42 protein-coding genes (1 of these 42 cut by a window edge) are annotated in these 54,876 nt (G+C 62.4%); 18 read left to right on the top strand and 24 right to left on the bottom strand.

What is annotated here, in order from left to right; translation table 11 throughout:
• The first annotated feature begins 174 nt into the window (after positions 1-174).
• A complete protein-coding gene (locus tag BLS13_RS07375; protein ID WP_093451001.1) occupies positions 175-927 on the top strand; it encodes an SDR family NAD(P)-dependent oxidoreductase in 753 nt (250 codons plus the stop codon).
• A 303-nt stretch (positions 928-1,230) separates the two neighbouring features.
• On the opposite strand, the gene BLS13_RS07370 is transcribed toward BLS13_RS07375, so the two are convergent.
• From BLS13_RS07370 to BLS13_RS07360, 3 genes are all read right to left on the bottom strand, one after another.
• Positions 1,231-1,659 carry an SRPBCC family protein gene (locus BLS13_RS07370; protein ID WP_093450999.1) on the bottom strand — a complete coding sequence of 143 codons (429 nt, stop codon included), beginning with the start codon at positions 1,657-1,659 and terminating at the stop codon, positions 1,231-1,233.
• Positions 1,660-1,670: 11 nt separating this feature from the next.
• A complete protein-coding gene (locus tag BLS13_RS07365; RefSeq protein ID WP_176943477.1) occupies positions 1,671-2,966 on the bottom strand; it encodes a CaiB/BaiF CoA transferase family protein in 1,296 nt (431 codons plus the stop codon).
• 104 nt (positions 2,967-3,070) lie between these two features.
• Entirely contained in the window at positions 3,071-3,547 is a 477-nt protein-coding gene (locus tag BLS13_RS07360) for a hypothetical protein (protein WP_143011901.1), read from the bottom strand.
• Positions 3,548-3,832: 285 nt separating this feature from the next.
• Here BLS13_RS07360 and BLS13_RS07355 point away from each other — a divergent pair, with 285 nt between their 5' ends.
• Positions 3,833-5,059 carry a cytochrome P450 gene (locus BLS13_RS07355; protein WP_093450996.1) on the top strand — a complete coding sequence of 409 codons (1,227 nt, stop codon included), beginning with the start codon at positions 3,833-3,835 and terminating at the stop codon, positions 5,057-5,059.
• A gap of 70 nt (positions 5,060-5,129) precedes the next feature.
• Here BLS13_RS07355 and BLS13_RS07350 read toward each other — a convergent pair whose 3' ends face one another.
• Together BLS13_RS07350 and BLS13_RS07345 are read right to left on the bottom strand one after the other, a co-directional pair.
• The gene (locus BLS13_RS07350; protein ID WP_176943476.1) at positions 5,130-6,401 is read right to left on the bottom strand and encodes an MFS transporter; all 1,272 of its coding nucleotides are present in this window, start codon (positions 6,399-6,401) and stop codon (positions 5,130-5,132) included.
• Positions 6,402-6,617: 216 nt separating this feature from the next.
• Complete coding sequence (locus BLS13_RS07345; RefSeq protein WP_093450993.1) at positions 6,618-7,484, bottom strand: TauD/TfdA dioxygenase family protein; 867 nt, start codon at positions 7,482-7,484, stop codon at positions 6,618-6,620.
• Positions 7,485-7,724: 240 nt separating this feature from the next.
• Here BLS13_RS07345 and BLS13_RS07340 point away from each other — a divergent pair, with 240 nt between their 5' ends.
• Positions 7,725-8,480, top strand: coding sequence for an SDR family NAD(P)-dependent oxidoreductase (locus tag BLS13_RS07340; RefSeq protein WP_093450992.1), 756 nt, complete (start codon positions 7,725-7,727; stop codon positions 8,478-8,480).
• Between the two features lie 32 nt (positions 8,481-8,512).
• Entirely contained in the window at positions 8,513-9,412 is a 900-nt protein-coding gene (locus BLS13_RS07335; protein WP_093450990.1) for an SDR family NAD(P)-dependent oxidoreductase, read from the top strand.
• A 50-nt stretch (positions 9,413-9,462) separates the two neighbouring features.
• Here BLS13_RS07335 and BLS13_RS07330 read toward each other — a convergent pair whose 3' ends face one another.
• A complete protein-coding gene (locus BLS13_RS07330; RefSeq protein WP_256325750.1) occupies positions 9,463-10,152 on the bottom strand; it encodes a methyltransferase domain-containing protein in 690 nt (229 codons plus the stop codon).
• 158 nt (positions 10,153-10,310) lie between these two features.
• On the opposite strand from BLS13_RS07330, the gene BLS13_RS07325 reads away from it, so the two are divergent.
• The 5 genes from BLS13_RS07325 (at position 10,311) to BLS13_RS07305 (ending at position 13,282) form a co-directional block, all read left to right on the top strand.
• Positions 10,311-10,730, top strand: a complete 420-nt coding sequence (locus tag BLS13_RS07325; protein WP_093450989.1) for a GNAT family N-acetyltransferase — start codon at positions 10,311-10,313, stop codon at positions 10,728-10,730.
• A 125-nt stretch (positions 10,731-10,855) separates the two neighbouring features.
• On the top strand, positions 10,856-11,611 hold the full coding sequence (gene cofE, locus BLS13_RS07320) for a coenzyme F420-0:L-glutamate ligase (protein ID WP_093451047.1): 756 nt from the start codon (positions 10,856-10,858) through the stop codon (positions 11,609-11,611).
• Positions 11,608-12,540 (top strand): 2-phospho-L-lactate transferase, encoded by a 933-nt coding sequence (gene cofD / locus BLS13_RS07315; RefSeq protein ID WP_093450987.1) that lies wholly within the window; start codon positions 11,608-11,610, stop codon positions 12,538-12,540. Before cofE ends, cofD begins: the two co-directional genes overlap by 4 nt.
• A complete protein-coding gene (gene cofC / locus BLS13_RS07310) occupies positions 12,537-13,109 on the top strand; it encodes a 2-phospho-L-lactate guanylyltransferase (RefSeq protein WP_093450986.1) in 573 nt (190 codons plus the stop codon). Before cofD ends, cofC begins: the two co-directional genes overlap by 4 nt.
• Positions 13,106-13,282: a DUF1289 domain-containing protein gene (locus BLS13_RS07305; protein ID WP_093451045.1), complete on the top strand. Its 177-nt coding sequence runs from the start codon at positions 13,106-13,108 to the stop codon at positions 13,280-13,282. Before cofC ends, BLS13_RS07305 begins: the two co-directional genes overlap by 4 nt.
• On the opposite strand, the gene BLS13_RS07300 is transcribed toward BLS13_RS07305, so the two are convergent.
• Positions 13,269-14,825, bottom strand: coding sequence for an alkaline phosphatase D family protein (locus BLS13_RS07300; protein WP_371128187.1), 1,557 nt, complete (start codon positions 14,823-14,825; stop codon positions 13,269-13,271). The genes BLS13_RS07305 and BLS13_RS07300 overlap by 14 nt on opposite strands.
• 139 nt (positions 14,826-14,964) lie before the next feature.
• Between BLS13_RS07300 and BLS13_RS07295 the strand changes: the two genes are divergently transcribed.
• The gene (locus tag BLS13_RS07295) at positions 14,965-16,335 is read left to right on the top strand and encodes an MATE family efflux transporter (protein WP_093450984.1); all 1,371 of its coding nucleotides are present in this window, start codon (positions 14,965-14,967) and stop codon (positions 16,333-16,335) included.
• 30 nt (positions 16,336-16,365) lie between these two features.
• On the opposite strand, the gene BLS13_RS07290 is transcribed toward BLS13_RS07295, so the two are convergent.
• The 3 genes from BLS13_RS07290 to BLS13_RS07280 all read right to left on the bottom strand — a co-directional run bounded on the left by BLS13_RS07290 (position 16,366) and on the right by BLS13_RS07280 (position 20,615).
• Positions 16,366-17,703, bottom strand: coding sequence for a PepSY-associated TM helix domain-containing protein (locus tag BLS13_RS07290; RefSeq protein ID WP_093450983.1), 1,338 nt, complete (start codon positions 17,701-17,703; stop codon positions 16,366-16,368).
• Positions 17,700-19,997, bottom strand: coding sequence for a TonB-dependent receptor (locus tag BLS13_RS07285; RefSeq protein WP_093450981.1), 2,298 nt, complete (start codon positions 19,995-19,997; stop codon positions 17,700-17,702). The genes BLS13_RS07290 and BLS13_RS07285 overlap by 4 nt, the downstream gene beginning before the upstream one ends.
• 213 nt (positions 19,998-20,210) lie before the next feature.
• Positions 20,211-20,615: a hypothetical protein gene (locus tag BLS13_RS07280; protein ID WP_093450979.1), complete on the bottom strand. Its 405-nt coding sequence runs from the start codon at positions 20,613-20,615 to the stop codon at positions 20,211-20,213.
• Between the two features lie 77 nt (positions 20,616-20,692).
• Here BLS13_RS07280 and BLS13_RS07275 point away from each other — a divergent pair, with 77 nt between their 5' ends.
• Positions 20,693-21,001, top strand: a complete 309-nt coding sequence (locus BLS13_RS07275) for a hypothetical protein (RefSeq protein ID WP_093450978.1) — start codon at positions 20,693-20,695, stop codon at positions 20,999-21,001.
• 3 nt (positions 21,002-21,004) lie between these two features.
• On the opposite strand, the gene BLS13_RS07270 is transcribed toward BLS13_RS07275, so the two are convergent.
• The 8 genes from BLS13_RS07270 to BLS13_RS07235 all read right to left on the bottom strand — a co-directional run bounded on the left by BLS13_RS07270 (position 21,005) and on the right by BLS13_RS07235 (position 36,011).
• Positions 21,005-23,134, bottom strand: a complete 2,130-nt coding sequence (locus BLS13_RS07270; RefSeq protein ID WP_143011900.1) for a TonB-dependent receptor — start codon at positions 23,132-23,134, stop codon at positions 21,005-21,007.
• A gap of 83 nt (positions 23,135-23,217) precedes the next feature.
• The gene (locus BLS13_RS07265; protein ID WP_093450975.1) at positions 23,218-24,837 is read right to left on the bottom strand and encodes a beta-galactosidase BglA; all 1,620 of its coding nucleotides are present in this window, start codon (positions 24,835-24,837) and stop codon (positions 23,218-23,220) included.
• Positions 24,838-25,006: 169 nt separating this feature from the next.
• Positions 25,007-26,944 carry a glycogen debranching protein GlgX gene (gene glgX, locus BLS13_RS07260; protein ID WP_093450973.1) on the bottom strand — a complete coding sequence of 646 codons (1,938 nt, stop codon included), beginning with the start codon at positions 26,942-26,944 and terminating at the stop codon, positions 25,007-25,009.
• The gene (locus tag BLS13_RS07255) at positions 26,944-28,575 is read right to left on the bottom strand and encodes an alpha-D-glucose phosphate-specific phosphoglucomutase (protein ID WP_093450971.1); all 1,632 of its coding nucleotides are present in this window, start codon (positions 28,573-28,575) and stop codon (positions 26,944-26,946) included. Before BLS13_RS07255 ends, glgX begins: the two co-directional genes overlap by 1 nt.
• On the bottom strand, positions 28,572-30,020 hold the full coding sequence (glgA, locus tag BLS13_RS07250; RefSeq protein ID WP_093451042.1) for a glycogen synthase GlgA: 1,449 nt from the start codon (positions 30,018-30,020) through the stop codon (positions 28,572-28,574). Before glgA ends, BLS13_RS07255 begins: the two co-directional genes overlap by 4 nt.
• Before the next feature lie 3 nt (positions 30,021-30,023).
• Entirely contained in the window at positions 30,024-31,289 is a 1,266-nt protein-coding gene (glgC, locus tag BLS13_RS07245) for a glucose-1-phosphate adenylyltransferase (RefSeq protein WP_093450970.1), read from the bottom strand.
• Positions 31,290-31,302: 13 nt separating this feature from the next.
• Positions 31,303-33,486, bottom strand: a complete 2,184-nt coding sequence (glgB, locus tag BLS13_RS07240; RefSeq protein ID WP_093450968.1) for a 1,4-alpha-glucan branching protein GlgB — start codon at positions 33,484-33,486, stop codon at positions 31,303-31,305.
• Between the two features lie 59 nt (positions 33,487-33,545).
• Complete coding sequence (locus tag BLS13_RS07235) at positions 33,546-36,011, bottom strand: glycogen/starch/alpha-glucan phosphorylase (protein WP_093450966.1); 2,466 nt, start codon at positions 36,009-36,011, stop codon at positions 33,546-33,548.
• A 209-nt stretch (positions 36,012-36,220) separates the two neighbouring features.
• Here BLS13_RS07235 and BLS13_RS07230 point away from each other — a divergent pair, with 209 nt between their 5' ends.
• The 4 genes from BLS13_RS07230 (at position 36,221) to BLS13_RS07215 (ending at position 40,342) form a co-directional block, all read left to right on the top strand.
• Positions 36,221-36,856: a glutathione S-transferase family protein gene (locus BLS13_RS07230; protein WP_093450964.1), complete on the top strand. Its 636-nt coding sequence runs from the start codon at positions 36,221-36,223 to the stop codon at positions 36,854-36,856.
• A gap of 88 nt (positions 36,857-36,944) precedes the next feature.
• Positions 36,945-38,135 carry an aromatic ring-hydroxylating oxygenase subunit alpha gene (locus tag BLS13_RS07225; protein WP_093450962.1) on the top strand — a complete coding sequence of 397 codons (1,191 nt, stop codon included), beginning with the start codon at positions 36,945-36,947 and terminating at the stop codon, positions 38,133-38,135.
• Positions 38,132-39,739: a phytoene desaturase family protein gene (locus BLS13_RS07220; RefSeq protein ID WP_256325749.1), complete on the top strand. Its 1,608-nt coding sequence runs from the start codon at positions 38,132-38,134 to the stop codon at positions 39,737-39,739. The genes BLS13_RS07225 and BLS13_RS07220 overlap by 4 nt, the downstream gene beginning before the upstream one ends.
• A 267-nt stretch (positions 39,740-40,006) precedes the next feature.
• Positions 40,007-40,342, top strand: a complete 336-nt coding sequence (locus BLS13_RS07215) for a GFA family protein (protein WP_093450959.1) — start codon at positions 40,007-40,009, stop codon at positions 40,340-40,342.
• Here BLS13_RS07215 and BLS13_RS07210 read toward each other — a convergent pair.
• From BLS13_RS07210 to BLS13_RS07185, 6 genes are all read right to left on the bottom strand, one after another.
• Entirely contained in the window at positions 40,339-41,682 is a 1,344-nt protein-coding gene (locus BLS13_RS07210) for an amino acid permease (RefSeq protein WP_093450957.1), read from the bottom strand. The two genes, BLS13_RS07215 and BLS13_RS07210, sit on opposite strands and share 4 nt — an antisense overlap.
• Entirely contained in the window at positions 41,679-44,114 is a 2,436-nt protein-coding gene (locus BLS13_RS07205; protein WP_093450956.1) for a TonB-dependent receptor, read from the bottom strand. Before BLS13_RS07205 ends, BLS13_RS07210 begins: the two co-directional genes overlap by 4 nt.
• A 28-nt stretch (positions 44,115-44,142) precedes the next feature.
• A complete protein-coding gene (locus BLS13_RS07200) occupies positions 44,143-46,068 on the bottom strand; it encodes a tetratricopeptide repeat-containing sulfotransferase family protein (RefSeq protein WP_093450954.1) in 1,926 nt (641 codons plus the stop codon).
• Positions 46,069-46,197: 129 nt separating this feature from the next.
• Entirely contained in the window at positions 46,198-47,400 is a 1,203-nt protein-coding gene (locus BLS13_RS07195) for a hydrolase (RefSeq protein WP_176943475.1), read from the bottom strand.
• A complete protein-coding gene (astD, locus tag BLS13_RS07190; protein WP_093450951.1) occupies positions 47,400-48,803 on the bottom strand; it encodes a succinylglutamate-semialdehyde dehydrogenase in 1,404 nt (467 codons plus the stop codon). Before astD ends, BLS13_RS07195 begins: the two co-directional genes overlap by 1 nt.
• A complete protein-coding gene (locus BLS13_RS07185) occupies positions 48,800-49,804 on the bottom strand; it encodes an arginine N-succinyltransferase (RefSeq protein WP_093450950.1) in 1,005 nt (334 codons plus the stop codon). The genes astD and BLS13_RS07185 overlap by 4 nt, the downstream gene beginning before the upstream one ends.
• 316 nt (positions 49,805-50,120) lie before the next feature.
• Between BLS13_RS07185 and BLS13_RS07180 the strand changes: the two genes are divergently transcribed.
• From BLS13_RS07180 to BLS13_RS07170, 3 genes are all read left to right on the top strand, one after another.
• On the top strand, positions 50,121-53,138 hold the full coding sequence (locus tag BLS13_RS07180; RefSeq protein ID WP_093450948.1) for a bifunctional diguanylate cyclase/phosphodiesterase: 3,018 nt from the start codon (positions 50,121-50,123) through the stop codon (positions 53,136-53,138).
• Between the two features lie 16 nt (positions 53,139-53,154).
• Positions 53,155-54,147, top strand: a complete 993-nt coding sequence (locus BLS13_RS07175) for an amidohydrolase family protein (RefSeq protein WP_176943473.1) — start codon at positions 53,155-53,157, stop codon at positions 54,145-54,147.
• A 210-nt stretch (positions 54,148-54,357) separates the two neighbouring features.
• Positions 54,358-54,876: the 5' portion of an LLM class F420-dependent oxidoreductase gene (locus tag BLS13_RS07170; RefSeq protein ID WP_093450945.1), read on the top strand. 363 nt of this gene lie beyond the right edge of the window; the window shows 519 of its 882 coding nt (coding positions 1-519); it begins with the start codon at positions 54,358-54,360; its stop codon lies off the right edge, out of view.

Below are 54,876 nucleotides of genomic sequence, written 5' to 3'. Positions count from 1 at the left end.
GGGACTGCCATTCACCGGCGACTTCATCCCAACGACGATCAAGCGCGCGCCGCTCGTCGGCGAGCATACACAGGAAGTATTGGGCGAGTTGTGAACATCTGAGCCGATGTATCGCACATGTCGGGTGGCGCATAACAACCGTAACCGTTCCTTTGGTAATCTGGAGAGTTGATAGTGTCGAAACTGGAAGGAAAAGTGGCCGTAATCACCGGCGGCACGACCGGGATTGGCCTGGCTACGGCCAAGCGTTTTGTAGATGAGGGCGCTTATGTCTTCATTACAGGCCGCAGACAGGCGGAGCTGGACAAGGCAAAGGCCGAAATCGGCAGGAACGTGACCACTGTTCAGGGAGATGTGCGGAATCTCGCCGATCTCGACCGGCTGTACGACATCGTGAAAGCCGAGAAGGGAGTCGTCGACATCCTGTTCGCCAATGCCGGCATCGCCGAACATACGATGCTCGATTCGATCACCGAAGAGCATTATGACAGGGTCATGGGCATCAATCTGAAGGGCGTGGTCTTCACGGTGCAGAAGGCTCTCCCGCTGATGACCCGCGGGGGCTCGATCGTGATCAATGCATCGATCGTTGGTATTTCGAAGGGTGTTCAATCGCTCGGAATCTATTCCGCCAGCAAGGCAGGCGCCCGCGCCCTGATCCGCGCCTGGGTACCGGATCTCAGCGCCAGAGGCATCCGCATGAACGCCGTGAGCCCGGGGCCTACCGACACGCCGATCTTCGAGAGCCAGTTCGGCACCGTAGAGAGGGCCGAAATGGCGCGTCAGGCGGCTATCAGCGCGACGCCGATGAAGCGCATGGGGCTGCCGGAGGAACTTGCGGCGGCCGTGTTCTTCCTGGCGTCAAGCGAATCCAGCTTCATTACGGGCATCGACCTGCAGGTCGATGGCGGCATGGCGCAGGTTTGACGTTGAAAGAGGGCGAAAGGATCCCGGCCGAGCCGGGATCGGCTTCATTGCGTCGAGCAGAAAATATGTTGTCATCCCGGCCAAGGCGCCACAGGCGCTAACGTAAGGCCTTCTTAAGCCTTCTCCCGCTTGCGGGAGAAGGTATGGATGAGGGTCTTTTTCTATCTTTTTCTTTGCTTTTGGTGAACAAAGAGGTGAGGCAGAAAAAACGACCCTCGCCCAACCCTCTCCCGCAAGCGGGAGAGGGCTTAAGCTAAATGTGCGCTCGAGACTCTATGTTGACCCGTTGGCGCTATCTGGCCGTTACCCTTCCAGTTCGGCTTTGACTGTGTCGAGGGCGAGCTGATATTCGACGAAAGCGCCGCCAGCGATGAAATCTTCGGCCTCGAGATCCCATGTCACGTGAGACTGGGATTCGCCGGTTGGCGTAACGGTAAGTGTGCCGTTGAGGACGTGGACGATCTTGCCGGGGCCGGCGATCGATTCAAAGCTGATCGGCTCGGGAAGATCATAGCTATATGTGTGGCGCTTGTCGTCATGTTCGGTCAGGCGCTGCACGAGGTTGAAACTCCATGCATCCTTGGTCACTGAACGCAAATTGCCGTTCATTGTGCAGTTTTGCGGCTCTGTTCCGGGTATCCAACTGATATCGGCAAAATTGCCGATCCGGGCCCAGATATCGTCGGCTGACCGGTTGATGGTCGCCTGCGCGTGTTTCTTGATGGCTGGCATATATTCTCCTCTCACTCGTTACTGGGGTTGTAAGTTCGGGTGTCGATATCGACCGGACGAAAAACGCGAACGACGCCTTCTTTCGTAAGCCGTGCGATCTCCTCCGGATTGACGTCGATGTTCGCGAGAATATCTGCGGTGTCCTGGCCAATCGAGGGCGCCCGCCGCGGCGATGCCATGGGCGGATCGCTTCTGACCGGCATTTTCATGGTGACGGTGGCCTGATCGGACTCGAGCCACTCAATCCGGGCGTGCATCTGCGGATCATCGGCAACTGCCGCGCATTCGTTGACGGGCACGACCGGAACGTCGGCATCGGCGAAAATGCGCATCCAGTCATTGAGATCCCTGGAGGCGATCGTCTCGGTCAGTACTTCGTCGATTGCCGTCGAGCCACGCACCATATATTCATTCTCGGGCACATGGGCGAGCAGGTCGGGCCGGCCGGTCGCCTCGGCAAGCCGCACGAAAAATTTGCGTTCGAGCGTCATCAGCATCAAGGCCCTGCCATCGCGGGTGCGATAGGCCTGCATCGTCGATCGGGGCACGGGAGGCGTGCAATCGCCCGGGGGCGTTGGTGGTGGCACCACGACGCCGGCCTCGGCAGACCGCAGCTCGGCGACCTGCTCTTCGACGGCATAGTTGGCGAATGCCGCCGCATCGGACTGCGCAATGTCCAGAAATGCAGGGCGCCCGGTGCGGCGGCACCACGATAAGGCGGCGAGCGCCGATGTCGCGCCGAACAGCGGGGCGACCAGTGCACCGAAATAGACATGGCGTGAAGGCATGCGGGGCCTTCCGCTCTCGTCTTCTTCAATGCCGGCGAGCCCGGCGATGGCATCGAAGCCTATGCCATGGCTCGGCATGTTGCGGTACGGCCCAGTCTGGCCATAGCCGGACAGTGCAACCATCACCAGGTTCGGCTTCAATTCGGTCAGCGCCGACCAGGTCAGCCCCATTTTCGCAAGCGTTCCCGGCCGCAATCCTTCGATCACGATGTCGACCGTGGGAATTAACCGGCGGATGAGATCGATCCCCTCCGGCGTGTGCATATCGACGGCAATGCTCCGCTTGCCGCGGTTCCAGCGGCGATGCAGAGCCGAATCGTTGAACCCGGGCCGGGTTCCCACGAGGCGCGTGGTATCACCGCGCACCGGCGGCTCGATCTTGATGATGTCAGCGCCGAGATCGGCCAGATGCATCCCCAATTGCGTTGGCGAAAGGCTCGCAATCTCCAGGACGCGAACGTCGTCGAGGAAGCGCACGGGATCGGCGTCACTCAAATGGCCTGTTTCGGGCGCGCTCACGCAGGCAGTACCTCTCGAACATCTGGCGCCCAGGCACATACGATAGGGCGGAAATGGATGCTTAACGCATGTGCGGGCGCAAGTGCCGACGCCCGGTTCTGTGGCTATTGCAGGTGACGGTGATCAGCGGACATCGACGGGATCGGTGCCGGCGCCGGTTCGTACCCATATCTCCGATCGTCGGCGGCCGGCGCGCGACCATCGGCCAACCGCCCGACCGTGCCGACCTGCAGTTCGCCGAGAATCCCATCAGTTCCGACCGGGAGCATCACGACGTTTTCGCCCTTTCGCATCTCTCCGGTCGCGGCAACCCTGAGCAGGGGGACGCCCTGGGATAAGCCGATGCGGACCTCATCCACGGTCACGCCGGCGAGGAAGCGATATGCACCGCCATCAGCATCGGATTCGCGTGCCAGGGTCCATGCGATGGGGGCATCGGTCGCGAGGGTGGCCGCGATCTGGACCGGATCCTGGGTAAATTCGGAGAAGATGTGCTTCCAGCTGAGATCGGCTGCCCGTTCCGCGAGATGCGCGTGGGCGACGGCTTCTTCTCTCAATGTTCGTGCCTCAGCCTGCCTCACCCTGCCATCCTCTCGATCGTTGAATCCGCGTCCATGTCTTCCGAACGTCGGGGTTGCCAGACACCCTAACCTGCGTTGTCGCGGCGATGCAATAGTAGAGGCTATGTAGCGTGGCTTGTCGTGAAACAGCGGGATCCTGCGGGAACCGGGCTCGGCCCACGCCGTGAGCTCGCTGCATTCGTTGCCGAGACGCCTTGCGATGGTATCGCCTATAGTTGATAGCTGTTACAATCTCACTTACGTTCGGATCGGTCTCGACGATGATCGTATGGAGAGGGTAATAACATGGGCGCAGAAGTGAAGGCGGCGAGCAAGGGCGGCGAAGCCGATCAGGACGATCGCAAGACCGCGGGGTTCATAGCCAAGAATCTCCAGCCCTTCAAAGTCTCAAGGGTTGCGCATAATTTTGCCTTTGCGCGGGAGATTTTGAAGACGCCCGGTGTGAATCAGGGACGCGGGGGTGTCACCGAGCGGGACCTGGAAAATCCTGAGCACGTCTCATTCTTCTTTCTGGATGGCGAACGGCATCGCAAGCGCCGGGCATCGGTCGCCAGCTATTTCACGCCAAAAGCCGTCGTAACGCGATATCGGCCGTTGATGGACCGGACGATGGACGAATTGATCGCCAAATTGCAGCGCGAAGGTTCGGGCGTGCTCGATGAGATGAGTCTCCAGATGGCTTCCAACGTTGCGATGGAGGTTGTCGGCCTGACGAACAGCGACAACCATAAGCTGACGCAGGTCATCCGGCAGCTGATGAACAGCAATCCTGCTATCGGAAAGTCGCCGCTTTATCAGTTCGTGCACAAGGCTCTACTTGGCTGGTATTATAAGGGCCTGATGATGAAGCGGACGATGGATCTCTACAAGAACCATATCGTTCCCGCTGCCGAGGCGCGCCGAAAAGAGCCGAAGGACGATGTCATGTCCTACATGGTCAAGGAGGATTACTCCATGAAGGCCATGATCATTGAATGTATGACCTATGCCGGGGCGGGCGTTTCCACCACGCGTGAGTTCATCGTAATGGCGGCCTGGCAGCTTTTTGAAAGACCGGAGCTGATGGCGCGTTTCCTGAATGGCGACGAGGCCGATCAATTCGCGATTCTCGAGGAGATCCTGAGGCTCGATCCGGTCGCCAATTATGTCTATCGCCAGTCGACGATCGATATACCGTCGTCGGTAAGCGGCAAGCCCGTAACGAAAGGCGAAGTGTTCGCGATCAACATACGCGACGTCAACACCGACGCCAGCGTCGTTGGAGAATGCCCGTACAAGCTCGATCCGGACCGAGCGAAGCGCATGAAGATGGCGGGTGCGTGGATGAGCTTTGGCGATGGACCGCATCGCTGTCCGGGGTCGCAGGTCGCGCTGCACGAATCGCGCGTGTTTCTCGACAGGTTGCTTCGGGTCCCGGGCATCCGGATGGCAAAAAAGCCCGAACTCGTGTTGAGTGTGCAGACTCAGGGCTATGAATTGCGCGGTGCGGTCGTAGCCTGCGACCGCAAGTAGGAATTAAAACGTTCCACAGGGACCGGCAGAGGCGGTCCCTGTGGAGTGGATTCGAGTGTTGGCGTGACGCTCAGCTTTGCGCGGTCAGCGGAGCGACACGCGGAACGGGGGTGCCGGCTGGGTCGGTTTCATCTTCTGCGAAGCTGTCATCAACTTTCGGGTTGCGCGGGAGCAGCAGGAACATGGCCCCGCCGATCAGCGCAAGTACGCCGCTGAGAAACAGGAACGGTGCAAAGACCAGATAGATCTTCAGCATTATGCTGACGACAACGGCGCCCACCACCGCTGCGATCGCGACGGTTGCCGCGAGCATGCCGTGGACAGTGCTATAGACACGTATGCCGAAGTTGCGGACCACGAGATAGGCCATCACGTCGCCTTCGGCGCCAACCGAGAGGCCGAATACAAGCACGGAAATGAACAATAATGGCCGGGAGTCCAGGCCCGAGGCGATGAGGAGCAAGCCAAGGCCCGACAGCGCCATTCCGACCGTCGCGACCAGCGGAGCGGGGAAACGATCGAGTGCGACACCACTCACGAGCCGACCGAGGAGCGTGCCGGACGCGTAAGCAGAAATCATGAGCGAAGCGGCTTTGCCCGATGCCCCATTTTCGGCGAGCACCAGGTTGAGCTGGGACATCATCACGGTTTGCGGGAGGTTGCACAGCAGGATCGCAACGAAGATGATCCAGAACGCCGGCGTCCGAAAAATCGTGCCATAATCCTTTTTTGCGGCGCTGGGCTTCGCTTTCGCTACGAGTTCCTCACGTTCCTTTGGAATGAGCAAAAGCGATACGACACCCATGACGCCGGTGAAGATGGCCATGGCCAGGTAGCCGGCTCGCCAGCCGTGATCGGCGACGAAATTGTTGAGCAATGGCCCACCGATCGCCACGGTTACTGCCGGGCCGGAGGCTGCGATACCAAGCGCCAATCCGCGCGCGCGCTTGAAATGCTGCATGATGAGCCGGCAATAGACGGGTGGCGTCGTCGTCGCGAGCACCGCGGTCTGCAAGGCATATAGGATCGCATATGTGCGAATGTCGGCAACGGTCGTTAGCCCCAGGAAGAGGAGCGGACACGCGACGACCCCGACCGCGGCGGTCTTGCGCACGCCGAGGACGTCGGTAAGCCGCCCGACGAACGGGAAGACCAATACGGCACCGAGGGCGAGCGATCCGACTAGGGCGAGTTCCGATTTCGACCAGCCGAATTCCCCGATCAGATAGGGGCCCATGATGCCGATGACGTAGCTGATAATCATTAGCCCGGTCGAAAGACCGATGACAACCGCCGCCAGCGGGCGCCATCCGCGGCGCAGCTCATTGAAGTACGGCGTCATCTCCCATCCTTTTCGTTCTAGGCTGCTCATAGGCCGCCCTTCTACCTTGGGAACGGGATAAGGCTATAGCTAGGGAGAAGTTGCCCTGCCCGCAGGCTTAATGTGTTGCCGACGGTCGAGCTTCTCGCTGGAAGCGGCTCGCGGTTTACGACCGGCGTAAGGGCTTCGCCGATGAACGAAGCCCCTGACCATGTCGGTCGCCGCCGGCCGGGTTACTCAGGCACCGGCTTGCGCGAATTGCGGTGTCCTGGTCTTGAAGGATTCGGGCATCGGCGCGAAGGTCTTGCGCAAGGTACGGGCCGGCCCCACCGCCACGACGTTCGGGCGGGCATGCTGAAGCGCCAGATTGTCCCAAACCACCAGATCACCCTTCCGCCAATGATGCTCGAACACCGGCTGTGAATTGTAGAGGTGGTCGAACAGCGCCTCCAGCAATTCATCGCTTTCGGCCTTGGGAAGATCCGCGATGCCGCTCGTCATCTGCTGGCAGATATACAGCAAGGTTTCCCCGGTGCGCGGGTGACGATAGGCGATAGGCAGCTTGACCGAATCATCGTCCTGAAACTTTGCGGTCAGCACGTCGGCATCGCCGCCCGACCGTTCATAGCTGAGATCGTGGACATGCTCCGCAAAGCGGCCTTCGACGCGCGCGCGCAGATCGGCCGGCAACGTCTTCCAGGCATGTGTGGCACTGACAAACATGGTGGGGGTTGCCGGCTGCTCGACCTCAAGGCCGTAGAGCGAAAGGAGCTCAAGGATATCCTTGCTCCACATCATATCCGAGTGGAACAACAGACGCCCGACCGGCGCGATGGCGTTCTCGACCTTGTTGGACACGACCGATTCGCGCTTCGGATTCACCGTCGGGTCGACCGCCGGTGGCTCTTTTTCGATCAATGCGTACGAAAGATAGGTTTGAAAATCTTTGTCCGTTTCGAGGTTGCGAAAGACGAGCATGCCCTTTTCGTTGAACAGCGTGCGCAATTTTTGGAGCGTTGCATCATCGAGCGGCAATTTGGGTTCGAAACCGATGATTTCGGCGCCGAACAAAGGGGTAAGATCGCGGACTTCCAGTTCAGCCATGGCATGATCCTCTCTATTATAAACTTTGCGCAATGCAGCCGATGATTACGCAGCCTTCGAACGCGAAACGCCGACGCTGAAGGCAAACGACTGCAGAACTTCCTGCACGTCCACTCTCGACCGCGAAAAGCATCATAGCAGCTGCTATTATAGCGCTTGCAATGACTGGTATGTCAAGCGAAGGTTGTGGTGACGGACATGATCAAGCAAGTCTGAGGGATATTTTCTAGGGAGAGCGCGATGAAGCTGCGGGACAAGGTTGCTCTGGTGGTCGGTGGATCATCGGGCTTGGGGCGGGCGTGCGCCGAAGCTTGCGCCGCTGAAGGCGCAAAAGTGGTGATTGCGGACATCAACGAGCGCGGGGCGGAAGATACGCTGGCGGGTATCCGTGCAGCCGGCGGAGCCGGCATGTTTGTCAACACCAATGCGATGGACGAGTCCGCGGTGAAGGCGGCCGTGGACGCGACGGTGCGCGAATATGGCAAGCTTGATATTTTGGTGAACAGCGCCGGAGGTCCGACCGAAGCCGACGAGGCCGGTTGGCATCACCAGATCGATATGTATTTGAAGGCGCCTTATTATGGCTGCCGTCATGCGCTCCCGGAAATGGAAAAGAATGGTGGTGGCTCGATCATCAACATCGCCTCCTTGTCTGGCGTCACGGGTTCGATGGCCAAGGTGCCTGAGGGAACGGGCTATCCTGCCGCCAAGCATGGCGTCATCGGAATTACGAAGACATTGGCCATTGCCAACGGCAAAAAGAACATCCGGGTGAACGCGATCTGCCCGGGCTACATAAAAACCGAACTCACCCGGCCGTTGTATGAGGCCAAGGATGGTGGTGATCGGCTGATCACACAAAGGCTCCAGGTGCCGATGAACCGCTGGGGCGAGGCGCACGAAATCGGCAAGGTCGCGGCGTTTCTCGCTTCGGAAGACGCCTCCTTCATCACCGGCCAGTCGATCATCGTCGATGGCGGGTTCATGGCCCGCTGAATGTTGCAACCAAATATATCGGAGAGAGATCAATGACGGAATTGCGGTTTGATGGGAAAGTGGTGCTTGTCACCGGTGCGGGCCGGGGAGCTGGGCGCACGCATGCGCTGTTGCTGGCTTCGCGTGGTGCAAAGGTCGTCGTGGCCGATCCCGGCGTGGCGATGGATGGATCTGGCCATTCGAACGGTCCTGCCGACGAAGTGGTCAATGAGATAAAGGCGGCTGGCGGCGAAGCTGTTGCAAGCTACGAATCGGTCAGCGAGGAGAAGGGTGCCGCCGCCATGGTCGAGGCGGCGCTCGATAGTTTCGGTCGGCTTGACGCCGTCATCAACAATGCCGGAATCGCGGCACCGGAGCTGTTCGAAGACCATGTGGCCGGCGATTTTCGGCGCATGCTCGACGTGCATTATCTGGGAACCGTGTTCGTCTCGCAGGCGGCTTGGGGCTATTTCGTCAAGAATGGCGGCGGGCGGATCGTGAATACCTTGTCCGAAGGCGCGATGGGCATGCTCAACATGCAGACGGCGTATGGCGGCGCCAAAGGCGGCGTCATCGGCCTGACGCTGGCGCTTGCGGCCGAGGGGCCGAAATATGGCATCAGCGCCAACGGTATCGCGCCACGCGTCTCGAGCCGAATGTCTTCGCCGGAGGTGCTGTCGCACGTCAATCAACGGCCCGCGGAAAACTTCGTGCGCGTCAGCCAGATGTTCCCGCCCGAACTCTGTTCGCCGGCGGCGGTCTATCTGGCGCATGAGTCCTGCCCGCTGAATGGCAAGATGCTCGTCAGCGGTGGCGGGCAGGTGATGCGTGTTGCCTTCATGCAGAATGCCGGCATCAGCAGCGACAATCTGACGATCGAAGACATCGCCGGAAATCTTGATACGATCATGGACATGAGCGCGGCGGTGCATGTGGGCGTGGGCGCTTCTTAAGCGTCTGGCTCAAGGGGGGGGCTCCGGCCGCCCCTGACGGCCGCGGTAGATTAGCGGAGACGCTCGACGCTCAGCCTGAACGGAAAGCGGCGGACGATCGAGACGCTGTCCGGCGGCACTCCGGCGTCCGCGACGATTTGCAGCCACTCGTGCGGACGGAATGATCGTGCGATTGAGAGCCTGCCATCTTCCCGGACGATGCGATGAACGCCCATCAGGCGGGCGAGCAGCGGGAAGCCGGCATAAGCGAAGCCATGGCGATGCAGGTCGGATATCAACCAGCCGCGCTTCGCTTCCTCTTCCATGTGGCGGAGGAAATCCCTTAGCTGATCGTCGGTCATGTGATGGGCGACCTGGCTGCTGACGATAAAGTCCTGACCCTGCGCCAGCGCGCGATAGTCCCCCGTTCGATAATTTATATCGAGGTTGGCCGGCGTCGCGGCGCGGGCGATTTCTGCGCTGCGGGGATTGAGATCGACGCCGATCAGTTCGGCGTCGATCCCGCGCTTTCGGGACCATCGCGCAATGGCGCGCAGCATGTCGCCCGCGCCGAAGCCGACATCGAGCAACCGGAAGTGCTTCAAACCCGCGGCCGCCCTTTCAAGGTAACGGATTGTTGGGTGTGCGGTGAAGGTCCAGCGATTGACGCGGGCGAGATCGCTTAGCACGAGCGAATAGGTTGCCGGATCTATATCCGCGGCGTCCATCTGCTCTTCCGTCCGGTTCCGAACCGCGAGCATGCCATATCCTTTCCCGTCAGGCGCATTGGTGGGCGCGCGCCGGCTATGGGTGATGGCTAGGACATATCCACGTTCATGTCATGCGAGCGAATGCGCGGTATGGCTCGGCCAATTGCCGAAACGATTGCGTCCGCGCTCAGGCTGGCTACGGATGGAGTATGGCGCTCACTATCTCGATCCCCGAAAACCCTTCCGCCGAAGATCGCGAGGCTGTGCTGGCACCGCTGCGCGCTTATAATGAAAGCCGTGCGGGTCCGCCCCGCGTGGAGCCGGTTGCCATCCTGCTTACCAATGATGACGGAGAGACGGTCGGCGGGCTCTGGGGGAAGACCGCTTATGATTGGCTGTTCGTCGAATTCCTGGCGGTTCCCGAAGCGTCGCGCGGCCAGGATCTCGGCACGGCCCTCATGCGGGAGGCGGAGCGCGTCGCGCGTGCGCGAGGCTGCTGCGGGATCTGGCTCGATACGTTCGCCTTTCAGGCACGCGGCTTTTACGAAAAGCTTGGATTCAGCGTGTTCGGTACGCTCGAAGACCATCCGGTCGGCAGTCGGCGCTTCTTTCTTAGCAAACGTCTTTAAGGTTGCGATAGCGCTTGTTAACGAGCCGATTGCTGGAATTCGCCGCCACTTAAAAGGTTGACGCACGCCCCCTCCGCAGCACAGGGACGCGCCCATGATGCGGAAGATTGAGCATGGGGCAAGCGATGATTGAGATCGTACCGCTTGGCGGCATCTGCGAGGTGCTGCCAGGCACCGATCTGTCGGCCTTGCTTGCTGCCGCGATGGATGCGCAGGGCATCGTCCATCGCACCGGCGACATATTGGTGGTCACGCAGAAGATCGTCTCCAAGTCCGAGGGGCGCTTCGTCAGTCTCGCCGAGGTAACGCCGGGTGCGGAAGCGGAGCGGGTGGCCGCGATCACCCGCAAGGATCCACGGCTGGTCGAGTTGGTGCTCGCGGAATCGAGCGCGGTGTTGCGTGCTGTGCCCAATGTTTTGATAACGCGGCACAAGCTCGGTCTGGTAATGGCCAATGCCGGGATCGACCGGTCCAATATCGGCCCCGGCAATGAAGAGCGCGTGCTGTTGTTGCCGATCGACCCCGATGCATCGGCCGCGCGGATCGCGGCAGCGCTGGCAGGTTCCGAAGGGCAGGGGCCGGCCGTGCTGATTTCGGACAGTTTCGGGCGGCCGTGGCGCTACGGTGTCGTCAGCGTGGCGATCGGGGCGAGCGGGTTGCCGTCGCTGATCGATCGGCGCGGCGATCTCGATCGCGATGGGCGGCGGCTCGAGGTCACCCAGATCGCATTGGGCGACATGATCGCGACGGCGGCCGGGCTGGCGGCGGGCGAGGGGGCGGAGAGCATCCCTGCGGTGCTGGTGCGCGGCTATCCGCTGGCGGGGCCTGCCTCCCCAGCCTCTGCGCTGGTGCGCAACCTCGACGAGGATCTGTTTCGATGACGGCCAAAGTGGTGGTGCTGACCGGCGGTGTTGGCGGGGCCAAGCTCGTGCTCGGCCTGGCCGGGGTGATGGCGCCGGCGGACATCACCGCGATCGTCAATACCGGCGACGATTTCCGCCATCTCGGCCTGCACATCTCGCCCGATATCGATACCTTGCTCTACACGCTGTCGGACAAGGCCAACAAGGCGCAGGGCTGGGGCCGCGAAGGCGAAAGCTGGGCATTCCTCGATGCGCTGCGCTCGCTGGGCGGCGAGGACTGGTTCCTGCTCGGCGATGGCGACATGGCGCTCCATGTGCTGCGATCGCACCGGCTGGCGCAGGGCGATCGGCTAAGCGCGATTACCGCCGACTTCGCGAAGGCCTGGGGCATCGGCCTCACCGTGCTGCCGATGAGCGACGATCCGGTCGCGACGTGCCTCGATACCGATGTCGGCATGCTCGAATTCCAGCGTTACTTTGTCGAGCGGCGCTGCGTGCCGGCGGTGTCGCGGATCCGCTTCGAAGGCAGCGAGGCAGCGGTTCCGGCGCCGGGCGTGCTCGATGCGATTGGCGAGGCCGAAGCGATCCTGATCGCGCCTTCCAATCCCTATCTCAGCGTCGATCCGGTGCTGGCGGTGCCGGGCATGCGGGAGGCGCTGCGAGATGCGCGGGCGCCCGTGATCGCGGTATCGCCGATTATCGGCGGCAAGGCGGTCAAAGGGCCGACCGCCAAGCTGATGGCCGAGCTGGGTATCACGCCCGACAATGATGCGATCGCCGCCCATTATGCGGGCCTTCTCGACGGGCTGGTGATCGACGAGGGCGATGCGGCTCCTGGCAATGGCATTCCCGTCGCGCGGACCGATACGCTGATGACCACCATCACGGATCGCCGGCGCGTGGCGCAGGCCGCGCTCGATCTCGCCCGTGCGATCGGCAGGCGATGATCTGGACGGCTATCGTTCCGATCAAGCGCGGCATGAACCGCAAGTCGCGCCTTGCCGAGCATTTGTCGCAGGATGAGCGCCAGCGGCTCAGCGATCATCTGGCGGTAAGGGTGCTCGACCGGCTCGTGCGGTCGCCCTCGGTCGGGCGGGTGCTCGTGTTGTCGGAAACCGCGCATGACGATCCGGCTTATGGCTGGCTTGCCGACAAAGGGCGCGGCCTGAACGCCGAACTGGCCGATGCCCGTGCCGTTATCGCAGCGCCGGTGATCATCATCCATGGCGATCTGCCGCTGATCGAAAGCGACGATATCGCAGCGCTGATCGCGGCCGCCGGCACCGATGGTGTCGCGATTGCGCCCGATCGTCACGACGATGGGACCAACGCGCTAGCGCTTGCCTCCGCGGCGCCGTTCGCCTTCGCGTTCGGCGAGGGGAGTTGCGCGCGGCATCGGGCAGCGGCCGGATCTACAGGCGCGATCGTTCGCCGCCCGGGCCTCGCGCATGATATCGACACGCCCGACGATCTGGCGGCGGCGCGTGCGGTCGGCTTTGCATGGCCGGCGTCATGACCGTCGAATCGCCCTGCAACAAGATCTGCCAGATCGATCGTGCCAGCGGCTATTGTCGCGGCTGCCTGCGGACGCTTGATGAGATCGCCGGCTGGGGATCGCAAAGCGATGCCTGGCGCCGCGCCGTGCTGGCGCGATTGCCGGCGCGGGGCACGCCGATCAGGAAAGGCTGAGCGCGGGCTTGCCGCGTTCGACGATCGCTGTCTTGCGCGTCGACATGACGCCACCCGGTTCGTGGACCTTGTCGATCACGCGAAACTGCGCCCGCCATGTGTCGGGCGTGACCTCGCACAACATATAGCCGCGCTGATCGTTCGAGAATTTGAGAAACGGATTTTCAGCCAGGATCTTGTCCGCGCCGTCGCGCTGATCGCTGCCGCTGCCGCCCGAGCTGATCGAGGTGGAGACGAATTCCACCGCCACCGCTTCGCCGGCGCCATTGTTCCGACGCAGTTCGCCGGCGAAATTCTGATGCTCGTCGCCGGCCATCACCACGACATTGCCGAGCCCGGCCATGCTAGCGAGCATCCGTTCGCGCGGCGCATCATAGCCGGCCCAGCTATCCATGTTGCGGATCAGCTTCGCCTCGCCGCCTGTGCGCCGGTCGATCGGCATCATCATCACCTGCTGGGCGACGAAGTTCCAGTGCGCGCCTTTCGCATGCAGGCCCTTCGCCAGCCATTCCTCCTGCGGCAGGCCCATCACAGATGCCTTGGGATCGGCGGTGCCATCGCAGATCGGCGAAAATTCTCCGCCACATGGCTGGGCGCTCCGGAACTGCCGGGTGTCGAGGAAATGCGCATCCATCAGATTGCCGAACCGGCTGCGGCGATAGATTTGCATGTCGCCCCGGGTCGGGAAGGAGAGTGGGCGCAGCGGCATATGCTCGTAATAGGCCTGGAACGCCCCGGCGCGGCGCAGCGCGAACAACTCGCGCGGGGTCTTCTTCGGGGTGTCGAGTCCGGTCCAGTCGTTGACCACCTCATGATCGTCGAAGGTGACGAACCATGGCGCATTGGCATGGGCGGTCTGCAGGTCGGGATCGCATTTATACTGGGCATAGCGGCGGCGATAATCGCCGAGCGAATAGCATTCGCTGCCCTGAATATCGCGGACATGCGCGATCGGCGTACCGATATGGTCCATCGGGGCCGAAACGCCGCGATCCTCGTAGATATAGTCGCCATAATGCCACACGAAGGCGACATCCTCACCGGCCAGATGGCGATAGGCGGTGTAGAGCCCATCCTCATAGGCCTGGCATCCCGCAACGCCGAAACGCAGCCGGTCGAGCGGCGTATCGGGCCGCGGCATGGTCCGCGTTCGGCCGATGATCGTCTTGTCGCGGCCGACGACGAAGCGATACCAATAAGGCCGGTCAGGCTGGAGACCGCTGACTTCGACATGCACCGAATGCGCGAGTTCGGGCCGGGCGAGCACCTTGCCCTGCTGGACGATCGCCTTGCGCATCGGATCATCATAGACGAACCAATCGATTTCCACCGGCTGCATCGGCATTCCGCCGGTATCGTCGAGCGGATCGGGGGCGAGGCGGGTCCACAGCACGAAGCCGTCATGCGTGGGATCGCCCGAAGCGATGCCGAGCCGGAACGGATAGTTGCGGAACAGCTGCTGCGCGCGGATGATCGCGGGCGCTGCGAGCAGGCCGGCGCCGGCTCCGGCGATCAGGCTGCGGCGGGTGAGCATTATCGACATGCGCCGATGGTGCATCGCGGAAATGGCGGGATTATGACGGTGCGGAGCGGGTCGATCACAACATTGCTGGCTGGCCGGCCTTAGGGTAGCCTGATGGCGCGAACCGGCGCCTTGGCTGGTGGGGGCCTGGAGGACGCGGATGCGGGATCTGACGCAGGGATCGATCACCCGACACTTGTTGGGAATGGCGGCCTTCATCGGGATCGGACTGATCGTGCAGACATTATATCTGCTGATCGATCTCTATTTCGTGTCGCGTCTTGGTCCGGTGGCGGTAGCCGGTGTTTCGACCGCCGGTGTCTCGACCTTCATCGGGATGGCGGCCAGCCAGTTGATCGCGGTCGGCGCGCTGTCGCTGATCGCGCAGGCGATCGGGCGCAAGGACGATGGCGACGCACAGCTCGTCTTCGATCAGGCGTTGTCATTGTCGCTGGTCACCGCTTTGTTCACCCTGGTGATCGGCTACACGCTGGGCGTGATCGGCGTGCGGGCACTGGGCGCGGATCCGGCGACGTCCCGGCAGGCCGAAATCTACCTGATGGCGTTCCTGCCATCGCTCGCCTGCATGTTCCCGATGAGTGCCATCGGCTCGGCGCTGCGCGCGTCCGGCGTCGTGGGCCCGCCGATGATGATCCAGTCGATGACGGTGCTGGTGAATGCGCTGCTGGCGCCGATCCTGATCGCCGGCTGGGGCACCGGCCATCCGCTCGGCGTCGCCGGTGCCGGCCTCGCGAGCTCGATCGCCACGTCGATCGGCATCTTCGTTCTCGCCTTGCGATTCAATCACTTCCAGAAAAATCTGGTGTTGCATCTGCCCAGCCTGGCGCCACGATTTCCGGTCTGGCGGCGGATCGTCGCGATCGGCTTTCCGTCCGCAGGCGAATTCGTGCTGATGTTCATCATCAACGGCGTCGTTTTCGCGATCATTCGCGATTTCGGTTCGGATGCGCAGGCGGCGTTCGGCATCGGCGCGCGCATTTCGCAGTCGATCTTCCTGCCGGCGATGGCGGTCGCGTTCGCGGCGGCGCCGATCGCCGGCCAGAATTTCGGCGCGCGGCGGGGCGATCGGGTGATCGGCACCTTCGCGCGATCCGCGACGATCAGCAGCGCCATCATGGTAACGCTGACCCTGCTCTGCCAGATCAAGCCGGAAATCCTGATCTACCCGTTCACCCGCAATCCCAATGTGGTGGCGATCGGGGCGGAATATCTCCACATCTCGTCGTGGAATTTCCTGGCGATCGGCCTGATCTTCTCCTGTTCGGGGATGTTTCAGGCGCTCGGGAACACCAGGCCCGTATTGTTGAGCAGCGGCAGCCGGCTGCTGACCTTTGTCCTGCCGGTGATCTGGCTGGCGCACCGGCCCGGTGCGCAGCTGCACGATTTCTGGCACTTGTCGGTGGCTTCGGTGCTGCTACAGGCGGCGATAAGCCTGTTGCTGCTCCGGCACCAGCTCGGGCGCAAGCTGAACTTCGAGCCGCAAGCGACGGCCATGCCGTCCGGGGTTTGATCGCGACAGGTTGCATGTGGCCGGGCCCGCTCAGGCGCGCAGTCCAAGCCATGCCGAAACCGCCTTCATTCGCCGAAACGCAATCCGCTCCGCCAGCAGTATCGCGATCAGCGTTGCGCCGAACATCGGAAAGATCAGCCCCAGCGCGACGATGAAGGCGATCAATCCGATACCGAATTTCGGGCGGCCCAGCGGAATCGGCGCCCCCAGCAGCCCGATCGGTCGCCGCCGCCACCACAAGATCGCGCCCGATCCGGCGAGCAGAACCAGCCCGAGCGCGGTCAGGGTGCCGAGCAACTGGTTGGCCAGCCCGAACAGCTGCCCCTCATGCCCCGCCACGCCATAGCCGACCGCACGATCGATCCAGTGGCGATCGGCGAAATCCTCGCGCTTGACGATCGTGCCGCTGGCGCCATCGATCGTCAGTTTGGCGCGCAGCGGGCGATCGGCGGCGTCGGACTTGGCGGTCCACAGCCCGTCATGACGGATCGGCGGGACGATCAGCACCGGCGCGGCGAGACCCAGCGGCGCGACATTGGCGATGATCCTGTCCAGCGGCGCGAGGTCGACCGCCGCATGGTCCATCGACATGCCGCGACGCCCGACATGATCGCCCATCGCCATTCCGCCATGTCCCTCATGCGAGCTGGTGGTCCAGTCCTGCGGACCATCGGTGGCGCCGGTGAGCGCGCGAACCTCCTTCAGATATCCGCCCCAGCCATTGGCCCAGGGTAGGCCGGTGAGGATCAACGCCAGCCCCAGGAAGCCGATCCAGATACCGGTCACCGCATGAATGTCGCGCCAGAAGGCGCGGCCGCCGCGATGAAGGCGCGGCCACAGCACGCCGCTCAATCCCTTCATCCCGCGCGGCCACCACAGATAGAGCCCGCTCAGGATCATGACGATCGCCCAGCAGGCAGCCGTCTCGACGATCCAGCTGCCCGGATCGCCGATCATCAGCTCGCCGTGCAGGCGGAAGATCAGCCGCATGAACCGATCGTCCTCAGCGACGGTCTTGAGGATCTGCAACGTGCGGGGATCGACATAGACGCGGATATCGCGATGTTCCTTCCCTACAATCACCTGAACGGCCTGATCCTCGCTATCGGGCAGCTGATAGCGATGGAACATCGATCCGGGCACGGCGGCGACCGCCGCCCGGGCGATCGCAGCGGCGGTAGCGCGCGGCGCGCCACCACCCAGATGCGCATAGGGCTCGTCGATCCGCGCCTCGATCTGCGGCTTCCACAAATAGATCGATCCGGTGATCGCCAGCCACAGGATGAACGGGATACAGAGCATTCCGGCATAGAAATGCCAGCGCCAGACGGCATTGTACCAGCGCGTTCCGGGTGCCTTGACGCTCATAATGTCCACCCCGCTTCGACCAGGAAGGTGCGCTGCGGATAAGGGTGGAACACCCATGCCCGATCGTTGGTGATATTGTTGACCCCGGCCGAGAGCCGCAGCCCGTCCTTCAACCGCCAGTTGACCTTCGCATCGAGCGAGAACAGCTCGGAGGTGTAGCCATAGGTGTCGCCACGCTGGAGGCCGTCGAGATCGGTGTTCGGCCGGCTCGCAAAACGGAAGCCGATCACCGTCTGGACGCGCGAAGTCAGCGCGTAGCGGATGTTGCCGTTGAGCCGCCAGCGCGGGATGCGCGGGAACTGGACGCCCTCTGATGCCGGATCGGCCCGATTGCGGACCGTGATCGCATCGAGCCAGGCGGCGTTGGCGTCGATATCGAGCCCTTCTGCCGGCCAGTTGTGCGCCTCGGCGATCAGTTCGACGCCATATTGACGGGTCAGGTCGATATTCTTGAAGCTCGATGTGGTCGCGCCGTTCGGCAGGACGCCGACATAGCTGAAGATCGCTTCATGGACGCGCTGCCAGAAGGCGCTGCCGGTCAGCGCGACCGGGCCGATCCTGTGGCGGACCAGCAGGTTGGCGTCGCGGCTGCGTTCGGCCTTCAGATTGGGATCGAAGCTGTTCTGGTTGAAGCTGCCATCTCCGTTCAGTGCGCCTTGAAACAGTTCGCCGACCGTCGGGAAGCGGGTGGCGGTGGCGAGGCTCAGTTCGGCCGCCCAGTCGGGCGCGATCTCCCATTTGGCCGAGAGTTTTGGGCTCACCGCGCTGTCCGTCCGCGGCGCATAAGACCGGGCAACGAACTGGCCCGCCTGCGCGCCGCTGCTGGCGAGCGCGCCGAGCCCGCCGGCATAAGCCCGCCAGAAGTCGCCGCGAATGCCGGCGGTGACATGGAATGTGTCGGTAAGTGCAATCTCATCCTCGGCGAAAAAGCCCACGGTGCGGGTCTTGCCGAAGGTTTCGGTGCGCCGGATCGGGTTGGCGGCAGCGCGCCAGTCGCTTGTGCCGAATACCGATTGATCGGTGCGGTAGGCATTGCCGTTGATGCCGAAGGCGATCGCGTGCGCGCCGATCGTGCGGGTGGCGAGCAGATCGGCGGTGGCCCAGCCGGTCGGCCCCTGTTGGGTCAGCTGGCCGGCGCCATCGGTGATGCCGGCGGCATAGCCGTTCGACCGGCGGGCATCCTGTCGATCGAACTGCAGGGTCGAGAGGTTGAGCCGGATATCGAAGCCCGCGACGGGCGCCCCGATCTTCACGCCGCCGAGCCATTCATTCTTGTTGTTGATCGCGAGATTGAAGTTGCTGGCCGGGTTCAACGTGTAGATGGTTCCGTTGAGGCTCACCCGACCATTGTTCGCGCTCGATCCGTAAAAGGGATTGCCGGCTGTATCGCTCAGATAGCTGACCGGATGGAGCATCTTTTCGACGTTCCACCAATAAGTGAACAGCCCCTCGACATGGACATCGCGCTGATCGAAGCGGATTTGCACGCGCGCCTGATCTTGCCGGGTGCGCGTGGCCGAATAGTCGCCCGCAACCGGCGTTGGCGTGATCAGCGCCTTGTCGATAACGCCGCCGCCGATTGCGGTGGCGGCGCCTGTGCCGCCCGCGACGAGCTGGTAGAATTGCATCGGCTGACCGTCATTCTGCAGCCGCCGTGCGGAGACGCGGATCGAAAATGGGCCGTCTTTCTGCTTGAGCGCGAAGCCGGCCTCGGCCGATCCGCCCGCGAAGCTGTCATGGGTGCCATATTGGCGGTAGGGCTGGACGAAGCCCTGCACCGTGCCGAACGCCTCGGTGCGATCCGGCGGCCGGGTGGTGATGTTGACGATGCCGCCCATCGAATTGCCCGGATAGCGTGCCGAATAAGGGCCATAGACGATATCGAACTGCCTGACCTCGGAAGGGGCGACGATTCCCCATGCGGGCGGGAAGCTGAAGCTGTTGCCGAGGAAGTTGGAGACGACAAAGCCGTCGACCATCACGAGGGCCCGCGCGCTTTGCGTGCTGTGCGTGCCGCGGAAGCCGGGGACGGCATTATTGTCGCCGATGAAGCGGGTGCGCACGAAGAAATCGGGCGCATATTTGATCAGATCCTCGGTGTTGAATGCGTTGACCCCGGCAAATTGCGCGTCGCCGAGGCTGACCGACAGGCCGCGCGGCTCGACGGTGATCGGCGCGTTCTTCTGGCCGACGACGAGAATATTGCCGTCATCGGTTTCCCCGGCAAAGGCCGGGCCGGCAAGGGGCAGGAGCAATGTTGCCGCAAGGATGCGGCGGGAGAGAATGGAAGACATGAAAATACCTTGGGTCGCGATGGCGATTGGAGTTCGCGATCCATCACCTCGTCATGCCAGCGAAGGCTCATTTACGCTGACTTAAGCCTTCTCCCGCAAGCGGGAGAGGGCTTCAGAGCCAGCGATGGTCGTTAAGTCAGCGCGTATGAGCGAAAGCCGGAATGACGGGCTATTGGATCGCTGTCGGGCTCCGCGGCAAAGGCGCGGCGATCGTCACGCGATTGCGGGCGGGCCTCGCAGCGGGGGGCGGAGATGGCCGTGCCACCCGGGTAGGAACATGGTGCGTGGTCGCAACCCGGCGGCCATGATGAAAGCGACGAGGATGGCCAGCACGAACGGGTCGGCAGCCGTCAACGCGCCTCCGCCGATGCCACTGAACGCGCAGGGCGCGTCGGCGCGGCTCTTGCCGCGATCGCCATGATCGGATTCGGGGCTGCCCGGCAACGCGATCGCGATCGTCTGGCCGGCGCTGCCGCTACACAGTTCGATCGTCATGCCGCTGCTCGACGCGCTCGTCATATAGCCGGTGGGCAACAGTGCGCGGACGCCGATCGCCATGATGATGATCAGCGCCGCAAATGTTGCGTGCCGGTAGAAAAAGGCGCGGAGATTCCCCATCGACCCCGCCCATAGCGTGCGCCGCGCGCCATGTCACGCGGGTCGACAGTGCGACAATCCTGTCATAAAAAACCGCCATGTGGCCGTTCAGGAAGAAGTCCGCACAGGAAACCGCGTCGGCCATCATGGACGAGGCGATCGACCTCGCATCCGAGCGGTGGCGTGTGTTTACGCGATCGGTGGTGATGAAGCCCGATGTCGGTCTGCGCGACCGTATCGGCATCTTTGCCCGGTCGTTCGAGCCGAGCCTGAAAAGCAAATATCCGGCGCTCGCGTTCGCGTCCGATTCGGTCCTGCTGCTGATCATCGCCAAGGGCGTCGAGGAATCGCGGACCTTTTCGCGGCAGGATATCGAGGATGCGCTGGGGATTACGCTGCCGCGATGAAGATCAAAAAAACTTCGTGATCCCCCCGAAAAACGCGCGCCGCGGGCCGAATTGCGGGGCGCCGACGCCGACGCCGGAGCCGTCGCGGATTTCGTAGGATTTGTCGAACAGGTTGGTGACGTCGAACCGGATCGACAGCCCTTTTAACATGCCGGGGCCATCGAAATTCTGGGTGAGGCCGAGGTTCACCTGCACATAGGATGGCAATTTACCGCCATTCGGGACGATCCCGGCCGGGTCTTCGGCGCGCAGGCCGTCGCCATAGACGAAATCGACGCTGGTTACGAACTTGCCGATCCCGTCGTGAAGCGTGAGGCTGCCGCCGCCCGATCCCGTCCAGCGCTGCGAATGATCGGTGAAGATATAGTGATTGGCGATATAGGCGAGTTCGTCCTTCGCGAAGAAGAACTGGCTGGAGACGATGTTGCGACCCTTTTCCTGCCCGCGCGCGACGTTCGCATAGAGCGAAAGCGGCCCGTGCGTGTAATCGGCACGCAGTTCGACACCCCAGGCATAGCCGTCGGCATAGTTGAATGGTGACAGGACAAGCGACGATCCGAACTGACCCTCGTCGAGCAAATTCGTCTTTTTCTTGTAATAGGCATCGAGCCCGATCGTGAATCCGCCATGGATCTTCTGTTCGACGCCGGCGTCGAAATAATGCTCGCGCTCGGCGCGCACAGGATCGCCGAACGGGATTTCGGATGCCCTGGTCGTGCCGGCAAATATCGCGACCGTCGTGGTGCCGATCAGTTCCTGCGGCGGCGGGGTGAAGTTGCGCGCATAGCCGGCGTGGAAGGTGGTGGCGCCGGTCGGCTTATAGACCAAGTTGATCCGGGGGCTGAGCTGTTGCTCCCTCGTGAAAGCGCGCACCGCGTCGAAGCGCGCGCCATAGTTGAGGGTCAGCAGCGGTGTGATCGACCATTCATCCTGCAGGTAGATACCATAAAGCTGCCCGGTCTTGCTGCCGCTGACGGTGGCCGACGATGCGATGTCGGTTGTCTGATCGCCATTGGCGTCGACTGGGAAGAATTGCGATACGACATTTGATCGGGTGCGTTCGTTCTGGAAGAAGATGCCGAACCGCAATTTGTGACTGTCCGAAAGCGTGTAGCTGCCGTCAGCCTGCACGCCATAAGCGAGGCTCGACAAGCGCGAGCGATCGTTCGAGCCCGAGAAGATGATATCGCCACCCTGCGGATCGGGTGTGTAGCGGGTCTGCGAATAGCGGATGAACGGGGCGATCTGCAGATTGATCGCTTCGCCGGCATATTGATAGGCCGCCACCCCGTAATGCGTCGTCTCGCGCTGATTCTGGTCGAGCAGGGCGGAATCGAACGTCGTCCGGCCGTTCAGCGTGAACATCGGCGTCTGATCCGGGTTGTTCGGGATCTGGAACTTGCCGATGGCGGTGCCGCCGAACAGCGTCAGCCGGCTCGTGTCCGAAAGGATATCGGACACATAGCCGAACGCCCGATATTGGCGCGTGCGATCGTGGATCGCATTTTTCGATGCCGTTGGATTTTCGACACCAAGATCGTTCTGCAAATAGCTGCCCGAGAAGAAATAGTTCAGGTTTCCGGTCGATCCGTGCACGGTCGCACTCGGCTCGATCGTGCCCTGGCTGCCGCCATAATAGCTGATCTCCCCACCATCGGTGAATGCACCGCTCTTGGTCGCGAGACTGACGATGCCTGAGGTGCGATAGCCATATTGGGCGGGAAGGGTGCCGGTGATCAGCGTAATCGAATCCGCCAGCCGCGGATCGAACGTCTGGCCAAAGCCCGAGATGCTCTCGGGGACGATCACGCCGTCCAATCGATATTGGAGGTTCGCATGCTCGTTGCGGACGTGGATCGCGCCATAGCTGTCCTGCGTGACCCCCGGTGCCTGCAGAAGCACCTGTGACAGGCCACGATCGGCGCCGCCGGGCTGGTTGTCGAGGACCGATCGATTGAACAGCGTCTCGCTCGCGCCAAGCGACGGCAGGATCGCATCGCGCGCGTCGTCGAGGCGCCGCGCCGTGACAACGATATCGTTGGATCCATCCGTGGTGCCATCGGCATAAGCGGGAACCGTGAACAGGATGCCTGAGATCAGAAGCAACGCGCGACGCCGAACTCGCTTGGTCATGCTATAACATTCCTTAACCCTGTGAGGGGCCGTCTATCGACGATGTGATGTTATATCAATAGATTTGTTGCGATGCGGTGAAATCAGACGGCGAACAGATATCCGAGCGGGGGCAGCATCACCCCGTCGCTGCTGATTTCGGCGTCCGCGCAGGAGAATGCATGGCGGGTCAATAACGGCAGCGTGTGCGGCAGGCGCCACGTTCGTGGTTCGCGCGACAGGTTGAAGACGCACAACATCGTCCCGGAAGCGTGCGTTCGGGTGAAAGCCAATATCTCGTCGGTGGCGGGCAGGAAGAGAATGTCGCCCAGCATCAGCGGAGGATGCGCGTGCCGGAAGCTGATGGCTGTGCGATAGAAAGCCAGCACCGATGCGGGATCGTCATTCTGAACATCGACCGCCAGTGCCCTGTGCGCGTCCGACATGGGCAACCAGGGCGTGCCCGTCGTAAAACCGCCCCCTGCCGCATCGTGCTGCCACGGCATCGGCGTGCGGCAGCCGTCGCGGCCCTTGAATGCTGGCCAGAAGCGGATGCCATAGGGATCGCGCAGATCCTCGAACGCCAGTTCGGCCTCGGGCAGCGCCAGTTCCTCGCCCTGATAGAGGCAGATCGTGCCGCGCAGCGCGACGAGGATCAGGATCGCGAGTTTCGCGATCGCTGCCGGATCGTCGCCGTCGCGGGTGAAGCGGCTGACGTGGCGCATCACGTCATGGTTCGAAAAGGCCCAGCACACCCAGCCTTCGGCGGCTTCTTTCTCGAACAGGCCGACCGTCTTGCGAAAGTGATCGCCCGAAAATTCGGGGCCGAACAGATCGAAGGTGTAGCAGAAATGGAGCGTGTCGCCGCCCGACGTGTAGAGGCCTACCGTCGCCGGCGAACGATCGCCATCGCCGACCTCGCCAACCGCCACCGTGCCCGGATATTCGTTGAGCAGCGCGCGCAGCCGCTTGAGGAACAGCAGGTTTTCGGGCTGGGTCTTATCGTACAGATGCTCCTGAAAACCGTAGGGGTTGCTGTCGGGCACGTCATGCGCGCCGGATCTTTTGACCGGCGGATTGTCGCGCAGCCGGGCATCGTGGAAATAATGGTTACAGGCGTCGAGCCGGAATCCGTCGACCCCGCGGTCGAGCCAGAAGCGGACGGTGTCGAGCAGTTCGTCCTGCACCTCGGGGTTGTGCAGATTGAGATCGGGCTGCGACGTCAGGAAGCTGTGCATATAATATTGCATCCGCGTCCCGTCCCACTCCCAGGCCGGGCCGCCGAAGATCGACAGCCAGTTGTTGGGGGCGGTGCCGTCGGGCTTGGGATCGGCCCAGACATACCAGCCGGCCCGGGGATTGTCGCGGCTGGTGCGGCCTTCCTTGAACCATGCGTGCTGGTCGGACGTATGGCTGAGCACCTGGTCGACGATGATCTTCAGCCCCAGTTCGTGCGCGCGGGCGAGCAGCGCATCGAAATCGGCAAGCGTGCCGAACATCGGATCGACGTCGCGATAATCGGACACGTCATAGCCCATATCGGCCATCGGTGATTTGAAGAAAGGCGATATCCACACCGCATCGACGCCGAGCGACGCGATATGATCGAGCCGTGCGGTGATGCCCGGCAGATCGCCGACGCCATCGCTGTCGCTATCCTGGAACGAGCGCGGATAGACCTGGTAGATGACGGCGCCGCGCCACCAGTCGGGGGAGGGGGTCATGCGATTCTCCCCTCCCTGCCAAGGGAGGGGATCGAGGGGTGGGTCGCGAGCCCGTAGGGTGAGCGTCTGACCTCGCGGTTTGCGCCCTTGGTGGCATCGAGCCACCTCGGTCGCCACCCACGCCCTTCCCCTCCCTTGGCAGGGAGGGGGGATTCTGTTGCGGCTCGGTTCACCCGTTTCGCTCCACCAGAAACGCCACCGACCTCGGCTCAATCATCGCCTCATCCCCATCGAGCCGCTTCCACCGCGCGGTGATCGCCACGCGCTCATCCGCCCGGTTGAACGCGATTGCCACCGTATTCTCCTGCTCGGGAAGGTGCAGCACCATCATCAATGCTGGCGTCCAGGGATTATGCCAGTCCTCCGGGCCAAAATCGCTGCCATCTAGCCGCTGCCAGTCGACATCGCCGGGCCCCAGCAGCATTGGATCGCCGATCGCCGGATGCGCCGCTCGGATCGCCGCCAGCATCGCGACATGATCCTCAAGCGCGATGTCGCGATTGTCCCAGTCGAGCCAGGTGATGTCGTTATCCTGCGCATAGGCGTTGTTGTTGCCGCGCTGGCTGCGGCCGAATTCGTCTCCGGCGGTCAGCATGATCGCACCGCGCGAGGCGAACAGTGTCGAGAGCAACGCCTTCACATCGCGGCGGCGCGCGGCGATGATGTTACTATCGGCGGTCGGGCCTTCGACGCCATTGTTCCAGGACATATTATCGTCATGCCCGTCGCGATTCTGCTCGCCATTGGCGTCGTTATGTTTGCGCTGATGGGCGACGAGATCCGCGAGCGTGAAGCCGTCATGCGCGGCAATGAAGTTGACGGTGCGGCTGCGGTCGGTGCGCACGAATATGTCCGACGATCCGGCGAGCCGGGTCGCGAGATCGCCGATGCTGTGCGGGTCGCCGCGCCAGAAGCGGCGGACATCGTCGCGATAGCGATCGTTCCATTCGAGAAAGGGTTCGCCGAAATTGCCGAGTTGATAACCGCCCGGGCCGATGTCCCACGGCTCGGCGATCAGCACGCGATCGGCGAGCAGGGGATCGCGCTTGAGTTCGCGGAAGAAGGCCGCACCGGGCTCGAAGCCGTCGCGCGCGCGGCCGAGGATCGGCGCCAGATCGAAGCGGAAGCCGTCGATCCCGGCATGCTCGACGAAGTGACGCATCGCATCGAAAATGAGATGCCGTGTCGCCGGATGATCGCAATTGAGCGTATTGCCGCAGCCGCTGTCGTTCGCCAGCGTGCCCGGCTCGTCGCGGATCATGTGGAAATAGGCGCGGGGATCGATCCCGCGCAGCGACAAGGTCGGGCCGAGCGCATCGCTTTCGCCGGTATGGTTGAACACGACATCGAGGATCACGCCGATATCATGGGCGTGCAGCGTTTCGACGGTCGCACGCAATTCGGCGATCCCGCCCGGCGCGAGCCGCGGGTCGAGCGCCATGAAGCTGACCGGATTATACCCCCAGCCATTGTGCAGGCCGAGCGGCCCCAGGTGGCGTTCGTCGATCCATGCGGTGATCGGCATCAGCTCGATGGCGGTGACGCCGATCTTCTTGAGATGGGCGATCACCGCGGGATGCGCGAGCGCGGCGACCGTGCCGCGCTGCGCCTCTGGGATCCCGGGGTGGCGCATCGTGAAGGAGCGAACCGAGAGTTCGTAGATCAATCCGCCGGGCGCAAAAAATGGCGGCTGCGGGGCGAGCGCTTGCGGCAGGCCGACGACGATCGCCTTCGGCATCAACTGTGCTGTGTCGATCGCGAAATTGCGTGGGGCGGCGAGCCGGGAATCATAGCTATAGGACCGATCGATCGCGAGCGCGTGCGGATCCATCAGCAGCTTGGCGGGATCGAACCACAGGCCCTGACCCGGATCATAAGGGCCATCGGTGCGAAAGCCGTAGCGGGCGCCGGCGCCGATGCCGGGCACCATTCCCTGGAAGATATCCGCCGGGCCGCGCACAAGCGCGACCCGATCGATCTCTGCCTCGCCTTCATCGTCGAAGATCGAGACCCAGGCAGCGGTCGCGATCTCTGACCATAAGGCGAAATGCACGCCGCCGGCGGTGACGGTCGCACCAAATTTCTCCGGCGGCGGCGCGTGGGCCATCAGGTGATCACGTCCGGTTCGGTGCGGCCGGTGTGTCGGGCGATGCCGGCGATCGCCTCGACAGTGCCGACCAGATCGGCGATGGCATCCGGCGTCGCCTGAGCGAGGTCGCCGCCAACGGGTTCGTAGCGTTCGATATAGACGCGGATGGTTGCACCCGACGTGCCGGTGCCGGACAGTCGGAAGACAATGCGGGATCCGCCTTCGAACAAGATGCGGATGCCCTGCTGGTTGCTTGTCGATCCGTCGACCGGATCAAGATAGGCGAAATCGTCGCTGGTCGCGACCGTGAGTGTGCCGAACGCCGTGCCGGGCAGGGTGCCCAGCTTGCCGCGCAATTCCGCCATCATCGCGTCCGCCGCCGCGCTGTCGACACCTTCATAGTCATGGCGGGCATAATAATTGCGGCCGAACCGGCTCCAATGATCTTGGGCAATGGCCATGACGCTTTCACGACGGGCCGCCAAAATATTGAGCCAGAGCAAAACCGCCCATAGCCCATCCTTCTCGCGAACATGATCCGATCCGGTGCCGGCGCTTTCCTCGCCGCAGATCGTGGCCATGCCGGCATCGAGCAGATTGCCGAAGAATTTCCATCCTGTCGGTGTTTCGTACAAGGGCACGCCCAGCGCCTCGGCGACTCGATCCGCCGCGCCGCTCGTCGGCATCGATCGCGCGATGCCTTTCAGGCCCGCCTTATAGCCGGGCGCGAGATGGGCATTGGCGGCCAGCATCGCGAGCGAATCGGAAGGGGTAACGAATATGCCCTTGCCGATGATCAGGTTGCGATCGCCGTCGCCATCGGATGCGGCCCCGAAATCGGGTGCATCGGCACCCATCATCAGATCGTACAGTTCTTTGGCATGGACGAGGTTCGGATCGGGATGGTGGCCGCCGAAATCGGGCAGCGGCGTGCCGTTGCGAACCGTGCCGGCGGGGCAGCCGAGCCGCCGCTCCAATATCTCCGTCGCATAAGGGCCGGTGACAGCGCTCATCGCATCGAAAGCAACACGGAAGCCCGATCCGATCAGCGTGCGGATCGCATCGAAATCGAACAATTGCTCCATCAGCGCCGCATAATCGGCGACAGGATCGATGATCTGGACGACGCTGCCCCCGATCCGCGTTTCGCCATCTTTATCGAGATCGACGTCGGGTGCCTCGATCGTCAGATAGCGTGTGATCGTTCTTGAAATCGCGAAGATGGCATCTGTGATTTTCTCGGGTGCGGGGCCGCCGTTCGAGATATTATATTTGATCCCGAAATCTTCGGTCGGCCCGCCGGGATTGTGGCTTGCCGACAGCACAATTCCGCCGAACGCACCATAAGCGCGGATCACGCAGCTCGCCGCTGGAGTGGACAATATCCCCCCGCGGCCGACGATGATCCGGCCGAAGCCGTTGGCGATGCCCATGCGGATCGCGATCTGGATCACCTCGCGGTTGAAGAAGCGGCCATCGCCGCCGATCACCAGCGTGGTGCCCGCAAAGCCATCCAGCGAGTCGAATATCGACTGGATGAAATTCGCCGCATAGTTCGGCTGCTGGAAAACCGGCACCTTCTTGCGCAGGCCCGATGTACCCGGCTTCTGATCCGCATATGGGGTCGTGGCGATCGTCAATACGGTCAAGGCTTCTTCACCTCAGTCAACAGGGAGCGATAAAGATCGGCATATAATGCGCTGCTGCGTGCCCAGGAGAAGTCGGCGCGCATGCCCTGCTTCTGGATCGCCTGCCAGCGCGCCGGCATGGCATAAAGTTCGATAGCGCGGCTGATCGCGGTCTTCAGCGCATCGCCGGAACTCGGCGTATGCATGATGCCGGTGGCGACCCCGGCCGTCAGCGCGGCTTCGTTCGCATCGATGATCGTATCGGCCAGCCCGCCGGTGCGCGCGACGATCGGAACGGTGCCGTAGCGGAGCCCATAAAGCTGGGTGAGCCCGCACGGTTCGAACCGGGAGGGGATCAGGATCGCGTCGGCACCCGCCTGCATCAGATGCGCGAGCGGCTCGTCATAGCCTGTGATCACGCCGACCGATCCGCGATATTTCGATGCCGCCGCCAGCATCGCGCCCTCGAGCGCATTGTCGCCGGAGCCCAGAACGATCAACCGGCCGCCATGGACGACGATATGTTCGATCGCGTCGATGATGAGATCGATGCCCTTCTGCCAGGTGAGGCGGCTGATCACGGCAAAGATTGGTCCCTTGCCGGGCTTCAGGGCGAAACGTTGCTCCGCCGCCTTGCGGTTCTGCTTCCGCTCGGCAAGCGACCGGGCGCTGAAATGGCCCGGGATGTGCGGATCCGTCGACGGATCCCATTCGGTGATGTCGATGCCATTGACGATGCCGTGGACGGCGCTGTCCCGCACGCGCAGCAGTCCGTCGAGTCCCATGCCGAATTCCTGGGTACGGATTTCGCGCGCGTAGGTCGGGCTGACGGTGGTGATCGCGTCGGCATATTGCAGTCCGGCCTTCAGGAAGCCGACGCCGCCATAATATTCGACGCCGTCCAGTTTGAAGGCCGATGCGGGCAAGCCGAGGCTCGGAAAGATGCGCGCCTCGAACCGACCCTGGAAGGCCAGATTATGGATGGTCACGACCACCGGCGTCTCGGGCACACGGCTATGGCGGACATAAGCGGCCGTCAGTGCGGCCTGCCAGTCATGCGCGTGGACGACGTCGGCCTTCCAGTCGGCGATGCCGCCTGCGGCGACATCGGCGGCGACGGCGGAGAGCGCCGCGAACCGGCGCCAGTTGTCGGGCCAGTCAAGCCCGCGTGCATCGGCATAAGGGCTGCCTTCGCGGCCGAACAGCAAGGGCGAGTCGAGCAGCAGCAGATCGAGGCCGTTCATCCGGGTCGTGAGCAAACGGGCCGGCGCACCGAACAGGTCCTTATATTTGATGACGACATCGTGGCGGCGCATCGCCTTCAGCACCTGCGGATAGGCAGGCAGAAGCGTGCGGACGTCGATGCCATGCGCGGCCAGCGCGGGCGGCAAGGCGCCCGTCACATCGGCGAGGCCACCGGTCTTCACCAGCGGATGAAGTTCGGACGTTACGGAAAGGATGCGCATCAATCAGGCCACCAGCCGATCGATCATGTCCTGCGTGATCAGGCACACACCCTTTTCGCTGCGACGGAAGCGCTGCGCGTCTTCCTCGGGATATTCGCCGACGACAAGCCCCTCGGGAATGCGCGTATCGGCATCGATCACCACCTTATGGAGCCGCGCGCCACGCCCGATCTGGCAACCCGGCATGATCACCGCTTCGGTGACCGAGGAGAAGCTGTTCACGCGGACGCCCGAAAAGAGCAGGCTCCGGTGCAGTGAGGCACCGGACACGATGCAACCGCCTGCGACCAGCGACGATGTCGCCGATCCGCGCCGGCCTTCATCATTGTGGACGAATTTGGCGGGGGGCGTGACCTCCGAATAGGTCCAGAGCGGCCAGCTATGCTCGTACATGTCGAGTTGCGGCACCACGTCCGTCAGATCGATATTCGCTTCCCAATAGGCGTCGATTGTCCCGACATCGCGCCAATAGGCTTCCTTCTCGCTCGCCGCGCGGACGCAGCTTTGCGAAAAGAGATGGGCAACCGCTTTGCCGTGCTTGACGATGTACGGAATGATATCGCGCCCGAAATCATGTTGCGACGTCGGATCCGCTGCATCCCTGCGCAGTTCCGCCGCCAGGAATTTGGTGTTGAATACATATATGCCCATCGACGCCAGCGCGACATTGGGCTTGCCGGGCATGGCGGGGGGATTGGCGGGCTTTTCGACGAACTGAATGATTTGGGCCTGCGCGTCGATGTGCATCACGCCGAAGCCGCTCGCTTCCTTGCGCGGCACCTCGAGGCATCCCACGGTCACATCGGCGCCAGCATCGACATGCTGGCGCAGCATCAGTTCATAATCCATCTTGTAGATGTGATCGCCGGCCAGAATGATCATATATTCAGGCGCATAAGATTCGATGATATCGAGATTCTGATAGACCGCATCGGCGGTACCTTCATACCATTGGAACTCGGACACACGCTGGCTCGCGGGCAGGATATCGAAGCTTTCATTGCGTTCGGGGCGCAGGAAGTTCCAACCGCGCTGGAGATGGCGGATCAGCGAATGCGCCTTATATTGCGTCGCCACGCCCATGCGCCGGATGCCAGAATTGAGCGCGTTCGACAGGGCGAAATCGATGATCCGCGCCTTGCCGCCGAAATAGACCGCGGGCTTGGCCCGGCGATCGGTGAGTTCGAAAAGGCGACTACCCCGACCGCCTGCGAGCACATAGGCCATGGCGTCGCGCGCCAGCGGCTGGTTCCGTCGTTCACTTACCATGTCTTGCCCCCAATCATCCTCTTATTGGCTCCAGCATGATCGTTGCCAACGGCGGCAAAGTAATATGCGCTTCGCCGCTGGCGCCGGCATCGATCTGGCCCCCGTTGCCGATACCGCTGCCACCGTAAATCACTGCATCGCTATTGATGATCTCCCGCCAGCGGCCACCTTCCGACAATGTAACAGCATAATCATATCGGGGAATTGGTGTCATATTGCTGATTACTGCCACTGGTTTTTCGCCTGGCGCGCGCCGTTCCCAGGCGAACACCGAACGGGCGGCATCGTCGACAATCAGCCAGTGAAAGCCCTCCGCCTCGCAATCACGCGCGTGCAGGCCCGGACGGCTGCGATAGGCCTGGTTGAGGTCGCCGATCAGCCGGCGGACGCCATCGTGCGACGGTTCCTGCAACAGATGCCAGTCGAGCGCGCGCGCCTCGCTCCATTCGGCTGCTTGCGCAAACTCCTGACCCATGAACAGCAGCTTCTTTCCCGGATATCCCCACATCAACGCATAATAAGCGCGCAGGTTCGCAAATTTCTGCCAGCGATCGCCGGACATCTTGCCGAGCAGCGATCCCTTGCCGTGCACGACCTCGTCATGGCTGAGCGGCAGTACGAAATTCTCGCCGAAGGCATAGAGCAGGCCGAAGGTGATATCCTCATGATGATGGCGGCGATGGATGGGTTCGCGCGCCATGTAGCGCAACGTATCGTGCATGAAGCCCATATTCCATTTGAAGCCGAAGCCGAGCCCGCCTTCGTGGACGGGTTGCGAGACACCGGGCCAGCTTGTCGATTCCTCGGCGATCGTCATCACGCCCGGGTGCGCGCCATAGAGTTCGACATTCATGCGCTGGAGGAATTTCACGGCCTCCCAATTCTCGCGGCCGCCCTGATCATTGGGTATCCATTCATCGGCTTTGCGCGAATAATCGAGATAGAGCATCGACGCGACGGCGTCGACCCGCAAGCCATCCAGATGGTATTTCTCGGCCCAATAGAGCGCGTTGTTGACGAGATAGGCGACAACCTCGCGCCGGCCGAAGTTGAAGATCGCCGTGCTCCAGTCGGGGTGGAATCCCTTGCGCGGATCGGCATGCTCGTAAAGCGCGGTGCCGTCGAAATGCGACAGGCCGTGCGCATCCATCGGGAAATGCGCCGGCACCCAGTCGAGCAAGACGCCGAGCCCCGCGCGATGCGCGCCGTCGACGAAGCGCGCCAGTCCCTCGGGCGGCCCGAACCGCGCAGACGGGGCGTAGAGGCCGGTGGTCTGATATCCCCAGGACGGATCGAAGGGGTGTTCGGTGAACGGCAGGAACTCGACATGGGTGAAGCCCATGTCGACCGCATAGGGGATCAGCCGGTCGGCCATCTCGTCCCACGACAGGAAGCCGCCATCGTTGCGCCTTTGCCATGAACCGGGATGGACTTCGTAGATCGAGATCGGCTGGCGCCGGATATCGACCGATCGCCAGTGCTCGCGATGATCGGCATCGCCCCATTCATGCGCGAGCGGAGCCGTCGTGACGGAGGCGGTTGCCGGGCGCAGTTCCGATCGGAAGGCGAACGGATCGGCCTTGAGCGGCAGGGTCTTGCCGTCTGCGCCGACGATTTCGAATTTATACGGCTCGTCCTCTCCGAGATCGGGCACGAAGATTTCCCAGATGCCGGTATCGCGCCGCAGCCGCATCGCGTGCCGGCGGCCGTCCCAGGCATTGAACAGTCCGACCACGGACACTCGTTTCGCATTCGGCGCCCACACCGCGAAATGCACGCCGGTGGCGCCCTCATGGGCGATCTTGTGCGCGCCGAGCCGATCGAACAGCCGCAGATGCGATCCCTCACCGATGAAATAATCGTCCATCGGGCCGAGTACAGGGCCGAAGCTGTAGGGATCGGTTATCCACCAATCGCCGGCGGCATTTCTTGCATGGTAGCGAAGCGCGGCGGGCTCGGTGATCGAGAGGCTGCCTTCGAGCAATCCGGCCGGATCGATCATGTGCAGCGTGCCGGCGGGCGTTCCGTCGATCATGAACGCATCGGCCGATGTCGCCCCCGGAATGAAGGCGCGCGCAATCAGCCTGCCGGCAATTCGGTGCGGTCCAAGCACGGCGAAAGGATCGTTGTGCGTGCCGCCGATGATCGCGGTCTTTTCGATGGAAGAAAGCTGGGTGATAACTATGCCCTTAACCATCGCGCTGAAGCCTGTTCAGGATGATGGCTCCGCGTTAAAAATCCGATACGCCCGTTCGCTCACAGAACACCCCAGATTTCCGATGCATATTGGCGGATGGTTCGATCCGAGGAAAACCATCCCATATGCGCAACGTTCCGGATAGCCTTGCCGTACCAGTCGGCCTTGTCGGTCCAGATGCCGTCGACATGGCGCTGCATCGCCGAATAGCTATCGAAATCGGCGGCGACCATGAACCAGTCATGCTCGTACAGCCCGTTGACGAGGCCTGCATAACGATTGCGATCGTCGGGTGAGAAAACCCCGCTCGCTATCGCAGCCAGCGCCTGAGAGAGTTCGCGCGATTGTTCGATGATCGGGCGGGGCTTGTAACCCTCGGCGCGCTTGGCCGCGACTTCGGCGGCGGTCAGGCCGAAGATCATGATATTCTCCGCGCCTACATGATCGCGCATCTCGACATTGGCACCGTCGAGCGTGCCGATGGTCAGCGCGCCGTTCAGGCCGAATTTCATATTGCCGGTGCCCGATGCTTCCATGCCGGCGGTCGAGATCTGCTCGCTCAGATCGGCGGCGGGCATCATGATTTCGGCCATCGACACATTGTAGTTCGGAATGAACACGACCTTGAGCAGACCCTGCACGGCAGGATCATGGTTGATCACCCGCGCAACATCGTTCGCCAGCTTTATGATCAATTTGGCATTGTGATAGCTGGGCGCAGCCTTTCCACCGAACAGCTTGACCCGCGGCACCCAATCACGCTCGGGATGCGAGCGGATCTGATCGTAAAGCGCGACCGCCTCGATGATGTTGAGCAATTGCCGTTTATATTCATGGATGCGCTTGATCTGGGTATCGAACATCGCCGACGGATCGATCTTCAGGCCCATCCGATCGCGCAGCAGGTTCGACAGCACGATCTTGTTGGCATGTTTGACCGCGGCGAATTTTTCCTGGAACGCGGCGTCGTCCGCAACGCCGTCGAGCGCGACCAATGCCTCGCTATCGTCCATGAAGGCATCGCCGATCGCTTCGCGGATCAGCGTGGTCAGGCCCGGATTGCACTGGAACAGCCAGCGCCGGGGCGTGATGCCATTGGTCTTGTTGTTGATCCGATCCGGGTACAGCCGATGGAGATCGGCGAACACCGTTTCCTTCATCAATTCGGTGTGCAGCGCCGACACGCCGTTGATGCTGTGCGCGCCGACAAAGGCCAGATTGCCCATGCGCACCCGGCGATCGCCGCTTTCGTCGATCAGCGAAATCGCGCTGATCGCCGCATCCTCGAAATGATGTTCGCGCCGCGCCTGGATCAGCAGCTTGGCGTTGATCGCGTAAACGAGCTGCATGTGGCGCGGCAGCAACCGTTCGAACAAGGGCACCGGCCAGCTTTCGAGCGCCTCGGGCAGCAAGGTGTGGTTGGTATAGCCGAAGGTGCGGCGGGTGATGTCCCACGCCTCGTCGAAATCGATATTGTGGAGATCGATCAGGATCCGCATCAACTCGGCGACCGAGACCGCCGGATGGGTATCGTTGAGCTGGATCGCGGCCTTGTCGGGCAGGGTGCGGATGTCGCCGAAATATTGGACGTGCCGGCGGACGATGTCCTGCAGCGATGCCGACGAGAAGAAATATTCCTGCTGCAGCCGCAATTCCTGCCCCGCTGCCGTCGAATCGGCAGGGTAGAGCACGCGGGTCAGTGCCTCGGCGCGGTTGCTCTCCTTCAGCGCGCCAATATGATCGCCGGCGTTGAACGCATCCAGCAGGATCGGATCGATCGGCTGTGCGGTCCATAGCCGCAAGGTGTTGACCCGGTTGGCGCGCCAGCCGACCACCGGCGTGTCATAAGGCGTGGCGATGAACCGGTCATGTGGCTTCCAGTGGCGCGCATGATCGCCGCTGCCGTCCGCCGCCGCAAGCTCGACCGTGCCGCCGAAGCCGATCTCATAGCTCGCCTCGCGCCGTTCGAATTCCCAGTTGTTGCCGTGTGCCAGCCATGTCTCGGGCAGCTCCACCTGCCATCCATCCGACATTTCCTGACGGAACATCCCGTTCACATAACGAATGCCATAGCCGTAGGCCGGCACATCGACGGTCGCCATCGATTCCATGAAACAGGCCGCGAGCCGGCCGAGGCCGCCATTGCCGAGCGCGGCATCGGGCTCGAGTTCGCGGATCACGTCGATATCGACGCCAAGCAAGGCGAGCGCATCGCGCATTTCGTCCATCAGGCCGAGATTGGAGACGGCATCGCGCATCAGCCGGCCGATCAGGAATTCGAGGCTCAGATAATAGACGCGCTTGCCTTCATCCTCATAGGTCTTCTGCGTGCTTGCGATCCAGCGATCGATCACCCGATCCCGAATGACGAGGATCGTGGCGGCAAGCCAGTCATGCGATTTGGCGGCGGTGGCATTCTTGCCGATGCGATAGGTGAGTCGCTCGACGATTTCCTCGGCCAGCACCGACGGATCCGATGTGCGCGGCGCAGGTTTCGGAAGGGTTGATGCGTTTGCTCTGTTCATCGTTTCCGGACTCCCCCGAACGCCAGCTTCGATCAGACTGTATCGCACCCGTCACGCTTCGCAACAACCATGTTGCACTGCAATATCAAAAGAAAATGGCGGGAGTGGCGGCTTTGCGGCGGAGCGGGCATTGCCTGCCATGATCCGCTCGATAAAGTCGGGTTTCCGGGCGCGAGGCGGCGCCAGCAGGACTGGGGTGGAGGATATCGATGCTGCTGATCGGGCAATATGATTCGCCGTTCGTGCGGCGCGTGGGGATTGCCATGACGCTTTATGGCATCGCCTTCGATCACGCGCCCTGGTCTGGCTTTGGCGACGTCGACAAGATCGCACGTCACAATCCGTTGCGGCGGGTGCCGGCGCTGGTTCTCGATGACAATAGCGTGCTGACCGACAGTTTCGTGATCCTCGAAGCGATCGACGACATGGTTGGGCCCGATCGCGCTTTTCTGGGTCGCGCCGGGGCCGATCGGATCGCGATGCTCAGATTGTGCGCGTTCGCGGCCGGTGTCGCCGACAAGGGTGTCAGTCTTGTTTATGAACGGGCGTTTCGGGAAGGGCTGCCGATGTGGGTTGAGCGCTGCCAGTCGCAGGTGCGCGATACGCTGGCGTTGCTCGATGCGGAACGGGCGGCGCGGACGAGCGAGTGGCTGTTCGGCGATCAATTGAGCCATGCCGACATCGTTCTCGCAACGATGCTTCGGTTCATCAGCGAAGCGCTGCCCGGCATGTTTGCGATGTCAGGTCTCGCGGCGCTGCGCCGGCATTCGGAAGCCTGCGAAGCGCTGCCTGTATTTCAAAGCATCTGTCAGCCTTATCAGTTGACGATGCCGGGGGAGCAGTAATCCCCGCCCGCCACCGCTGCGGGGCTTTTCGATTGCGGCGGGACGCCAGTGTCGTCACTCTCCTTCACGGTTATGTGCGAGGCGGGTGATGGCGTTGAAGGTCGTGCAACAGATGGGATCGGCCGCCGATCCCGATGACGCGTTCGGACTGCCGGGCTGGCTCTATCACGATCCCGAAGCCTATGCGCTCGAACAGGAGCGGATTTTCCGCCGATCGTGGCAGATCGTCTGCCATCTGAGCGATATCCCGCAGGCTGGCGATTGGCAGTCGCTGAATGTGGGCGGCGAGTCGATCATCGTGATCCGCGGCGATGACAGCGCCGTTCGTGCCTTCGCCAATGTCTGCCGGCACAGGGCCGCGCGGCTGGTCGATGGCGCGCAGGGTTGTGCGAAGCGGCTGGTCTGTCCTTATCATGCCTGGACGTATGACCTGACGGGCACCCTGATCGGCGTGCCCAATCGGCGGGGCTATCCGGGCCTCGATTTCGACGATTACGGACTGCAGGATTTCGCCACCGAGGTGTGGCGCGGCTTCGTCTTCGTCCAGATCGAGCGGCACGGGCCATCGGTCGCCGAGATGATGGCGCCTTATGAGGCGGAAATCGCGCCCTATCGGCTGGAGGATATGCGCGCGATCGGGCGGGTGACGATGCGGCCGCGCGCGGTCAACTGGAAGAATATCGCCGACAATTATTCGGACGGCCTGCACATCCCGGTCGCGCATCCGGGGCTCAGGCGGCTGTTCGGTGTCGGCTATGCGATCGAGGCGGGGGAATGGGTCGACCGGATGAGCGGCTCACTGATCGAAGGCGCGCCGGCCAGCCCGTCCGAGGCTTTGTACCGCAAATACCTGCCGCAGGTCGATCATCTGCCGGCCGACCAGCAGCGATATTGGGTCTATTTCAAACTATGGCCGAACACCGCGTTTGATATCTATCCGGAGCAGATCGATTTCATGCAATTCCTGCCTGTCTCGCCGACGCAGACGATGATCCGCGAGATCGCTTATGCCTTGCCCGACAATCGGCGCGAGATGAAGGCGGCACGTTACCTGAACTGGCGGATCAATCGCATGGTCAATGCCGAGGATACCGATCTGGTCGCGCGTGTGCAGGAGGGGATGATGTCGGGCAGTTTCACCCAGGGGCCGCTCGGCGACAGCGAGGTCTGCCTGCGCAGTTTCGCACGCAAGATGCGGGCGTTGATCCCCGAGGCGCGCGAGCCCCGAAGGCCGGCCCCCGGATGGAGCGCGAAGAGCATCGCCGGATCGATCGCATGAGCCGCCAGGACGCGATCATCATCGGTGGCGGCCATAATGGGCTGGTCTGCGCCTTCTATCTCGCGCGCAAGGGCCTCAAGGTGCGCGTGCTCGAACGGCGCGGCATTGTCGGTGGCGCGGCCGTCACCGAGGAATTCTACCCGGGTTTTCGCAATTCGGTGGCGAGTTACACGGTCAGTCTGCTGCAGCCGAAGGTGATCGCCGACATGCGGCTGCACGAACGGGGCTTAAGGATCGTCGAGCGGCCGATTTCCAATTTCCTGCCGCTCGAAGATGACGGCTATCTGAAGCTCGGCGGCGGGCTCGAGCGAACACAGGCCGAATTCAAACGCTTCTCGGATCGCGATGCGCTGGCGCTGCCGGCTTATTATGATGCGCTCGAGGGCGTGGCCGACGTGCTGCGTGATCTCGCGCTGCGCATCCCGCCCAATGCCGGCGGCGGCGTTTCCGAATTGCTGCGCGCAGCTTCGCAGGGGCGGCGAATCGCCGGCCTGTCCTTGCCGGCGCAGCGCGACATCCTCGATCTGTTCGTGAAAAGCGCGCGCAATTTCCTCGATGGATGGTTCGAAAGCGCCCCCGTCAAGGCCGCGTTCGGCTTCGACGCGGTGGTCGGCAATTATGCGAGCCCCGACACGCCGGGATCGGCCTATGTGTTGCTCCACCATGTGTTCGGCGAGGTGAACGGCAAGAAGGGCGCCTGGGGTCACGCGATCGGGGGGATGGGCGCGATCACGCAGGCGATGCGCGCGGCATGCGAGGAAGCCGGCGTGGCCATCGAAGTCGAGTCACCGGTCGAAAAGGTGCTGGTCGATAACGGCCGCGCGGTCGGCGTGCATGTCGAAGGCGGGGTCGAGCATTTCGCCTCGGTGATCGCCGCCAATGTCGGGCCCGGCCTGCTCTATCGCAAGATGATCGATCCCGGTGATCTCAGCGACGATTTCCGCCACCGGATGAAGGGATTTCGCGCGGGTTCGGGGACGTTCCGGATGAATGTCGCGCTGTCGGCGCTGCCGAATTTCACGGCCTTGCCGGGGGAGGGCGAGCACCATCGCAGCGGCATCATCATCGCGCCGACGCTCGATTATATGGATCGCGCCTTCACCGATGCACGCGCCTTCGGCTGGTCGAAACAGCCGATCGTCGAAATGCTGATCCCCTCGACCGTCGACGACAGCCTCGCGCCGCCGGGTGGCCATGTCGCCAGCCTGTTCTGCCAGCAATTCGCGCCCGTGCTGCCCGATGGCCGGAGCTGGGACGACGAGCGCGAGGCGGCGGCCGATCATATCATCGCGAGGGTTGAGGCGCATGCGCCGGGCTTCGCGGCGTCGGTGGTCGGCCGGCAGATATTGTCGCCGCTCGATCTCGAACGGACGTTCGGGCTGGTCGGCGGCGATATCATGCATGGCCATATGGCGCTCGACCAATTGTGGGCCGCGCGGCCGATCCTCGGCCACGGCAATTATCGCGGGCCGATCAAGGGGCTCTATATGTGCGGCGCCGGCAGCCATCCGGGCGGCGGCGTGACCGGCGCGCCGGGGCATAATGCGGCGCAGGCGATATTGGCCGATCGGGGGCTGGCGAAGAGCTTGTTCGGCTGGGGGTAAGTCGCGACGATTGCGGGCGGAGGAGTACAGGTGCGCACGAGGCTCAGCATTTGCGTCAGGAAGGCGCGTTTCCCGTCCGAGCAGGACGCGGTTTCGGCCGCGCTGCGCATCGGCCTTCCGCTCAGGCCCTATCGTTGCGACCGTTGCTCGCAGTTTCATCTGACGAGCCGGACGAAGGGGAAGTGGGTAGGGCGGTCGATCGATTGAGCGATTGTGGCGCGTTTCGACGCCATTGCGGGCATTCCCAAATCACCATAAGAATTCGCTATGCGCGTTCAGGGAAGCTGTCACTGCGGCAACGTGCGGATAGAGCTGCCAAGCGAGCCCGCGTGGGTTGCAGACTGCAACTGCTCCCTCTGTCGCCGGCTCGCATGGCGTGTCGCTTATTATCCGCCGGATCAGGTGCGCGTTTCAGGCGAGACGACAGCCTATATCTGGGGCGATCGAATGATCGGCATTCACCACTGCCCAATCTGCGGCTGCGGCACCCATTGGCAATCTCTTGGGGAAGATTTCGGCAAGATGGGCATCAATGCACGCCTAATTGACAATTTCGATGAAAGCGCTGTCGAGGTGCGGAAATTCGACAATGCGGATGATTAGGCTCCTCGCCAACGCCCGTTCTGCTCGGTGGGTTCAGCGCTCATCGCGACCTTTCCCCGCATCGCCAGCCACACCGGTATCCCGCAGGCGATCAAGACTCCGCCCCAGATATTGGCTTCCGGCCCCGCACCATAAAGCGCCCAGATCGCATATATCCCGGCCATAACGGCCACGGATTTCGCGCCAGCCCCCAGCTTGAGCGCCGCCCCCGCCACCGCCAGATACATCACCAGCGACGCCGTCGTCGCGAGCAGCGCGACGAAAGTAAACAGTGCCACCGTCGTCTTGCTGGCGTTGAACAGCAGTACGATCGTGACAAGGCTGCTCGACAGCAGATGCGCGCGTACGGGCACGCCCTTCGGTGACAGTTTCGCCAGCGCGCGCGGGAAGACGCCGCCGGCGGCCATCGCGGCGGGCATTTCGCCCTGGAGCAGGATCCAGCCATTGAGCGCGCCCAGCGCGCTGATCATCGCGAAGGCCGCGACGATATGGCCGGCGTTGGGCCCCCAATAGCGGCCGATCACGTCGGCGAACGGCGCCGCCGATTGTGCGGCTTGCATCGGCGACAGCAGCAGGATCACCGCGGTGCAGGCGAACAGATAGATGATCCCGGTGAGCGCTGTGCCGCCGATCGTTGCGCGCGGGATCGTGCGTTGGGGGGCGACGACCTGACCGGCGGGAACCGTCGCCGATTCCAGCCCGAGCAACGCCCACAAGGTCAAAGTGGCGGCGGTGCTGATCGTCGCGGCGGTGATCGGCGGATGCTGCGGATCGGGCAGAGCGAGCCCGCCGGCGGGGGCGGCGATCGCCGCGATCGCGACTACGGCGATCAGGGGTAGAACCTTCAGCACGGTGGTGACGAGCTGAACCTTGCCGACGGTGCCGACGCCGCGCAGGTTGATCGCGGTCATCGTCCACACCAGCGCGATCGTGATGGCGGTCGACAGCAAGGCGTTGGTCGCGACCACCGGAATGAACGCCGACAGATAGCTGACGGCGGCGACCGCGATGGCCGCATTGCCCACGAACAGCGAAATCCAATAGGCCCAGGCGATGAAGAAGCCGACGCCCGGCCCGAACGCCGCCTGCGTATAGGCATAAGGCCCTCCCGCCTGCGGCCGCGTGCGGGCGAGCGCCCCGAACACGGTCGCGACCGCGAGCCCGCCGAGGATCGTGAGCCCCCAGGCCGGGATTACGTTCCAGCCATAAGGCGCAAGGCTTGCCGGCAGCAGATAGACGCCCGAGCCGATCATGTTGCCGACGACCAAAGCCGTCGCCATCACCAGGCCGAGGGGCCGGGCGGCGGTTGTCCCGCCGCCCGGCTGTGTCGCTTCGGTCAATATTTCCAGCCGACGCGCAGGCCGATGGTCTGCGGGTTCTGGACAAAGGTTGAGGGCCGCGTGCAGATGCTGCAGGCCACGCTGCGTGAGATCTGGGCGCGTTCGTCGAGAAGGTTCTGAATATAGATCTCGGTCGAGATGCGGCCGAATTTCGCGCCGGCCGCGACGTCGAACGTCCAGTAACCCGGGATCGTGCCCACGATCGCCTGATCCGCGGTGCGCAGTTGCGACGGCGCCGAGCTCGCATGAACGGCGACGGCCTGGAAATGGCTGTCATGGCCGGCTACATCGAAATCATAGCGTGCCGTCATGTTCGCCTTGAATTTCGGCGTAACCGGAAGCTGCGTCCCCTTGGGTGCGGTGATGAAGTTTCCGGCGGCCGTGCACTGGAAAGTGCTATCGGCGGCGTTGCAGATATTCTTGCGCAGCTTGGCGTCGGTGTAGGCGGCGCTTCCCGAAATCGTGAAGCCGGGCTCGGGCTTCAGCGTGAAATCAAGCTCTACACCCTTGATCCGCGCATCCGAGCCATTCTGGATCTGGGTCAGGCTGTTGAGGCCGAGGAACGCGAACTGGAAGGATTTCCAGTTTTGCAGATAGATCGCGCCGTTGAACCGCAGCATCTTGTCGAACAGTGTCGTCTTGAAGCCGAGTTCATAGTTGGTCAGATAATCGGGATCATAAGGCGGCAACCCACCCCTTCGGTTGATGCCACCCGGGCGGAAGCCGCGCGACCAGGTTGCATAGACCATATAATCGTCGGTCGGCTTCCAGGTCAGGTTGAGCTTGTGCGTGATGCCGTCGCCCTTGGCTTTCTTTGGCACGACCTTTCCGTTCACGACGTCACCCAGATTGGTGCAGGGCGCGCCGGGCAAGATCGGGCCGATATAATTGCCCGATGAGTCACGGAAGGACTTGTTGCACGCCCCGACGCCGGTGCTACCGCTGAAACCGGTGCCGAAACCGAAGAAACCGAACAACGAGTTATCATATTTGAATGCGCGCAGGCCGCCGGTCAGCGTCAGCTTCGGCGTGATGTCGAACGCCGCTTCGCCGAAAACCGCGTAGTCGCGATCAATGCGGTCCTGATCGGTCAGCCAGATCGTGCCAGGACGGCCGTTGACCGAGGTCGCCGCCGTCAGACCATAGATTTGGTAGTCCTGAATGATCAGGTGGGTCTGCTTCTGATAGAACAGGCCCCCAATCACGCGGAAGCGATTTTCCTGAGGCGATGAGGCCCGCAATTCCTGGCTAAGCTTGGTGAAATGATCGTGGCCGACGATATGCTGCGACGGATCGATATAGGCGCCGGCGGCATTAGTGAAATAGGTTGAAAATCCGCCGCTATAGGCTGCGTCATAGGTGACGGCGTAATCGGTATAGTCGCTCACAGAGGTGATGTGGCGATCCATATAGGCGCCAGCATAGGTAATATCGAAATTGCTGACCTTGCCTTCGACGGTCAGCGCGGCTTGCCAGAAGCGGTCATGCCCCTGTTCGGGGCCGAAATGCTGGGTCTTCAGGTCGCCGGCATCTTCATAATAACCATAAGAGCCGTGCGTTTTCTGATCCTGTGCGAGGAAGGTCGGCAAAACCGTCCAGTTATCGTCGATATCGATTTTCAGAGCGGCGCGGCCGCCGAAGACTTCGGTGTCGTTATAATTCTTCTTGAGTACCGCATTGTTGTTGATCGTGACGCCGCTGCCGAACGTGTTCTTGCCGAAACCGATGTCGAAATTGGCGGGGACGTTGTCGATATAGCCTGCGTCATGTTCATAAAATCCGACGAGGCGGATCGCCATTGTGTCGTTGATCGGCTGGTTGACGAATCCTTCGACCTTGCCGCCGACATCGCCGCTGCGGATGTGGTTGACCTCGCTGTCAAAGCCGGCGTCGAAGCCCTTGGTCGTCGGCTTGTTGGTGATGATGCGCAAGGTGCCGGCCTCGGATGAGGCGCCGTACAGCGTGCCCTGTGGCCCGGACAGCGCTTCGATCCGCTGGATGTCATAGATATGGACGTCGAGCGTGCCGCCGATCGTGGTGATGGGCTGTTCGTCGAGATAGACGCCCACCGACGGCAGCGATCCCGAATGGTTGCCGTCACCGCCGCTGGCCACGCCGCGGAAATAGACGTTGGTCGTGCCCGGCGAACTGGTCTGGAACGACACGCTCGGCAACAGCTTGGTGTAGTCATTGAAATTATTGATATTATATTGTTCGAGTTTGGCCGTTCCGAGCGCCTGAATGCTGATCGGTACCGATTGCAGATTTTCCTCGCGCTTTTGCGCGGTGACGATGATTTCGTCGCCCTGATCGGCGGTGGCATTGGCATCCGGTGTCTGCGCCATGATCGGCGCGGGCAAAACCGTGCCGGCGAGCAGCAGTGCCAGCGTCCCTGCGCGTTTGCGCGATGTTGTCCACTTGGTCGCACGCATAATCATTCCCCTTTTTGTTTACGTGGTATCAGGCGTCCTCGGTCGCTCTCATTCTTGCATCGTCGGGCAGCGCATCGCCCAGAGCTTCGGTCAATGGCCCAAGCCAGGCGGCAAAGCGTTGCCAATGGTCAACCGCATCCGTGAAGATCGGCTGGCGTACCTGTTCCGAACTCGGGGTGCGCACCGCACGCTCGGTCTTGTGGAAGGCGAGGCAAGCGGGATCGAAATCGAGTCCAACGGCGGCCAGCAACGCGCGGATCTGCGTCTCGGGATCGGCGACCATGGCCTCATAAAACACCCGGTGCACGACGCCCGGTTGCGCCGCATCGAACGCCGCCATCGCACGGACATAATCGGCATAATATCGTCCGAGATCGGCCAAATCGTAGCTGAACGCCTGGCCGCGCGCGAAATTCTGCCGGAATATCGACCAGCAGCAGCCGATCGGATGGCGCCTTGTATCGATGATCGTGGCATTGGGCAGGATCAGTTTGATGAGCCCGACATGCGCCCAGTTGTTGGGCATCTTGTCGATGAAGAATGGTCGCGCGCTGTGTCGCTGCACGCGTGTGCGTTCAAGATATTCCTCGCCCAGCGCACGCACCCCATCAGCATTAAGCTCTGCAAGATTGTCGGGGAAGGGGGACGGCTCTCCCCGCCGTGAATAGCCGCTCAGCCGGCGCACGAACTGCCCGATATCTGGCAATTCGCTGGTACCCTCGACCTGAGGATGGCTCGACAATATCTGTTCGATCAGCGTCGATCCCGATCGCGGCATGCCGACGATGAAGATCGGATCGCGCGCCGGGCAGCCCCAGCCGGCGCGTTCGGCAAAGAACTCGGCCCTGAAGAAGCGGGCGCAGCGATCGACATGCTCGCTGATATCTTCGGCGTGATAGGGCACAGTCTGGCGGCGCAATCGGTTCGCCTCGACGTAGAGATCGAACGCCGCGCGATCGCGGCCACGATCCTCCTGCGCCTTGGCCAAAGCGAAAGCGAGTTGCGCGCGATCGTCGGGTGTCAGGTCCGCGCCGCGCCCGGCATTCTCCATCGCCGCGATATCGGCTTCGTCGAACCGGAAAGTCTTGAGGTTGGCGAGGCTCCACCAGCCTTCGCCGGTTTGTGGCCGGATCGTCACGGCACGCCGATAGGCGGCGATGGCGTCGTCCGACCGGCCGACGGTCTTCAATTCGTGCCCATAGCTCAGCCAAAGCCATGGATGATTGTCGAATTCGGTGAGCAGCGCCTCATACATCGCTATCGAGGCGTCATGTTCGCCGATCTGGCCCAGCGCGGCCGCTTTCAGGTTGCGCGCGGCCCGATCGGCAGGATCGCGGGCGAGCAGGCGATCGAGTTCGCCGATCGCATCGGCCGGGCGCGCCTGCCGGAACAGGACGAGTGCCAGATTGTGGCGCGCGGCATCGAATTCGGGGGCCAGTTCTAGGCAACGGGTCAGCAGCAGTTCCGAATCCCGGAAACGGCCGATCCGCGCCGCGACCTCGGCCAGCATGCGGATCGCGGCGATGTCGACAGGATTTTCGCGAAGCGCCTGCCGCAGCAGCGCCTCGGCCTCCGGGATGCGCCCCTCGACCAGTGCCGCGCCGGCCGCTGCCAGCCGGGGATCGCGTGCGGAGGCCGAGAGTTCGCGCACGGTGGCCTGTTCGGCGGCCCGCTCGTCGCCCGCCGCGCGGTGCAGACTTGCCAGCAGCCGCCAGCCTCCGGCATTTGTGGGCTCGCGCGATACAAGCCGCCGGGCGGCGGCGATCGCCTTGTCAGGTTCGCCGGCCCGCGCACAAGCCTGTGCGAGTAACAGCAGGGCCTGTGGTTGATCGGGGACGACGCGCAATATTTCGCGGGCCTGTCCCGCGGCGAGCGTCGGCTGTTCGACGAGCAGATGCGATGCGTGCTGCAACGCAATCTGCAGACTGGCCGTTGGCGCTGCGCCTGAACTCACTAAACGCCCCGATCGAAATTGTTTCGCGAGAAGAAACCTTTGCCGGTCGCGTGTCAATATCGATGCCGCGAAGCAGCGTAAGATGTGCTGGACGTTGGTCGAAAAGTCACAACCGTTGGTGGAACGACCTCACACCCGTGCAGATTCTGCCAGCCGCAACATCACCAGCGCCGAAAGCTGCGCCCGCTCCACCAGGCTCTCGACGATCAGATATTCCTCCGCCGAGTGGATCGCGCCGCCGCGCGCGCCCATCGTGTCGACCACGGGCACGCCGCAGGCCGCGATGTTGTTGCCGTCGCAGACGCCGCCGGTCGGGATCCAGCCGATCGACTGGCCAAGCATTGCCGCGCTCGATTGCACCAATCGGAACAGCCGTTCGGCGGGCGGGTCGATCGGCTTGGGCGGTCGCCCGAAGCCACCGTGGATGTGAACCGTGACGTCATGCTCTCGCGCGATTGTCTGCATCAGGTCGCGGATCAGCGCTTCGGCGGCGATCTGGTCGGCGGGCAGAACGGGGCGCAGGTTGACGCGCAGGATCGCCTGATCGGGCACCATATTGTTGGGCCCGCCGCCGTCGATCCGCGCGGGATTGATCGAGAGCCCATCGCGCGCCGCGCGCGCCAGCCGCAGCGCGAGATCGCCGGCGGCGACGATCGCGTTGCGGCCGTCCCGTGGATTGCGGCCGGCATGCGCCGCGCGGCCAGTGATGAGGATCGAGAAATTGCCGCTGCCCGGCCGCGCGCCGGCCAATGTGCCGTCGGGCAGGGCAGAGGGTTCATAGGTCAGCGCCGCATGCTTGCCCGCCGCCGCGCGCGCGATCAGCGCGGCCGACCCCGGCGATCCGATCTCCTCGTCCGAATTGATGACGACATCATAGCCGATCCGCGATGCCAGCGGCGATGCCTCAACGGCGGCGAGCGCCGCCAGCATGATCGCGATCCCGCCTTTCATGTCGGCGACGCCGGGGCCGTTAAGGATCGCACCGTCATCCCTATCGGTGATGGTCTGGAATGGATGATCGACGCCATAGACCGTGTCCATATGCCCGGTCAGCAGGATCCGGACGGGGGCTTGCGGCCGCACACAGACATGGAGGTTTTGACCGAGGGCGAGCGGCATCGCCTCGCCGTCACGGCTGATCTCGTCGCCGGGTGCGGCATTGAGTAGGGTCACGTCGCCGGGCAGGATCGAAAAGGCATCGGCCAGCAGGGGGGCCATTGCCGACAAGCCGCCGAGGTTGCGCGATCCGCTGTTGATCGCTGACCAGCTCCGCACCTGTGCCAGCATCGGCGCGTCGCCGGCGGCATCGAGCGCGGATCGGTGCGCCTTCATCACAAAAGCCGCGGCGCGATCTCGTCGAACAGGTCGACGATATTGTCGGCTTCGAAGCTGGCGACCGGATAGGCGCAGTAATCTGCGGCATAATAAGCGCTCGGCCGATGATTGCCGGATTCGCCGAGCCCGCCGAACGGCATGTTGGCGGCGGCGCCGGTCGTCGGCCGGTTCCAGTTGACCACGCCGGCGCGCGAACGGGCGAGGAAGCGCTGCCACAAGGCCGGATCGTCGCTGAGCAGGCCAGCGGACAGGCCAAAGCGCGTGGCGTTGGCCGCGTCGATCGCCGCATCGAAATCGGGCACGCGGATCACCTGCAGGACCGGCGCGAAGATTTCGGCGTCGGGCACCGCCAGCCCGGTAATGTCATACATGCCGGGCGTGACGAACGCATCGCTCCGGTCGAGCCGCTCGAATGGGAGCAGCGCTTTGGCGCCCATCGCGTGCAGCGCGGCAGTCGCATCGATCGCCTTTTGCGCGGCACCGGCCGAGATCAGCGGCCCCATATAGGCCTCTTCCGGATCGTCCCATGCGCCGATCCGCAGCCGCGCGGCGAGGCTGTGGACCGCTTCGATCGTCGCATCGCCTTCCATACCTGCGGGCACAATCAGGCGGCGCGCGCAGGAGCAGCGTTGGCCAGTGGTAATGAAAGCCGACTGGACGATCGCTGCCGCCGACGTCTCGGCAGCTCCCCAGGCGATCAGCGGATTGTTGCCGCCCAGCTCCAGCGCAAGTTGAACATGCGGTCGGTCGACCATCATCCGCCGGAATTGGGCGCCCGCGGTCGCCGATCCGGTGAACAACAGCCCGTCGATATCGGCGGCGATCAGCGCGGCACCGGCGTCGCGACCGCCCTTGATCAGGGTGAAGACCGGCTCGCCGATTCCTGCGTCGCGCAACGCCTGCGCCATATGCTGGCCGGTGAGCGGCGCTTCTTCGGACGGCTTGAACAGGACGACATTGCCCGCCAACAAGGCCGGTACGATATGGCCGTTGGGCAGATGGCCGGGAAAATTATAGGGGCCGAGCACCGCCATCACGCCGTGCGGCTTGTGGCGCAGCACCGCGCGGCCGAACGGCATTGCGGCTTCGCGCGAACCGGCGCGTTCGGCCTGCGCCGTGATCGATACTTCGACCTTGCCGATCATCGAGGCCAGTTCGGTGCGGGTCTCCCACAATGGCTTGCCGGTCTCGCGCGAAATGTCGCGTGCGATATCCTCGCTGCGCTCCTTCAATATGGCGGCGTAGCGGCGGACGGCGGCGATGCGCTCGTCGAGAGAGGTTGCCGCCCAGACGGCTAGCTCTTCGCGGGCGCGCTGAACGGCGGCGAGGATCGCGGCGGGCGCGGTCTCCTCGCCTTCCCAGATGACATCGCCAGTGACCGGATCGATCGACCGTATCATGTCCTCACCCTTATCATGTCGCCGGGGCGCAGCGCGAGTGCGGCGGCGGCGGCGGGATCGATCGTCGCGACCTCGTCGGCGATCCGCACATTCGCACGGGTGGCGCGGAAACCCGCGATCGAGCCGGTCGAGACGATCAGCTCGGGCGCGTCGCGCGGATCGCCGATCGCCACGGGCAGGGCGCTCGTCCGCACAATCGTGGTGATCGAATCCCGGAACGCCGAATAGGTCGGCCCGCCATCGAAAATGTCGATCAGTCCCGAGCCGCGAAATCCTTCATGCTCGAGCATGGCGCGTGCCGCTTCACCATCGACATGGACGCGGCCGATCGCATCCTGCGCGGCATGATCGATCAGTTCGACGTAGATCGGGTGGCGCGGCGCCAGATCGAGGATGAACTGGCCATCGGTCGACATCACCATATGATCGGCCTGATCGAAGGGCAGGCGAAAGAATTTGCTCGCAACCCCCTCCCAGAACGGGCAGCGCCCCTCGGGATCGAAATAGCCGCGCAATTCGGCCATCACCGTTTCGGAGAAGCGGCTCCGCTCCGCTCCGATCAACATGTAGCGCGACCGCGCGAGCAGACTGCCCGCGCCGCCGCTGCGCCGCTCGGGACGCAAATAGAGTGATCCGACCTCGGTCCAGCCCGAACATTCGTTGACCAGCACCAATGCGCTATGATCGAAGCGCGTGGCGATGGCGGATGAAAATTGCGCGAGCGTCATGATCCGAAACGAGAAATGCGGGCGGGCCACGCCCACCGCCGCCCGGACGCCGCACAGTCCCTCGATCCGGCCGGTGGCGCTGTCCTCGAGCATCAGCGTGTACCAGGCATCGCGGGCGCCAACTGCGCCGGTGAAGCTAGCTGCGGAAAGTTGCAGCCGCGCGAGCAGTGTTGCTTCGTCTTCAGGTAGGCTGGTGAAGCCACGGCCCGACAGGATGGCGAGTTCCATCAGGGCGTCAAGATCGCGAATGCCAGCGGGGCGCACGACCAGCATCAACCGGACTTTCGCTCTGCTGCCGTCGGTACAGAAGGATGCACCGAATGGCGGGCGAGACCAAGCGCGTATGAGTATGGTTTATGTTTCATTGCCCGCCGTTCTGCGCCATTTGCTCGGCGAGTTCAAATCGGGACAGTTGTCGAGCGTGTGGCATTGGGTGTTTCCTATGGCTAAAAGGGACCGGAGTCGGTATAGATGACGAATAAATACCTGATCGATGAGAGATCAGCGTGATTACAGCGCGTTATGTTGGTGGCGTAAATTTCGTCGTTATTTCACCATCGAGACGCAGAATATTTTGGGAGAGTCGTAAATGATTCCGAAATATGATGCGAATGAATTTAGATATTCCAACAATTTTAGAATAATTAATTTTCTTATATTTTCTATAATTGTTGGTATAATATATTTTTTCTTGTCTTCTGCTGGGTTGTATTTCGGGTGGAGGCCGGGAAGTGCTGCGACTTTGTGGTATTCCAATGCAGTCGCTATTATAGCTTTACTGTATGTGAGGAAAAATTTGTGGCCGATTATGTTGGCTATTGTCGCATTTTCTAACATCGCATCCGGTATTGTCTCCGGCGGAACGTGGTCGTTGTCATTTCGTTTCCTGCCCGGAAATATTCTCGAGATCCTGACGGCGGCCTGGTTCGTAGAGCGCAAGGGGCTTCGGCTCGCGGCCCTCTCGAGTACCTTGTGTTTCATTCGCACCTTGCTCTGGGGTGCACTGGTGCCGACGTTGCTGGGTGCCGGGGTAGGAGCGGTCATCGTTGCCATCGATCAGCCTTTGCCTCTGGCGCGATACTGGCTAACCTGGTTCGAGGGCGATCTGCTTGGCGCCATATCGATCGTCCCGTTCGGGCTCGTCCTGCTCAAGCGCGGGTTGCGGGATGTCGTCAGAAGCCTGACCAAGCCATGCGCCGTTATCGGCATCGTTTCATGTGTGGTGGTGGCACTTGTCGTGCCGTTCATCCTGCCGTTTCCCTTTGCCTATATCGCGCTGCCGCTCATCTTTGTCGCTGTTCGCTCAGGCATTACCGCCACATCCTTTGCGGTTCTGTTGATGTCGGTGGTACTAGGACTTCTTTTTGCGCTGCGGATCATTCTGGTCCCGCCACCGGCTCTGCCGGGGGGCGATATGCTATATTCGCTGCCGATTCTGGCTACGCTGGTCCCACCTATGATTCTGGCGACGGCGATCGAGGAGATTCGGGCGACGAACCGGCGCTTGAGCGAGGCGCAGACGCGCTTCCGCAGGCTCTATCGGTCGAGCCCATCGATGATGCATTCGCACGGGCTCGATCTGACGATCGCTGATGTCAGTCAGTTCTGGCTGGACAAGATGGGCTATAAGGAGGCCGAAGTTGTCGGCCATCCGATCGATCAATTCATGGCGCGGGGTTCGGCTAAGCTGGTCGACGACATCATTCTGGCGGCGATTGAACGGGAATCATGCTGCAGCAATATCGAATTGCAGATGGTGACGCGTGCTGGCGACATATTGGACGTCTATATGTCGGCGGTGGTTGAACATGATGCAGCGGGGGCGCCGCAATCGATTCTGGTCGCGACCACAGATGTCACCGAGCGGAAACATCTGGCCCGTTCGCTGGCGGCCGAGCAGGAGTTTCTCGAAATCACGCTCCACTCGATCGGCGACGGCGTGGTTTCCACCGACGCGGCGGGCCGGATCCAATATCTCAACCCGATCGCGGAAGATATGCTGGGGTGGTCGCATGCCGAGGCTAAGGGCCGCTTGTTCGACGATGTGGTGCAGCTCCATGATCAGGCCTCGGATCAGCAGCTTGTCAGCCCGGTGCAGCTGTGCCTTGCGGAAGGACGTAAACTCGCGCTGCCGCACGATGCGGTACTGCGTGATCGTCAGGGCGTCGATCATCCGATCCAGGATGTGACGTCGCCAATCAGGGGGCATGAGGGCGAGATTGCCGGGGCGGTGATGGTGTTCCAGAATGTCGGTGAAACGCGCGCGCTGATGCAGCGCATGTCGCATCTGGTGCAACATGATGCGCTCACCAACTTGCCAAACCGCATCCTGCTGTACGACCGCGTTCATCATGCCTGCCAGGTGGCCAATCGTGACGACGGCATGTTCGGGCTCGCTTTCCTCGATCTCGACAACTTCAAGTTCGTCAACGATTCGCTGGGCCATGCGGCGGGTGACGATCTGCTGCGGATCATCGCGCAGCGGCTGAGCGCGGCGCTCAGCGCGACCGACACCGCCTGCCGGGTGGGCGGTGATGAATTCGTCATCCTGGTCGACAAGCTTGAGACGCTCGGCGGCATGATCCGGGTGGCGGAAAATATCCTCGCCGAAATCGCGCGGCCGGTGCTGCTCGGCGATATCGAGTTGAACATTACAGGTTCGCTCGGGCTGGCGCTGTTTCCCGATCATGGCGAAGATGTCGAGACGCTGATGAAGCATGCCGATGCCGCGTTGTACCGTGCCAAACGTGACGGCAAGAATCTCTACCGCTTCTTCTCGGTGAGCGGCGACGAGGCGACGCTGAAGCGCCTCAGTATCGAGGCCGATATGCGCCGCGGGCTGGCACAGGGCCATTTTCACGTGCACTACCAGCCAGTCTTCGATAGCGCGACCGGCGTCGCGCGCAGCGTGGAAGCGCTGGCGCGCTGGAACCGCGACGGCGCCGATCCGCAATCGCCCGGCCTGTTCATACCATTGGCTGAGGAAAGCGGGCTGATCATCCCGCTCAACACTTGGGTGTTGGGCGAGGCGTGCCGGCAGATGCGGCAATGGATCGACGCCGATGTTCCGATCGAGCGGATCGCCGTCAATATTTCGGCGGTCCAATTTGGTTCTTCGGGATTCGTCGCCAGCGTTATCCGCACGCTCAAGGAAAATCGATTGCGCGGCGACCAGCTCGAACTCGAAATCACCGAGTCCACCTTGCTCAAACAGCCGCGCGTTGCGCGAGCCGTGCTCGATGAGCTGCGGTCGCTCGGAATCAAGATCGCGATCGACGATTTCGGGACGGGTTTCTCCAGCCTCAGCTATTTGCGGACCTTGCCGGTTGATACGCTGAAGATCGACAAGTCGTTCATCGACGGGATCGTCGAGAGCCTTGAAGACCGCAAGATCGTCGAAGCGATCGTTCATCTCGGCCGCAGCCTGAACCTTCACGTGGTAGCCGAAGGAGTGGAAACAGAGGCACAGGCGAAACTGTTGCGGGCGATCCCATGTGACGCGCTACAGGGTTATCTGTTCGCACGGCCGATGGAGGGGGCGGGGGTTTCCGCTCTTCTCATGACAGATGGGGGTGTGGGGATTGTGCATGGTCCAGAGGACGCTTGAACGTTTGGAAATGTCTGTGTCCCGATTTGTTTTGTCGATCGCTTTGGGGGCGTTGATCGTCTTCGGCACCTCTTGCGTGCAAGCGCAACCGCGCTTCGCCATAATAGACATGCATTTTCATGCCGAACGCCCGGATGCGGAAGGCCCGCCGGGTGGCAAAGTATGCGCTCCCTATCAAGAATGGGCACCGCGAGACCCAGGGAGGCCGATTGAGGAATATTTGGAATGGTTCACGTTGCACCCAACGTGTCGAACTATTCTGACGGCGCCAACAGAATCGGCCGTGTTGCGCGATCGGGGAATCGCAATGCTCAAGCGATACAACATTCTCGCGCTGGCCGGTGGCGATGCGGCGACCGTCGAGGATTTCAGAAGCCAGAGTGAAGGGCATATTTTGCCCGCCATCGGCTTCGGCCAGTCGTTGGACTTTCCATCGGTCGAAGGTCTCCGGAAGCTCTTCTCGGAGGGCAAGCTATGGGCCATCAGCGAAATCACCGCTCAATATAGCGGTATTGCACCTGACGATCTCAGGCTGGACCCTTATTTTGCCCTGGCCGAAGAACTCGATATTCCCGTCGGCATCCACCTTGGCCCAGGCCCGCCAGGCACGGCCTATTTTGCAACGCCGGAATATCGTGCGTCGGCCGGCGATCCGATGCGCCTCGAAGCGGTCCTGATCCGACACCCGCATCTTCGGATGTACGCAATGCATGCCGGTTGGCCGATGTCCGATGCGATGATTGCCATGCTCTATGCACACCCGCAGCTTTATGTGGATGTTGGCATTCTCGACTACGCGTACCCCGAACGGGATTTCTATGCTTATCTGAGGCGGCTCGTCGATGCGGGGTTCGAGCAGCGAATCATGTTCGGGTCGGACAATATGATATGGCCCGATGCCATTCCGATAGCGATCCGCCGAATACAGACTGCGCCCTTTCTGACGGCGCGGCAGAAGCGCCTCATTCTTCATGACAACGCAGCTCGGTTCATGCGGATTGAGGGATGAGCCTTTCGGCCGCTTAAGTCATTTCGCTGCGGGCTTCGCTATTGCCTGGGAAAAAAGCGCCGCTCTGAAATCGGGCTCCCGGCAACATGAGGGGCTGTGCCGCTGAACCGCAGACGTTGAGGGATGCACTTCGCCATTTCCCTTCCCGACGTCGCGGCTGCTGTTAGACTGTACGTGCCCTAATCAGCGCCACGAGAGAGGACCGGCCCCATGTACCTCGACCTCCATGTCTCCCGTTTCAAATGGGCGGGCGCGCCGTCCGCGATCGGCCCCGGCGTCGCGCGCCTTGCCCGCGCGGCGGAGAATGCCGGCGTCAGGACATTGTCCTTCATGGATCATTATTTCCAGATGGAGAATGTGGGGCCGGCCGAGGAGCCGATGCTCGAAGTCTATACCGCGCTCGGCTTCGTAGCCGGTGTCACGCAGAGTCTACGCCTGCGCGCGTTGGTGACAGGCGCCACTTATCGTCACCCAGGTCTCCTCGCGAAGATCGTCACGACCCTCGATGTGCTGTCGGGCGGGCGGGCCGAACTCGGCATCGGGGCTGCGTGGTACGAGCGTGAGCATGTGGGGCTGGGCGTGCCGTTTCCGCCGATCGCTGAACGGTTCGGGCGACTGGAGGAGACTATCCGCATCTGCCTGCAGATGTGGAGCGACGACAATGGTCCGTTCGCGGGCACATATTACCAGCTCGCCGAAACGCTCTGTTCCCCGCCGCCGGTCTCTTCG

It is taken from the genome of Sphingomonas sp. YR710 (assembly GCF_900101455.1).
GTDB lineage: Bacteria > Pseudomonadota > Alphaproteobacteria > Sphingomonadales > Sphingomonadaceae > Rhizorhabdus.
The sequence above is the reverse complement of the archived record's forward strand: the minus strand, read 5'-3'. Positions and strand labels throughout refer to the sequence as shown.

Coding starts and splice junctions, on each gene's coding strand:
- BLS13_RS07225 (WP_093450962.1), top strand. CDS start 36,945: ATGGCGTTGAAGGTCGTGCAACAGATGGGATCGGCCGCCGATCCCGAT.
- BLS13_RS07330 (WP_256325750.1), bottom strand. CDS start 10,152: ATGCTCGCGGTTCGGAACCGGACGGAAGAGCAGATGGACGCCGCGGAT.
- cofE (WP_093451047.1), top strand. CDS start 10,856: ATGATTGAGATCGTACCGCTTGGCGGCATCTGCGAGGTGCTGCCAGGC.
- BLS13_RS07340 (WP_093450992.1), top strand. CDS start 7,725: ATGAAGCTGCGGGACAAGGTTGCTCTGGTGGTCGGTGGATCATCGGGC.
- BLS13_RS07265 (WP_093450975.1), bottom strand. CDS start 24,837: ATGACCCCCTCCCCCGACTGGTGGCGCGGCGCCGTCATCTACCAGGTC.
- BLS13_RS07345 (WP_093450993.1), bottom strand. CDS start 7,484: ATGGCTGAACTGGAAGTCCGCGATCTTACCCCTTTGTTCGGCGCCGAA.
- glgB (WP_093450968.1), bottom strand. CDS start 33,486: ATGGTTAAGGGCATAGTTATCACCCAGCTTTCTTCCATCGAAAAGACC.
- BLS13_RS07370 (WP_093450999.1), bottom strand. CDS start 1,659: ATGCCAGCCATCAAGAAACACGCGCAGGCGACCATCAACCGGTCAGCC.
- BLS13_RS07215 (WP_093450959.1), top strand. CDS start 40,007: ATGCGCGTTCAGGGAAGCTGTCACTGCGGCAACGTGCGGATAGAGCTG.
- BLS13_RS07205 (WP_093450956.1), bottom strand. CDS start 44,114: ATGCGTGCGACCAAGTGGACAACATCGCGCAAACGCGCAGGGACGCTG.
- glgA (WP_093451042.1), bottom strand. CDS start 30,020: ATGCGCATCCTTTCCGTAACGTCCGAACTTCATCCGCTGGTGAAGACC.
- BLS13_RS07180 (WP_093450948.1), top strand. CDS start 50,121: ATGATTCCGAAATATGATGCGAATGAATTTAGATATTCCAACAATTTT.
- BLS13_RS07335 (WP_093450990.1), top strand. CDS start 8,513: ATGACGGAATTGCGGTTTGATGGGAAAGTGGTGCTTGTCACCGGTGCG.
- BLS13_RS07220 (WP_256325749.1), top strand. CDS start 38,132: ATGAGCCGCCAGGACGCGATCATCATCGGTGGCGGCCATAATGGGCTG.
- BLS13_RS07300 (WP_371128187.1), bottom strand. CDS start 14,825: ATGTCGATAATGCTCACCCGCCGCAGCCTGATCGCCGGAGCCGGCGCC.
- glgC (WP_093450970.1), bottom strand. CDS start 31,289: ATGGTAAGTGAACGACGGAACCAGCCGCTGGCGCGCGACGCCATGGCC.
- BLS13_RS07285 (WP_093450981.1), bottom strand. CDS start 19,997: ATGTCTTCCATTCTCTCCCGCCGCATCCTTGCGGCAACATTGCTCCTG.
- BLS13_RS07230 (WP_093450964.1), top strand. CDS start 36,221: ATGCTGCTGATCGGGCAATATGATTCGCCGTTCGTGCGGCGCGTGGGG.
- astD (WP_093450951.1), bottom strand. CDS start 48,803: ATGATACGGTCGATCGATCCGGTCACTGGCGATGTCATCTGGGAAGGC.
- cofD (WP_093450987.1), top strand. CDS start 11,608: ATGACGGCCAAAGTGGTGGTGCTGACCGGCGGTGTTGGCGGGGCCAAG.
- BLS13_RS07195 (WP_176943475.1), bottom strand. CDS start 47,400: ATGAAGGCGCACCGATCCGCGCTCGATGCCGCCGGCGACGCGCCGATG.
- BLS13_RS07355 (WP_093450996.1), top strand. CDS start 3,833: ATGGGCGCAGAAGTGAAGGCGGCGAGCAAGGGCGGCGAAGCCGATCAG.
- BLS13_RS07280 (WP_093450979.1), bottom strand. CDS start 20,615: ATGGGGAATCTCCGCGCCTTTTTCTACCGGCACGCAACATTTGCGGCG.
- glgX (WP_093450973.1), bottom strand. CDS start 26,944: ATGGCCCACGCGCCGCCGCCGGAGAAATTTGGTGCGACCGTCACCGCC.
- BLS13_RS07275 (WP_093450978.1), top strand. CDS start 20,693: ATGTGGCCGTTCAGGAAGAAGTCCGCACAGGAAACCGCGTCGGCCATC.
- BLS13_RS07235 (WP_093450966.1), bottom strand. CDS start 36,011: ATGAACAGAGCAAACGCATCAACCCTTCCGAAACCTGCGCCGCGCACA.
- BLS13_RS07325 (WP_093450989.1), top strand. CDS start 10,311: ATGGCGCTCACTATCTCGATCCCCGAAAACCCTTCCGCCGAAGATCGC.
- BLS13_RS07305 (WP_093451045.1), top strand. CDS start 13,106: ATGACCGTCGAATCGCCCTGCAACAAGATCTGCCAGATCGATCGTGCC.
- cofC (WP_093450986.1), top strand. CDS start 12,537: ATGATCTGGACGGCTATCGTTCCGATCAAGCGCGGCATGAACCGCAAG.
- BLS13_RS07350 (WP_176943476.1), bottom strand. CDS start 6,401: ATGACGCCGTACTTCAATGAGCTGCGCCGCGGATGGCGCCCGCTGGCG.
- BLS13_RS07295 (WP_093450984.1), top strand. CDS start 14,965: ATGCGGGATCTGACGCAGGGATCGATCACCCGACACTTGTTGGGAATG.
- BLS13_RS07185 (WP_093450950.1), bottom strand. CDS start 49,804: ATGCTGGTCGTGCGCCCCGCTGGCATTCGCGATCTTGACGCCCTGATG.
- BLS13_RS07270 (WP_143011900.1), bottom strand. CDS start 23,134: ATGACCAAGCGAGTTCGGCGTCGCGCGTTGCTTCTGATCTCAGGCATC.
- BLS13_RS07290 (WP_093450983.1), bottom strand. CDS start 17,703: ATGAGCGTCAAGGCACCCGGAACGCGCTGGTACAATGCCGTCTGGCGC.